Consider the following 54332-nt stretch of genomic DNA (forward strand, 5'->3'; position numbering starts at 1 on the left):
GGGAGAGATTCTCAGGGACGGGCTTTCCGGAACTTGTGAAAAAGACAATGCTTGCCTGCGGGGCTGGGGCAATTGGGTTTGGGCTTGGCTATCTATATGGCCTGCCTTTCGGTCGCGCCATTGAGGGTGGGTTGATGGGCAGCTTCTGTTTGGGCTTGACATACCTCACGGATTAGGAGAATTCTGGAGCGTTTTTAAAAAATTAGTTCTGTAAATAACTATATAATTGTGATAACTATGTTTGAGAAAGAAAGTGATGTTGCAATCCTATTTGATGTAGAGGGACCAATCCTGGAGGACAAAAAAACATTCCTGACCGAATACGGCTACCTGAATCTGGCAAAGGCCTCGCCGATTCACCGTCCTAAATGGGCAATTGGAGGGGCTGTTCTGGAAGCAATAATCCGGATTGCGCCAAGAGTTCTTCCCAACAATTACGAAAAGCCCTTGCTTGAGGCATACGGGTATGTTCTCAAACATTTCCGGCCAAGTGAAGCTGACGCCAAAGCTCTGGCAAAAGATTATGCAAAAAGACCCGTTGAAGGAAGTGCGGAGTTTTTACGGCAAACAACTGCGGATACTTACTTGATCAGCACGGGATACCCCAGAAATGCCCTTGAAAGCTTGTATGAGGAGCAAGGCCTGGAGGGAAAGTTTGCCGGAGTTGCGGCAAACACTTTCCTGATAGAAGCGGGAAAAATCATCGGCTGGGACGAGGAAACATGCACCCTTCTTGACAGGTATGGGGCGCCAATAGGCGTTCCAAGCAAGGGCCTTCTGGCGGATTCTGATGGAAAAAGAAATGAAGCTCAAAAAGTAAGAGACATTGGCTATAGCACAATAATTGCTATTGGAAACGGGCGGGCAGACAAAGGGATGATAGAACTTGCAGACATAGGGCTGACATACGAAAATGCCGACCCCGCACTAAAAAAATATGTAATGGCTGAATTCGGTCCCCAAAATATTCTTCCAAGACCCGAAGATATATTTCCCCAACTCAGTGATTTCGAGAAACATGGGTATTCAAAAGAGATTCTTGGACCCTATTTCAGAAATCACCCAAAAAATGACAAAGATGAATCAGCGTCTGCAGACCGTGGCTAACTTTTTGCTTTAGCGACCCCAGAAACAATATTCAGCTTATTCAAAGCAGTGCAGCTATTGCCTTCCCAAATTCCCTCGCGGCTTTTGGGCCGTTAGCGGTCACAATTTTTCTGTCAACTTCCACGGGCTTTCCCGTGTACATCGCGCGGCTGTCTTTTAGCACTGCCAGGTTGCTTTCATCCTCCCAAACGGTTGCTTTTTTGCCGTCCATAATGCCGGTTTTCGCAAATAGCACTGGGGCAATGCAGATTGCGGCAATAACCTTGCCTGAGTCATAAGCGGCCTGGACCATTTTCTGGGCGTTTTCGTCGTGAAAGTAAATCTGGGCGCCTGAGCCGCCGACAAAGATAAGCGCGTCGTAGTCCTCTATTTTTGCGTCGTCCAGCGCTATATCTGCTTTTGCAGTTCCCCCAAGCATCCCTATTTTGTTCCCGGGAACTGTCGAGGCAATTGTTACCTCAATGCCTGCATTTTCAAGCTCTTCCTTGGTTTCAAAGCATTCCTCGTCCCTGAAGTTTATGGGAGCAATTACCATAAGCGCCTTTTTTCCCTTACTGGGGGCGGGTGCTTCTTCCTGTGTGGCTGAAGCGGATTTTTTCCTGAAGAGTCGGCCAAATAATCCTTTTTGCATAACTTATGAAGTGAGACTACTAATAATGATGGCTACGTTTGCTGAACAAGGGCGTTATACGCCAGGGCTCAGGTGTTCATAAATTAAAAACTTTGCTATATTATGGCAAAACTCAGACCGGCAAGGTGTTATCGGGTTAAGAAGAGGTCATGGACAAGGCAGTCCAAAAAGAGGCCTAAAAAGGGTTATGTAAGGGGTGTACCCGCTCTTAAGCTCAAGAGGTTCAGGACTGGCCAGAGGCTGACTTATGACCATGTTTTCAGGATTGTGTCCGACTCTGACATTCAGGTAAGAGATGCTGCCCTTGAGTCTGCAAGGATTGCTATGTCAAACTACCTTCAAAAGAACATCAAGCAGGAGTTTTACCTGGTTCTCAGAAAATACCCGTTTCAGGTCTTAAGGGAGCACAAGCAGGCAGCAGTAGCTGGCGCTGACCGTTTCTTCTCTGGTATGAGGAGGGCATTTGGAAAGCCGTGCGGAAGCGCAGTTATGCTAAAGCCGGGTGAGGTCTTGTTTGAGCTCAGGACAAACAAGAAGAACGGAACGGTCGTAAAGGAGGCGTTCAGGAGGGCGAAGGCAAAGATGCCTGGAGAATACTCCCTTGTCGCAGAGGAGTTGACTCTTGAAATGGTTAAGGATTAGGCGGATTTAAACTGTGATGCAGTTACTTTATGGTAAAAACTATCTCTGAAACTCCAGCTGAGCAGGACTTGTCTGTAGGTTTTTTCATGAGTGAGGGGTATCTGGAGCGGGCTTCTTACCTATACGCTCCAGATTATGTGCATGCCAGAGAAATGATTCTGCCGGGCAATATGGTGCTTGACGCAGGGTGCGGGGCTGGCACTGGTTTGCCAATTCTTTCCTGGGCGGCGGGAAAAGAAGGCCGGGTGATTGGGGTGGACCCCTGCCCGAAGTTCATAGAGGTTGCTAGAAACCAGGTGGGGGAAATTGGGCTTAACAATGTAGAGCTTTATGTTGCTGATGCCAGAGACCTTGGCGAAGAAAAGTCGGGCAAGTATGACGCAATAACCTGCTGCAATGTTCTTTATGCCTTGCCTAGAGAAGAGGCAGACAGAATGCTTCTTGAGTTGAACCGTGTTTGCAAGCCAGGAGGGCAGATTTTCGTGTCTGCTCTTGGGACGGGTTTTCGCGATTATCTCCTCACCAACCCAAAATTTGGGCCTAAAGGTGTTACTCAGGAAAAACTGGACTATCTTCTGGCACAGACTTCATTTTACACCGAAAGTGAGATAGACGCTGCGCTTAAAACCGCGGGTTTTGAGATTGACAAAAGAGACACAATTGAGTTAAGTGCAGCATATCCGGGCCTAGCCCAGGGTATGTTTCTCTGTGGCGAAGTTCCAGCATATCGCCATGAGGTTTTTGCAAGGAAACTTTAAGGAGTTTCATTGATCAGAACCAATCAGTTATGCCTGCTATATGGAGTTAATTTTGTATAGTTCTTCCTTGAATTTCTGGAATCCCACCCGGTCAGCTCCTATTGCTTCAGCTATTGCCTTCTTTTTGAAATCATCCTCCAGGAGTTGCAGATAGTTAAAATAGGGTATGCTGATGGATGTAGCGTGCATTTTCTTCTCTTCAGGCGCCCCCACCTCTTCTATGGTCTCTTTATATATCCTCCCGCCGGGCCCTGTCAGGTTCAAGGTTATTTTTACATGCTTGCCTAGATAATTGCTTAAGCTGTCTTCGTAAAGAATCATGGGCACCTTTTCCCCAGAGTCAAAGATAATATACTTCACTGAGTTTGGGTCACAATCACCACACTCCATCATCAGTATGCTTCCTTCATAAGTTTCGGGGTAATTTTTCGAGGATTCAGAATTTTCAAGGGCCTTTAGCCGGGAATATGCAATCTCCAGGTATTTCTTAAGAATGTCCTCATCTCCAAGGTATTTTCCCTTAAGAAAGTTGTGGATTACTCCCTCACTTTTAGATTCCTTTTCCAATATGGCCTCTATGCCCTTACCTACGGATTCTGGCATTTAATTCACCCAAATATAAGTACATATTCTACTATTTAAAGGTTTTTTAGTGCGGATATTCTATCGGCCATATACCTCCAGTTTTGCCGAAACCAACCACTCCTTTCCCTTAATCTTCTCAGGAATTCTCCTCAGGGTTGACTTTCTGCCTTCAACGAAGTATGACTGAACAAAACATTTGCCTTTTGAGTCAAGGCCAATTTCATCCAGCCGGTATATTCTGGCGCCTATAGCATCTTCCACTTCCTTTTCGTTAAGCAGCCGGGAAGACGTCAGGACAATACGGCTCCTGTAATTTCCAATTCCGCGGCTTTCAAGAAAACGGTCATAAAAGACAACCGTCCAGACAAAAGTGTATGCAAGGAGGGCAAGAGTGTAATAACCAAGCCCCATGAACATTCCAAAAATTGCCATTATCCAGATGCCTGCGGCAGTCGTGGCACCTGTAATTCTGTCGCCTGCCTTTACCATTGCCCCTGCACCAAGAAAACCAATTCCGGTGATTATTGCGCCTAAAAGCGTGAAAGGGTTGTCTGAAGGAACTAAAGTTGATAGAATTGCAAGGCCGCAGGAGCCGGCGGCGACAAAGGTAAAAGTGCCAAATCCGATGGGCTTGTGCGAAGTCTGACGCTCGAGCCCAAAGGCAAAAGACAGGAGGAAGGTAAGAATGAAACGCCACAGGACTACCAGGGTTTCCATAAATTAATGAAAATATAGAAAAACTATCCGCAGATTATGAACTTCATCAGGAGTTTTTTGCCAGGTCTTAGCCTTTTTTCTTCGGTTTTACTGCCTCCAATAATCCTATCATAGAACCCATACACTAGGTTAATACCCTGAGTTGGAAGTTGACTCGCCTCGTCATAGAAACCTTTAACCGGACTAATAAAATATTTGTTGAGTATTCCAGGTCCGCTGTTTCTATTTATAGCTTTGTAAGTGGTTTCCCCCTCCCGATGCCACCCATCAAATGACTGGTCATAAACAAGACCAATCGCCCTTGCATTATGAATGGGGTTAAATGTTTCATTCAGAATGCTGCCTCCTCTACGTACCCCTCCTAGAATTTTCTCTTTCATATATAAACAAACATAAATACCTTTATATACAACATAATTTAAAGTTAGTCATTTGCCTGTAAAATATCAAGAAAATATATAGTTTTCTGGCTTAGCCAATTATGCAAAAAATATGAAAGAAATCATCAAATTCCCGGATTTCGAGAAGCTTGACATAAGAATCGGCAAAATCCTTACTGCAGAGAAGGTTGAAGGCGCAGACAAGCTCCTTAAGCTGGAGGTGGACTTTGCCTCTGAAAAAAGGCAGATTGTGGCCGGACTTGCCCCATATTTTAAGCCAGAAGAGCTTGTAGGAAAAGAGTGCCCGTTTTTGGTCAATCTTGAGCCAAGGAAGCTCCGGGGACTCGAAAGCGAGGGCATGATTCTGGTTGCTGGAATGCAGTCGCCCACCCTTCTTACTCCTGAAAAGGAGGTTGAAGTCGGGGCCGTTGTGGGGTGAATAAAATGGCTGAAGAACAAGGGCTTTGCGGATTGGCTGAACCGGAAGGGCAAGAGTTTTGGGAATTGCCCTGCTACCAGGTGCTGGGTCATTCTGGCGCTAGACAAGTTCTTGAAAAGATGTATGATTTGGGAAAAGCGGTTTCTTTGCCAGAACTGGATAGATGCTTAGATGGCACTAATGTAAGTAAGGTCTGGATGGCAAACCAGTCAAATATAGGTAATATTGAGATTTCTGGTGAGCGTGGACATAAAAGGTACGAACTCACCCCTCAAATAAGGCATGGAATAAAATATTTGAGGCAAAATCCGGGGGCATTTCCTGAATCCTGAATTTCTATTTCTTAGAATTTGTATGAAATAAACTACATATAGATAGCAACAATTATAGTAATGGTTGCAGAAAAAGCTGGACTTGGTGGGGAAAGTATCATTAAAAAGGCCTATGATGGCACCTATGGTGCGATGGTCGAGGATTTTAAGAGCTATTCGGGGCTTTTCCCTGGGCCTGATGCAGGAAAGTTTACTCTTGGCGCGGCATCTCTCTACGGATATGACGCTTTTGTCCGTGACAGCATGTTGCCGGTTATAGCGCCCATCCATGAGTTGATGCATGCCTTGACGGTTGAAGCTACAGGTGGCGATGTAAATTATATTGCTCTTGAGCCAGGCCTTGGCGCGGAATACTGGAAAGAGCTCTATGCTCCCTTCACGGAAAGCTCAAATCTGGAGGGCTGTAATGGGCTTACTGGGTGGGACGCTACCTATTATCCAGACCTCTCACCGGGGCTCAATGAGCTTGCGAATTTGGGTCAGGAAGGCCTTGTTTCCGTTGCGCCATATCTTGCGGCAACTACGTTAGGCATATATCTCCTTCAGGAAGGAAAGAGCCGTAAGTCCCTGCCAATCGGCTTTTTGGGCGGAGCCCTGTTAACAGAGAATATTGGTGGCATGGCATCCAGAACCTCAGATTACCGCCAATTTGGAGAGCACCTGTATAGCATCGTTCTTGACAAATTGGATGCATTGGCAGACGGTATCGGGCTTGGAGACATTCCGATTGACGTTCCCGACACGACGGCCTTGGGTGGCATTGTGTTTGGCTTGGCAGTGCTGGGTTTAGTCTATGGGGTTTCGAGAAAGGGAGTGAATTTTACAAGGAAGATTGCTGCGTCCTACAAGTCTCGAAAAGACGCAGATGCTTCACTTGTACCCGAAAAGCAGGAAGCCGGTGTGAATTAGCCCTGTGTGGATTGGGTGGGTTGAAATCCCGACTTTCCATTCCCGAACCTCGCAGTCAATCACTGTTATCCGGTAGCCGAGCTTTGTAAATTCCTCATGGGCGTCCTTTATCTGTTCTATATTGGGGGAATATACAACAAAAACGCCGCCGGGCTTCAGCACTTTGTCAAGCTTTTTTACGAGGCGGGCGGGCTTTCTAAGGTCGAGCGTTATCAGGTCAAACTCTCCCTTTACTCTCGCTTTTGCAATGTCCTTGTTTATGATTTCAATATTTTCAAGCCCAGACCTTTTGATGTTTTTGCTTGCCAGGTTAAAAAAGTCCTCCTTTATCTCGTAAGTCGTCACTTTTCCGGGCTGGACGATGTTTCCAAGGAATATTGCAAGAAATCCCGAGCCGCTTCCGGCATCCAGAACCTTCCAGCCAGGGCTTGCCCCCGAGTAGGCAGCAATCATCCCAGCGTCTTTTTTTAAGATTACCTGAGGTCCTCTCATGGCCTTTTTCTCGAAGAAGTCTGGCTCCATAATTAATCTGCGATTTTTATTTTTTGGATTCTTCTAGCATGTGGAATATTTCAAGACCTGTACGCCGGCATTTGGGCACACAGTCGCCCATGAAGCGAGTCTTAAGTTCATAGGTAAGGCCTCGAAAGCTTGTGCCAATTTCAGGATGGGTTCCACACATACCTTGAAAATCCGTATAAATCTGATAGTCTGGCTTCCTTTTTAGTTCTTCCAGAACATTTTGCCTAATGTCTTTTGTTATACTAGGAAGGTCAGCGGGCATCTCATTGTTAAGTTGGTTATAAACAATGAGCCCTGAAGCTAGCTGATAGGGTCCAAAGAGGGAGTCTGAGTTGAAGGTGATGGCAAGATGGTTTCCAAGAAGAACGTCTTTTTTAAGAATCCTGCCTACTTCCTCTTCAGGAGCCCCCAGGCCTAATACATTGTAAATCTGCCTTCTAATTTCCTGACTGTTTGAATCATATGTGCCTACCATAAAGTGACTACTCTATAATTTTAAAGGTTGCTTGTCCCCAAGTATCTTATTATGGTTGATTCGGAGTTTGTCGATGTTGTAAACGAAAAGGATGAAGTAATCGGGAAAATCCCCTGGAGGGAGGCAGACAAGCCCAGTAAAGAGAGAATAACCCGGGCGGCTGTAGTTCTTGTCTTCAACCCGAAAGGAGAACTGTTCCTGCAAAAGCGCTCAAGGAATAAAATCCACTATCCTCTTCACTGGACAGATTCTGTCAGTGGCTGGGTAGACTCAGGTGAAACCTACCTGGAAGCGGCTCTAAGGGAGATGGAAGAGGAGATTGGGCTCAAAAGGGAGCCGGAGGACCTGGAACTTCTGTTCAAAATAATGGTCGAAACGGGCAAAAGGGAATTTGTCTGCGTTTATCGGCTGGTTACTTATGATCCCTTGAAGCTTAACAGGGCTGAAATAGAGGAAGGGCGGTTCTTTAAGATAGGGGAAATTCAGCAGATGATTGATGCAGGCGAAAAAATCAGCCCGTTTTTCCTCGAAATCTTTAAAAAGTGCCTCCAGAAACAAATATAAGGATTTCCGGGCAGATTTCATAATGGCAAGTGACAATATAAGTAGGATGTTGACAAACAGCGTTTCTCTCCCAGTTATCCCCCAGAGAGTATATCTGGGTGACGGACAGGAGGCACTGGCAAGGTTTCCTGTAGGAGCGAAGGTTTGCCCTGAAGAAACATATAGACGCGAAAAGGGACTTTGTAAAGGCCCTTACACCATAGAAGGTCTCGTGTTTGACGGCACTAGGAACCTGGAGCCCAATTACCATGTTGTCAGTGGGGGGACCTCCACCTGGATTCCCCAAGGCAAACTAGACCTTTGCTCCAGCAGAAAGTGGTAATCTTCTTTATTTTTGCGAATTTTTATCTCTCTATCTGTGAAACCTATCCTTGTACCAGTCTAGAATCACTGCATTCTGAATCCAGGTGTTCGGGATGTCGACGAGAAGGCCGATTATTATGACTATTGCAAGCTGGCCGAAAATCGAGGATGCCCCGGCAACAAAAATCACTGTTGAAAGCGCAACTGTTGAAACCGCGGTCATTGTAAGCCCTGTCTTCAGGGCACTTTTATAGTTCTGTGAGAAGTTCCCCCTTTCCTTGAGCGTCCGGGTGGTAAGAAGTATGTCAGTGTCAACAGAGTAGCCAAGAAGCATAAGAAGGGCCGTGAAGGTTGCCATATTCATCTGGATTCCTGCAAGGTTCATTATAAAGCATGTTATTACGAGGTCTGAAAAAGCTGCAAGGACCACTGCAATTGAAGGTATGGGGTTTCTGAACAAGAGAAAGATTATTGCAGCCATTGCAAGGAAGGCGAAAACAAGGCCTTTTATTATCTCGGTAATTACCGAAGCGCTGATTTTTGGGTCAATCCTGCTGACATCATAGTCCCTGATAGTTGCAGTGTTGTTTACGGTTTCTATAAGTGGATCCAGGTCGGCTTCGGCGGCTTCAATAGACAGTTGGGTTCCGATTGCCGTTGTGACTGGGTACGCCACGACATTTTCCTTCCTGAGATTGTCGGCAATCTGGGCAACCTGGCTGAAGCTGGCGTCTTCAAATGTAACTGTTATGAGGTTTCCTCCCCGAAGCTCTACGCCCTTATCCAGAAAAAAGCCCGTAGTCATCTGCTTGTTTACAAGGAAGGCAAGGGCAATCACAAGCAACGCCAGAGTCAAGATTATTAGCCGTCTGTCCATAAATTAGGAAATAAAGATATTTTAAGAGGATTATCTTTTGAAAAGCTCTGGGCTGTTTATTCGGTGCCAGTCAAGTGCCCTTTTTGAGGCAATTTCTGAAAAAAGGGAAGCAATTTTGTAGGCAGACTGGTTAGACACACCATTCAGTATGTTGTGATGGCTGTCCCTTACTCTGCTTTCTCTTTTTGGAAGAGGGACGGAGTCAAATTTTCCGAGCTGCATTTGCATAATGGGGTGCATGAAGGCATAATTGATATCTACTTTTGCCAGAAAAAGAATGTTTTTGAAAGCGTCCCACTCTAATTGAGGGAAGTCCTTAATGAGAGGGTTGTCTTTATAGGGTTTTCCTGATTCTATTGCCTCATGAACCGTTAAATTTGCAGACTTATCATAAAACGCACTCTCAACAAAGAAGCCATCAGGTTCAATTATCTCATCATATTCTATTTTGTCATAACCTCCCGAGCCCACTTTTTCCACAAAAACCGGCCAGGACCTATTAAGCATATCTTCTCCATAACCGAGCAGTCTTTGAGCTATAGCTAAAGCTTCCCCCTCCCCCGTGCAGGAAAGATTTGAAAGATATTCTTGTTGCGTTAACATATAGGGCCCCTTGTCTGCCCGGTATTTTTTTGTATCTGTGATTTTCAAGCCCATTGCCTCTTCAGCCCACCCTATCATAAAAACTACTTAAAGGTATTTAAAATGATAACGGTGATTAGAATCTGCCAATTAATAAAGTCTTTCGGACACTTTTTATGTATCTTTTTGTGGACACGGAAACTACTGGCCTTTGCCGGTTTGGGCACTGGCCGCACATGGTCCAGATTGCATGGCTCATCTATGACGAGGACGGCGAGGAAGTCGCTTTCCAAAGCCACATTATAAAGCCAAATGGGTTCAAGATTCCTAAAGCCGCCGAGGCGATTCACGGCATATCGACTGAAAGGGCGCTTAAGGAGGGAATCCCCCTAAGAGAAGCGCTAAGGAAATTCAGCCACATCTCCGAAAGGCAGAAGATAATTATCGGGCATAACCTGTGCTTTGACCTTGGCGTGATAAGGGCCGAGTGCAGGCGTCTGAATATTCCTTCAAACCTGCCGGGCAGTGAAGTCTGCACAATGAAGGCAAAGCCAATAGTCAATTATTGCAAGCTTCCAAAGGAAAATGGAAAGGGATACAAGTGGCCGAAGCTTTGCGAGCTTCATAAGCACCTCTTTGGCCATGTTTTCGAGGAGGCGCATGACGCCCTTGTGGATGCCGAGGCATGCGCAAGGTGCTTTTTCCGGCTTAAGGAACTTGGAGTAATGGCGCCCTAGACAGCCCAAGTTTTTCAAGGTCAGCTGCAAAAAGGTCAAGCATATCCGAACACTGTGTATCACTTGCCCCCCTACTTACCCTCTTGTATAAGGGATCCTCTCTAAGTTCTTCTTCAGATATTCTCCTTGACATATGGGGAGTTTTGTACCTCTCCGGGGAAATGGATTGCATGAAAAGCGCAAGGGGAACTATGCTATACATGATGGGAAACAAGGGAGACTTTCTTAGACCATGGTCCAGGAGGAGTATCTCCATGCCATTTAGGTTTGCGATTTCCCTGGAAAGACTCAGTTCCTTGGAGTCCAAAAAATTCCGAAAGTGCTCGGGAAAGAGTTTGCCTTCCAATGCTTCTTGGGCAAGAGTTATTGAGACCTCCTCCGGATTTTTAAGTTCTCTTCCAATGGCTTCTGTTCCTGCGTCTAAAATGTCCAGGATATGCCTCGAATCGGCAAGCGCAGTTTCATAATATGCCTGGGCGAATCCATACATATCGGACAGAACATAATTCAGGCCTGTCGAATGGTGGGGGTTTAGCAGAATACTTCCCTTTGGCTGCAGCTTTTCAGCCTCTCCAAGGATACCCCGCTCAGCACAGGTGTGGTGGTAATTTTTGTAAAATCCTTCTGGGTCGCCTGCGCGAGCAGGATTTTCCCAGAAGCCGGTAACGTCAAAGTAGGTTTCTGAATTCCTGCCTGTGACTTTTTCCCACGTTCTGGATGGCTCTCGCATATTAACTATTTAGCGGTGTTTAAATAGACGAGTTGTATATCGCCTGCTGCCTGCAGAAGGCAGTTCTGTTGGGTAGCCATCCCTTCTTCTCAGAAAGGGAGGCATCTGGTAGGGGTCTGCTGGGTCCATCCTTTCGTTTTCATGAGTGACTGCTTGCCTGATATAGCCGGGAACCTTTCGGGCGTTTGCTGCTGCTGCGTAAAGCGCCATTCCAAAAATGGTACTGGCCAAAGCATCTCCCGCCCTAAAGCTATACTCTATGTGTGGCATGTCCATAAGGTCTAATGTTAAATAGCTTTAACTGGTTGCTGTGGTTGGTTGTAGGGGGTGAGAATCAATAATCTCCTGGGAAATGTTCCTCACGAGTTTTGCGCGGGAATCTTTTTCATCCATTAAACCACGAAAAACAGAGTCGTTGAGTGCCAGTATGACTGGCTTAAGATTTCTGCTCCTGGCTGGAGGAAGCATTTTGCCATCAATTTTTCCCTTGCCCTCGGCCACTTCCCTAAGCATGGGCGCGATAAAGCCACGATATCCGTCTGCGCCAAAAAGCTCCAGAGCAGTGCCTGCGGCTTTTGGCATCTTTTCCATATCATTCAGGAGTTCGGAGCAAGCGAGCTGGAGTTGGCATCCAAAGAGGGGATTATAATAAGGAATGCCATAAAGAGCGCCTTTAACAATCTTTCCAAGGTCGCTTATGGATGGGGCAGAGAAACCCCCTGAAGAGTAGCCCAGATAAATCTGCCGGGCACTATCAACCCCCGTACAATATTTTGTTGCATCGAGCCCCAAAAGCTTTTCAAAAAGCGCAACTGCTTCTTCGTCTACCTTCCTTGGAATATCTGCCAAGGGATAATCGGGTCTTACCAAATCAATCCTTGCCTGTCCGCTACACGAATTTTGGTATTCTTGAGCAAGGCCTGGATAGGGCTCGCAGTAAGTCGGGTAAATGCAACTTCGATTCCCACACGCAATAGATTCGGCAACCATAATCTAAGATTTCTTTAAATATTTGACAATATAACTACTTTTGAGTTTAAATGTTGTATTTTCAGCCGTGGTGGGGAGCTATAAGTTAAAGGATTTTGCTGCTCCAATAGTTGACCTCAAGTTGTTAAGTGGAGCATAAAGGTCATCTTTGCTTAGCATCAATGCTTGTAGAGTATTCCGGATTTCCCCGTCAATGGTAGGATTGACTTCTAATTTCCCCAATACCCTAACGTGTTTTCCTCCAGCTATGCCGTCAAGCGAGGGCATTACCAAAGGATAAGCAGGATTTGTCCTGAAACTCCCGATGGCCCTAACAGAAATATCGGGTCCTGCACCATTCATCTGAATAAGAACCTCCTTGCACGCCTTCCCATATTCCGTTCTAAAGCCTGGAGGGCGGAGTTGTAAGGAGTATAAGCTTAGTCTCAGGGTATTTTCAAGCCCAGTCTGTTTGCAGAATCAGCAAGGTGATGACTTGCCGTATCAAAACCTAAATCGTATCTTGCTGCGCCTAGAGCAGAGAGTGTCTCCAATATACTTGCTTCTTTCCTATCGACATTTCGTGCTATTGGCATCACCGAATAGGATTCCTCTGGAAGATCGAGTTTGTAGCTCGTCCCACATTCTTTCTCCCTTAAAGAGAGGTATTTTGAAACAAGGTCTTCATAGGGAATAAAATCTCGCCCGTCCAAACTTTCCAATGCCAAATCAGATTCTGTCATAAATGAAAACAAATTTATTTATATTCACTACTCTTCAATCCTTGGAGCAAGGATAAACCCCAGCCGAATTTTGTCTTTAATCGAAAACTCCATGTGAAGCGGGAAGTCCTTGCTGAACTCGAGCTTTACCGTGTCCGAAAGCTTGATTGCCTTTAGCATCTTGCTGAAGTACTCTATTGAATACCTTGCAACAATCTCTTCTTCGCTGTTTATAGTGTAAAGCTGAGGGTTTCCTGCATCAATCTTTATCTGCGTGTAGCTTGAGTCCCCATCAGACCTTATCACAAATGACTCCTTGTTCAGTCTTAACACCGCCGAGTCTGAAATTAGCGCGCCGTTTTCGATTCCCTCCTTTATGACGTTAGGGTCGATTTCGAGGCAATTTTTGTTCTTGAAGTCGAATTTGCTGATGTCCTTAACCTCCTGCTGCATGACGGAAACTATTGGAAGGGCGAACTTTCGGGTGGTTTTTCCCTCCAAAGTCAGCTCGAAGCGGTCTTCATCCTCGTCCATCGAAAGAACCAATTTATCTTCCGGCTTCGCCTTCCTTATGAACTGCACCAGTTTTGCAATGTTAAGCCCGGCCTCCGTTTCCTTGTCGCACTTGTAGCTTTCGAAGGCGGTTGGAAGTATAAGGAAATCAACAATTGCTATAACCGCCCTGTCCGGAGTGATTAAGCTTATCCCATCTTTCCTGAATTTGAACATGCCCTCATCGACTATTTCAGATATTGCGTTGAAGCTTTCTCTTAGAAGCGAAACATCCTCCAATACTGCCTTAAACATAATAGTAGTGTGCTATAAATATAATTATGCCCGAAAAGATACTTATCGTATACGAATCCATTCACCAGGGGAATACACAAAAATTGGCTGAAAAGATTGGTAAAGCCCTTAAGGCAAAGGCAGTTAGTGCCGATAAGCCAGGAGAGTTGGCACCTATTGGCGATTATGCCCTCGTCGGCTTTGGCTCAGGGATTTATGCGGGGCGGCACGGCAAAGGGCTTTTTAAGTTCGTAGAAAATCTCCCAAAGCTCAAGGGAAAGCGCGCCTTTATATTTTCAACAAGCACTTGGGGCGAAAGCTCTATCGAGAAGCACCACGGCGCGCTGAGGAAAAAGCTGGAAGAAAAGGGCTTTCGAATTGTGGGTGAGTTTGCATGCAAGGGCTTTAACCATTGGGGGCCCTTTAAGCTGATTGGCGGCATGAATAAGGGCCACCCTGACGAAAAAGACCTGGCAGCAGCAGGCGAGTTTGCCGAAGGGCTGGCGACAAAGCTTTCAAAAAAGCGGCTTTAGAGTTAAGCGGCTTGTATAGCAGTCACGCTTAGCAAAGATTGAATAACTGAAAAATGAATCAAAAACAGCTTATGGCAAAGCTCCAGTGCACCTCCAGTTGATTTCCGCGCTTTTGTTTTCAGTGAATATCACGCAGGCGGGGTTGCAGCCTTCAATTGGCTCGTATGGCTCAAGGTCAATCCACCAGGTTCCGGTCACAGAATTGCAGAAGTGCCTGTCTGTCAGAGTTCCCTTTTCAGAGCATTCGCTGCCCTGTGCGATTTCCAGGGCTTCTTTTAATGCCATCTGGCTTTCTGTGGTGTTCGTGGGGCAGGCCTGAGTTTCTATAAGCTCGTCTTCAAAGGAGGGCATCTCGCTTGCAGGATTTATTGACCAGTTGCCAAGCTCTACCTCAATCCTTTCCTGGTTGTCGTTTCTTTCAAGCTTTATCAGGAAACACCCTTCGCAGTTGTAAGGTTCCACTTGGGTCACGGTTACTCCGAAGCTGTAAGGGGCAACTGCAATCTTTGCGGCTTTTTTCTGGCCTTCATCAAGCTCCCAAGCCCTTATGCATGCGCCAACTTCAGAGTCCCAAGAGTATCCCGCAGGTGTCAGGCAGCCATACTCATCCCTTTGCCCGCCGATTATTTCCGGCTCGCAGTATCCGAGGGCGTCAGCTATTCCTTCCGGCATCTTGCAGGAGTATCCTGCAGGGCAGGTAAATCCGGCAATTCCGCCGCACTCGCAGAGGGCTTCACACATCATTGGGCAGGCAATACCCTCTTTTCCCTGGTTGTCAATTGCGCACCTGCTTCCGCACTCATTCCAGTTTCCGCCCGCTTCAATGCAGGCAGCTTTCAACGGGTCCTCAATTTCCTCCACAAATACCTGTCCATCAGGAGTCCTGCATTGCCGAGGGTAGCTTTCCAGTACGGGGTATCCGGCAGCAACACATTCCTCGAAGCTGGATATTCCCGGGCTGGAAAGGCCAACACACTGGCTTCCATTAAAGCACTTTCCCTCTCCGCAGTCGCAAACCTTTACTTCTTTGCTGTTTTCAGGTGAGCAGCCGCAGGCGCCTATGAGGCAGGTATTTGGAAAGTCGCTTGCCGACTTGCAGCACATCTGAGTCGCTACGGTTCCTCCCGAAGAGAGGCATCCCTGCTCAGGGCTTTCGGTTTCAGTTGGAGTTGTGCATCCGCTTATCGCCACTATGAAAATCATTATGCCTACTAAAACAGTGGCTTTAGCATCCATTAACTATCTTGTTTTTGCTAGATATATGCTTTAGCTTTTGTATTCCTGATGGATTTTCGGAGAGCTTGGCACTGTGCGTATTTATATGAGCTTCTAATGATTATGCGGGTGGTGATAATTGGCGGAGGGACCGCAGGCACCGAGACCGCATTTCAGCTAAGAAAGAAGGATAAGGAATGCGAGATACTTGTGCTTGAGGGTGGCAAAAACACACTTTACTCTCCATGTTCGCTGCCATATGTGATTTCGGGCGAAATTTCCCATTTTGATAGCGCATTTGTGTTTGAAGAGAGAGATTACAAAACAAATGGCATTATTCTTATTCTCGGCGCAAAAGTCGAGAAAATCGACCGAAAATCCAAAAAGGCAATTTACCGTTTCGGAAGCGAAATGAAGGAAATTTTCTACGACCTGCTTGTGATAGCTACAGGGAGCATTTCAAGAGTGCCTCAGATAAACGGTCTTTCCGGACTTAAATACCATACGCTTAAGACGGTGGAAGACGCCCAAGGCATTAAGTCCGAGATTTTGCCAGGCAAAAAAGCCCTGATAATCGGGGCGGGCTATGTGGGGACGGAACTTGCATATGCCCTGAATGAAGCAGGGGTTAACGTGAGCCTTGCAGAGGCCGGAGAGCGGGTTCTTGCCAACTCTTTTGACCGGCAGATTGGGCGGAAAGTGGAGGAGAAGCTTAGGGAAAGGGGCATTACTGTTCTTACGGGATGTGCGATTGGAGAAATTTCAGAGGGAAAGGCCGTTGCCGGAGACAAGACTATAGATTTCGACTTCCTGGTTGTTTCGGGGGGTGCTTGCGCAAACATAACACTTGCAAGGGAATGCGGGCTTGAAGTTGGAAGCGGCATAAAAGTAAATGAGAATATGCAGACAACCGATGAAAATATTTTTGCCTGTGGAGACTGCGTGGAGTGCAAAAGCTTTGTGACTGGAAAGCAAATAATGAGCCAGCTCGGAAGCACTGCTGTGAGGCAGGCGGCAGCTGTCGCGGAAAACCTGCTGGGCGGCGATGAACGTTTTGGCAGCGTGCTCAATGCCAGTGTTTCGAAGTTGGGGGAGCTTGCTCTTGGCTCGACGGGCTTGACAGAGGGCCGGGCAAAAGCGGAAGGCATAAGGGCGGTTTCTGCAACTTTTGGGGGCTCATCAAGGGCAGAGTATTATCCAGGAGGAAAACCCATTACAATAACTCTGGTGGCGGATGCTGAAGGCAAACTTATCGGCGCGCAAGTTGCAGGCTGCGAGGAGGTGTTGGGAAGAATTAATCAGCTTTCGCTTGCTATTTCTCAAAAGATAGGCCTAAAAGAGCTTTCCCGGTCAGAATTTGCCTATAATCCCTGCCTTTCTCCTATCCATGACCCTGTCGAAGTCTGTGCCCAACTTTGCGAGAAGAAAAGGCAGATTCTGCCTGAAAAATGAAAGAAAATTTTTGAAAGGAGCTTGCGCCATTTCCGCAGAAATGAGTGCCCAAATCTTCTGCGAAGCTTCCAGCTTGAACCTCACTTTCTGAAATTGAAGTTTATGGGCGGGGTGAGACCTGTGTTCTTCGCTGTCGCTCGAACAAGGCCTAAAACTGCTTTGTAGTTTCAGGTTTGAGAGGTTATTCCAAAACACAATTTAAAAATTATGGACGAGGTGGGATTTGAAGTCGTGGAAGCCTTTCATCCTAGCCAAAATTCAAAGTAGAATCCTGCGAAGCAGGAAACTGCTTTCTTTTGGTCCTGGAGCTTTTCTTTTGCAAAGAAAAGCTTCACCCACGGCCTCCCCCATGCCAAGGGGGTATTCTACCGGGCTGAACTACTCGCCCATAACATAGATAAAATAAAGCTAATATGTGAGTTATTTTTAGCCCAATTATCCTTTTTCGGTGTGCTCCTCTTTGTGTGGCAGGTGGTTTAAATCCCCCTCGCTTTCCGGCTCTTTAAGGTACTCCTGGCGGTACATCCTGAACATCAAAAGGATGTATGAAAGAAGCAGCGGCCCGATTACGACGCCCATGAGACCGAATACCGGAATTCCAGCAAGGACGCCTATAAGGGAAACCACTGGGTGGATATTGCCCATCTGCTGCTGAAGAGGCGGCCTGATTACGCTGTCGGAAATGGTCATTACGATTCCAACTATAAAGAATACCCCCGCCACCAGGTAATCTCCCTGAAGGGCTTTTATTATCAAAACCGGAAGCCATATCAGGTGGGGACCAAGAAGGGGAAGGAATGAGAATATCGCCCCCAAAAATCCCCAGAAGAGGGCGCCTGGAAGACCGAAGTACCAGAAACAAAGCCAGATTAGGGCGCCCTGGAAGATTGCAATTATTCCTGAGACTACAATGGTTGTGTTGGTCACTTTTTCAAATTCCACTATCAGCTCGTTTGTGTGGCGCTTGTTGAATGGGCTTAATGAATAAAATTTTCTTCTGAAGCTGTCTTCTGAAGTAAGAAGGTAATAGAGAAGGAAATACATCAGGGTGATGTTTATTACTATGTTTGCCATACTGTTTGCGGTCTTGAAGATTATTCCGCCCAGGGCCGACTTTATATTTTTGACTTCCTGGCGAAGGTTGTCCTCAATTTCAAGGTCTGGGGCCAGGGTATCTATGGTTGTAATGGCTTCCCCAACAAAACCGCTGTTTGAGAGAACCTGATTTATCTGGGAATATGCGGTGCTGACCAAAAAAATGGAGGGAAGCAGCACTACGGCAAGCGAAAGGATTATGACAATTATCCCGGCAATCACCTGGGGCAAACGATGCTTTCCGCTGATCCGCCTGTAGACCGGGCGAAATATAACATACATTATAAGCGCGCCAAAAACGCCGGCCATATAAGGAAGCATGGCATAGATAAGGATGCCAATAAGGGAGACGATAAGTACTGAAGCAAGAGTTCGCTTGAGGCGAATTTCTTCATCCATAATGAGTATAATTTAGGTTACTTAAAGTATGGTTTCCTGCTATGAAAGGATTGATTTTGATGCCGAAAAGGCCCGGCTTGGGCTTGGTTCCATAGTGCCAGACTGGCATCTTAAGGGCTTGACCCCTATTGGAGGTGAATGGATTATCCTTTCAGATACCCTCGCCCTCAGAGAGTTTATGCCTCCGGAACAGTCGCAGTTGTGGGGGGTTTCGTACTATGGCGTTATATTGGACGGACCTACTGAATCGCATTTTGACATTGGCGGCCAAACTGATTATGTCCATGTTAAAAATGGCCTTGGGAGGATAAAAATGTCTCCTCTTGAAGACCCGTGGAACCTCCAAACCCTGTGGCTCTACCCCGGAAAAGCACTAAAACTGCCTGAAGATACGATCAGAACGTACAGGCCTTACCAAAATTCACTGGTGCTGGAGATACTTACCTGCCCCGCATTCGAAGCGGATAGGGAGGTAGGGCTATCTTACTTTCCAAGAGGGCTAAATGCTTCTTTTTAAAGTTAAGTGCGAGTTAATAAAATGGGAGCACCACATGGACCGAGGAGGGGTTCGACGCAATTTTGGCCAAGAGTAAGAGCCAGAAGGATTTACCCCCGAATTTCAACCTGGTCCGGGTCCGGCCTTCAGGGCTTTGCCGCCTACAAGGTAGGAATGGTGCAGTATTCGGCCAATGAAACCCGAAAGAACGTAAATTATGGAAAAGACATCGTAAAGCCGGCAACGGTTCTTGAGATACCACCGGTTTACCCAATTGCAATTACATTCTACCGAAAAGGCGTCAGGGGCAAGCGAAAGGTAGGCACCCTTTTTGATGTCAAAGCCCTTCCAAAGGAGCTTAAAAAGGACCTTAAGAGGCAATTTAGCTACAAGAAGGAAGATGGCGGGAAAGTGCCCGAATCTTATGATGAAATCCGGCTACAGGTCTCGATGTTTCCAAGGAAAATTGGGCTCAAGAAAACTCCGGAAATATTTGAGGTTGGAACAGATTTTGATTTGGAAAAAGCAAAAGCAGCGCTTGGTAAGGAGCTTAAGATTGGCGAGGCCTTTGCGGAAGGCGACTTTATAAATGTTACTGCAATAACTACCGGAAAGGGGACTGCCGGCCCTGTTAAGAGGTTTGGGGTAAAGAGAAGAAACCACCACTCCAAGAAGGGCCGAAGGAGGATTGGTACTATGGGTCCGACAACACCCAGGAAGGTTCTGAGAACGGTTCCCCGGGCAGGACAGCTTGGATTTGGAAAGAGGACCGAGATAAACAAGCTTATTTTGAAAATTTCAGATAAGCCCGAGGAAGTCAATCCCATGGCGGGCTTTACCGGTTATGGGATTGTAAAGGGCAGCTACCTTCTGGTAGACGGCTCAGTTCCAGGGCACAAGAACCGGCTGGTGGTGCTTAGAAAGCAGGCAAAGCCAAACAAGGCGCCACTTGCAGTTGCCGAGATTTTGAAGTAATTTTATTCCTTCAGATATCCTAAGTCTGCTATAACAAGCATTTAGATAAAAACTCCAAAATTAGTAAAATCAGATTTCGTTTTCCCCAACTTCTTCGGCAGGCGCCGCTTCCAGGCATCTCCAGTTGACTTCTGCGTTCAGCGTAAACTCATCAATCACGCAGGCGGGGTTGCAGCCCTCAAATGGCTCGTATGGCTCAAGGTCAATCCACCAGCTGTGTGTGAATTCATCATAAGTCACCTCGCCAGTCAATATTCCATTCATGGAGCAGATTGTGTTTTTGGCAGCTTCTATTGCTTCTTCAGGCGTCTGGACCTGGCTTACAGGTGTTTCAGCAACACTCTCAGTAATTGGGGTTTCTTCCGGAAGCGCAAGGTTTGAGCGAACGCAGTAGCCAAGCGCTTCCTGAATCTCCTCTGGCCTTACGCATGTGTAACCGTCGGGGCAGGTAAATCCGGCAATTCCGCCGCACTCGCAGAGGGCTTCACAGGCAAGCGCACATTCTATATCTTCCCTTCCCTGAGTTTCAAGTAGGCACCTGCTTCCGCACTCATTCCAGTTTCCGCCCCACACCTCGCAGGTTTCTTGGTTTAGGTAAGGGTCTTCAATTGGCGGGGGAGCAGGCATCGTGCCTTCAACGAATATTCTTCCATCGGGCGTCCGGCACTCTCTCTGTGGAAAGCTTTCAAGCAGGGTGTATCCTGCAGCAACACATTCATCGAAATTGTTTATGGCTGAAAGCTCGCCGTTGGATATCGATTTTGGCTCCTTAAGATAGCCAAAGGCCATCGTTACGGCGAGTATTCCTATCAAAGCCACCATCGCAATTCCAAATGAGTTGGCCAGGTCGATCTTTGGTTTCGCAGAAAATCTCTTTTTTGGCTTCATAATATATAGTCGGGTATAAAAAAGAAGGTGGTGATTATAACCCAGAATCCCATTGAATTAAAATTCTGGGTCGAAGTGTTTAGCGTACTTCAGGGTACAGTTTATGTATTCCGCCAAGGGGCAGATGTAGCATAATTCTCGAGGCATTATTTCCTGCCCGACTTTGTGCTTTTGGAATTTTTTCTTTGTGTTTTTTGAGAAAATCTGCTGCAGTTTCTATTTCCAGCCCCCTCCTGATTTTTGGGCTCTTGCTACCACGCAATGGAGTCATAATTCCAACCGTTGCATGTATTCCATTGCCATCCAAGTATCTTGCTGCAGAAATGGCATCTCGGATGGCGCTGCATTCTGTTCTCAATATTGTCGGTAGAATACTCTTACCTCTCTTGTTGAGTCCTATGGCAGCATATTCCGAGATATTTATACAGGCCTGTTCGTAGTCCGCTACGATTCCAGTAAGGCAGATATATCTTTACTCTCGAGCAGGCTACGGGGCGTGAAAAAAGGCGGGCGGCTGCCAAGGACAGGTTGCGTGAAGGTATATATCCTTGCCTCTGCCTTAGTTACTTCATTATCTTGGCAATAGCTCACAAAATCCTCTTTGCCGTGGGGCACACCGGTTATATGGTATCTCAGTGACATAATGATACCTCTCAAGCAATTATTGCACCAATCCACCCTTTTACGGCAAATGTCTGGTTTCCGACCACTTTGGCCCCTTGCAGCAACTACCCCGACCCCTTCTCATCTATTTCCTTTACCCCCGCAGTCTCACTCACTCCAAGTAACATTCCAATGTGTGAAAACCCAACTCTCACATTTTGTGTGTCTTCGTATTTTTCAAAAATATATGTCTTGAGCAATATGTTTTATGGTAAATATCCTAAAAAAAGTATTTCTTAGTTTATGTTGTTTCTTAGATATTTATAGAAAACATCCTATCGATTACACCCGGATTTGGCTCAGCTATAAACTCTCACATGTCTTACACTCGTATGATATTTATATTCTTGCAAACTATAAATATTTATATATATACCATATCATATTATGTGGAGCGAAAAAGAAGATACGGCACTAGCATTGTTCCTTAGAGAGAAGCCAGCAAAATTGATGCTTTCTCTTAAGGCAGCAGACAAGAAGCCAAAGTATGTAAACAGGATTTCAAAGGAGATTGACTGCACTTATTCGCACATTATCCGGCTTTTGGATAAGCTTCAGGAGCTTGACCTGGTTAAGTTCACTAAGGTCAAAAGGGTAAAGTATGTAGAGCTTACAGAGACAGGAAAGGACCTTGCTTTGGACCTCGAAAGCGTGGTCAGGCGCCTTTCAAAGATTCAGGAGCACGCGCCTGAAAGGGCACCAAAAACACCTGCAAAGGCCGAGTAGAAGCCACCATCCAACCGATTTTCTTAGCAAAGTTTCAGACTTTGGGCGGTCAGCATTTGACTTTCGAGAAATTCTTGAGTTTTTTGAATTTATCATTAAAGCCACTTTAAACCGCATATTGTCCATTATTAACCGACAAAATACCTCCCCCTTGCTATTTTGGACTCTTGTTCGTCCATAATCCCCCTTATTTACTAGGGATATATAAACGTCTGCTAATTGCCGACAGAATTCATTCAAAAAACAGGGCTATATATATGTATTGTCGGCATATAGTAAATTATGGAAGTCACGCCTTACCACAGCGAGAAAATCAACCTTGGGGAATTCAGCATATCTGATTTTGTTTCGGTTATCTTTCCGGGATCCCAGGCGAAGATGCGGGAGGCCGCCCAGATAATCCTGAGAGAGCTTCTTGAGGAGCAAAAGACCATCAGTGAGATTGTCGAGAAAAACAATCTTCCCCGGGGAACGGCCTACGATGCGGCAAATAAGCTCCAGCGGCTTGGTATTCTGGACAAGGAAGGAAAGTACGCGCCCATGAGAATTTCCTCTAAGTTTTCCCTGTCTTTAGAGCGTCTGGCGGTATGGTATCGGGCACAATTTAGTGTCAAAAAAAGGGGTTAAAACAGCGTTATAATTGTGTGTGGGTTTATAGTTGTTTTTTGTAACATTGTTCACATAATATCTTATCAAAAATATATCCAAACAGACACTATAAATAATGTATATTCTTAAGATATATGTATTCTAGTACAGTTGAATAATTTTTGTCATGATGCCACACCCCAATATTTTGTGAGTGTGAGAGGACATGGTTTTTGGAATTGTGTGGATTGTGTGTGCTGGCAGGGCAACAGTGATAAATGCCGGTTAATTTTGGCTCAATGTGGGCTTTTAAAGGGTTTTTGGTGCTAAAAGCATTTAAGCAAGAGTGAGAAAAGAGGCATATTCGGAAGTGGAAGTAATCTGTTGTTAGCAAAAAAGGAAAGAATCTGGAAAGGAGCCCTAAATTGTGAGACTTCTTCAAGGAAAAGCAACACTTCCTAAGAGGTCAGCTATTTTGAGAAGGCAACTCTTTCTGTAATGAAAGCGACAGAGAGAATCATGAAGCTCGCTATGACTGAAATTACCAGCCGCATCAGGTTTCCCTGAGCGGTAATGTAGGCAAAGGCATTTTCAAACATGATATATGTCGAGAAAGCCAGGGCGTAATAGGTCAGGTACTTGAAGATTTTTCTGTCTCTTCCTCCGACTATAAGGAGTTTTGCAGTTAGGAACGAAAGAACTGAGAATAAATAATATTCCAGCCCGGCATCAACAAATGCAACAGAAGACTTCAGTAAATCTGTCCCCGGAAGGAGGTTATTGTAGGTGTTATACCCCTGAAAGACGCCCACCATGAGAAAAACCGCCGCAAGAGAGTAGAGGAAGAATGATAGCCGACCCTGGGCTAAGGTTGCCTTGAGTTCCCTTACGAAACCCTCCATCATGTCCTCAAGCTGGAAGCCCTTGATTATGAGGTAAACCCCTGTCAGGCCAACTGTAAACCTCCAGGCGATGCTTCCGTAAATGGCGTAAGTGACCAGAACCAGCGCAGGCAAACCAAGCAGGACTCTCTTGTTGCGAGGTTCAGCAAGCAGTTCCTTGAAAAAAGTAAGCATTACGTAATAATCGCTCTCGAGCTTTACGCTTTGCCGGACGATTATACGCTTGACTGAAAGTATTGGCACTCTAGACTGGACAAGCGGCATTATGAACTCATCTTCAGCTCCGTCAGAAACGAATACAACTTTCGACGGCTTGCAGTTCATTATCACTTCCTCGAGCTGCTCGCCCAACACCATGTCTGAGGTGGTCCCCACGCGCCGGTCTCCGGTAATTGTTGCAATAACAACCTTGTGGCCCTGACGGTGCAGCTCATCATACTCTTTTACCGCCCCGAATATGCAGTTGGCATCACTTTCCCCGGGATCTGCAACGGCCAGCTTTTTCGCTGCTTCAAGGTTTTCCTCTTTGCCGATAACTGGACCGCTGATTCCTGTTTTCTCTCCCAGGTCATTGTCCCGGTCAATATTAAGCACGAGTATTCCTCCTTCAGAGCATCTTGGATAGCTTTCAGATTTTTTAGCCGTTCCTCTAGACAGATTGGTTTTTTTATTCATAACCATATTTGTATTGATATATATTGGCCGACTGGATTTTTTGCCTTTGATTTGCTTATTGGCAGTCTTTGCTAGAGTACTCTACGCAATCCCTGTCCCACCAGAACCTTTTTCTTTGCTTGGAAGATTCAGTTTCTGTTTCCAGATTTCCCTCCACCTTGCCCTTTCCTAATTCCATGTGGTAAGCCGGGTGGTCCATCTGCCACCAGTATTTTGTGGATTTTGGCTGTGACTCATACTCGTATCCGACAGGCGCCTTTCCGGACTTGTCAGAAAGAGTGACTTTCAGGCCATCCTCTTCAGAGTACCTGAAGCTTTTGGCTTCACTTGCACCCTTTCCCGATTTCTTGGATGAAACCTCTTCAGCACTTCCGGATTCAAGACCTTCTTCAGACTTTCTTACGGCCTTTTCCTTTTTGCTCTCTCTTTCCTTGTACTTTCTCCAAAGGTATCCCAGAAGAAGTGCCAAAAGGTACAGAAGGAGCAGTATGAAAAGTATCAGTGCAAGCCATACCAGCCAGGAGAAGTCCCCAAAGAAAGCGGCAAAGAATGCGCCTGTTGGAAATGTCCACCTGTCAGAAATGCTTAGCTCTGAGACCATGGTCTTCTCAGACAGCTTTGTTGTGGCGGTGATGCCGAAGTCGAACTTTCCGGTTGTCGAGCCAGGGTTTACGAACATCTGCACAGTTGCCTCCTCGTTTGGAGCAAGCGTGACTGTCTCAGGAAGGTCATACACCCAGTCCTTTATGTTCTCGGAGACTTCAAGCGTGAAAGTGTCCGTGACTTTCCCGGTGTTTCTCACCCTGAACTCGATTTTTGTGTCCTCTCTTGTGTAGAGCCGGTACTGCTTTTCAAGGTAGATTGCGAGGTGTCCGCTTTCCGGCTTTATCTGGAAAGTCTCGCTGGTCTCGTAGTTCTTGTTCCAGGCGGTTATTGTGAGGTCTTCTATGCCCTCTACTTCGTAGTTGAGGTCAAATGTCCTCTGGCTTCCCTTAAGAAGGGTAAAGCTGTTTGTAAACATAACATCAGAGTTCTCGATTTTCACCGTCACTCCATCCTCATAGTATTCACCGCAGTTCTCAACAACGATGCTGAGCTTTGCAGAGTCGCCTATCTTTACAGGCAGGTTCTTTACCGAGATATCCTTTATCCTCAGGCAGTGCTTGTCAGTGTAAGGCGAAGGTCCGTATGGCTCTCCTTCTTCATCTATATAGAAGGCCTTTGTACTGGTCGCAAGGTCAGAGTCTACAGTTGCCTCCACTTCAAGAGTGTGCTTTCCGGGGGAGTAGTCTTCGCTGTCAAATGAAAAGGCAACGACCTTTTCCTCTCCCTCGTAGTCGAACCTGACGGTTGCAGTCTTTTCGAGCGTGCTGTCCACCCTTATCCTTAGGTCAACCATCTCGTATGAGCCCTCTTTTTCAAGAAGTTTAAGCGTGACGCTTCCTCTTACCATCTCACCTATCACAGGCCTTTCGGGAACCATTTCAACCTCGGTTATATCTACCATCTCGCCCTCGGATTCTCCTTCCTCAAGCTCGAAGTTCAGGGTTTCGGTTTCACCGTCGTCGCAGTATACGCTTTTGCTCTCGCTCCTGTAGCCGCTCTGAGTCACCTTTACCGTGTGCTTTCCCTCATCGACATACAGGACCTTGTAATCGTAAGTTCCTTCATAGTCGCCGTCAAGGTAGATTCTTGCATCAAGCTCGTCTCCATCCTCATCCTCGACATAGACCTTTACCCTGCACTCGTCTTCATCCCCATTGTCCTCCTCTTCGAGAACGAATGTTTCCTTGATGTCCTCTCCGTTGCTGCAGTAAATGCTTTCGGTCTGGGTGTCGTAGCCGCTCTTGGTGGCCTTTATAGTGTGGTAGCCGTAATCGACATACAAGATCTTGTAATCATAGGTTCCCTCGTAATCTCCATCCAGGTAAATCTTTGCCTCAAGCTCGTCTCCATCCTCATCCTCGACATAGACCTTTACCTCGCAATCTTCTTCGTCTCCATTGCCGTCCTCCTTAAGAAGGAAGGTCTCAGTTATATCGTTTCCATTGCTGCAGTAGACTCCCCTGCTCTGGCCGTTGTATCCGCTCTTTGTGACCTTCACTGTGTGGTAGCCGTTGTCAAGCGTTATTGTGAGGTCGCTATCCTGGTCTTCAAAGTCCCCGTCAAGGTAGATGTTTGCGTCCAAGGCGTCACCGTCCTCTTCATCCCGGACCCTTACGGTAAGGTCGCAGGTGTCTTCATCTTCCTTGCACTCGTCTTTCTTTTCAAGGCAAAGCTCGACCACTGTCATGTAGTCTGTGTAAACTGCCACATTGTTCTTGTATTTTGGGTTGTAACAGTTGTTTATTGCTGAAACCTCGTAGCTTCCCTTTGGAAGCCCCGAGAAGTAAGCGTAACCGTACTCATTGGTTGTTCCCTGCTTGTTGATGCCGTTAATCACATCGACTTCTGCCCCTTCCATGGCAATTCCGGTCTTGCAGTCGCTGACGTGGACCTTAAGGTTTCCCTCAGTCTGCGTAAGGAAAAGCTCGACTACCTTGTGCTCGCCCCTGTCGCACTCGACAGTGGCAGAATCTTCCTTGTAGCCCTGCTTCTTTGCATAAACCCTGTGCTTTCCAGGTGAAATCTCTTCATAAAGGGCAACTCCGTCAAGCCCGGTAAGCTTCTTTTCATTGTCAAGCTCGACCATTGCCTCCTCAATAAGCACGCCTTGCTTGTCCTTTACCCTTACCTCAATTACGCACTTCTGCTTTGACAGGATAAGGTCAACGTTTATGGTCTCGTCAGTGAAGCACTCGACAACCTTGTAGTCAGTGTCGTACTGGCCGGACTTTGCTTCCACCCTGTGGCTTCCAGAGCCGATTTTGGTGGTGTAATAGCTTCCGTACTTTACGTAAGTCCCATCAAGGTATATGCTTGCTGACATTGGCAGCTTGTCCTCGCTGAAGACATTTGTGTTGAGCGTGCACTCGCACTCATTTTCATAGTTTATGGAGTCCTCGTCCCTTGCCCCGCAGTCTGCTATTGCTTCTACCCTTATTACCTGCTTTCCGCAAGGAAACTGCGCCTCAAGCTCGACATACTTGTAGTCCCCCGATTCAAGGGTCAGGGTTTTTGTGCCAAGCTTTTGGCTTCCCGCATAGAAATTCACGGTTATTGCCTCTTTGCTGTTTCCAGGGTTCTTTATTGTAGCGCCTATGATTTTTCCGTCAACCCTTACGTTATAGACTTCCACATCGCAGGTGATTTGCTTTCGAAGGTTCAGCACCACATTGAGGTTTTCGTTGGAGTGGCAGGTGACCGACTCTGAATCGGAATCGTACCCATCACGCCTTCCCTCAACAAGGTGGGTTCCCACATTTACCGTAGTGCTCAGCCAGCTTGAATAGCCCTCATACTGGCCGCCAACATAGACATTTGCGCTGAGAGGGCCATCATTGTCCTCCCTTACGCTTATGCTTAGAGGGCAGTTGCATGGCTTCTGGTAAGTTGTGCTTCCTTCGTCCCTTGAGCCGCAGTCGGCAATTGCCTCCACCCTCACATTATGGCTTCCGCATGGGAAGTTATAGTTCTGGTACACATTAGCTGTAGCCCCGGGGCTAATGGTGGTGGAAGTAGTGCCAACTCTGGTATTTCCGACATAGAAGTTTACAGTAATGGTTTCCTGGGAGTTTCCGGTGTTCTCGATAATGGCAGTTATCTGGTTGTCTCTTGCCTCAACGCCCCGGACATCGACCCCACATACAATACATCTGTCAAGGCACATATAGATGTGGTGTGTCTGGCTGCAGGCAACATAGGTTGTAACCGTTTTGGAGTGGTATCCTGTTCTTGAAGCGGTAATGTCGTACCTTTCCGTTCCACCAGGCTCCAAAACAAGAGCGTGGAAATAAGCAACTCCCGCTGAATTGGTAGTTGCAGTCCTATACACCTCGCCGTTAGCGACGACGTTTGCGCCGGACAGGGCCTCGCCTGTTGCGCAGTCAGTAACGTGAACATAAAGATTTGCCCACTGGGTAGCCTCGGTTGGGCAAAAAGCAAAGAGCAAACACACTATTCCAAGAATTATCAACCCCACCGACTTTTTGTTTGCTTCCATATTCTTTGTAACCATACAGTAATGATAACATCTAAAATATATATACTTTTCTGTACTGGAAACTATATGATACAGGAGATAAAAGTAATTACTTTATAGTTACAAATCTTTTTAGTTGACTGTGGCTGGCATAGCTTGGCTGTCCATTGGGAATTACCAACTCTACTCTATCCCTCACTCCAGGAATGAAACCTTCAAACGTATAGGAGGGGTAACATCCGCAGTCCAGTTCGTGAGTAACCCTGCAAGGATTTTTCCCCACAAGAATTGTTGCTTCCGTCACCGGTGTCATGCAATAATTAACCACGTTCTGATCTACAACAGTGACATCGCCTTTAGCCCCAAAAAGCAGGTAGTTTAAGAGGCCTGGAAACGGCTCAAGAAGCTCATCCAAGGAATAGTTCGTGGCTGTTTTTCGCACCATGTATTATTATAGGTATTTATTACTTCAAAGAGTCGCCATTGTAAAGTATTTAAAGATTCCATACAGTTCATTATTATACGGTGAAAACTATGGACAACGGAAAAGATAGAGGAGACTGGAAGGAAAACCTTTCGGCAGAAGCAGAACAGTCATTGAACCTTCTTTTGGAAGCAACCCGAAAGCACAGGTGCGCCTACAAAAGCGCTGAGAACATCCAGATCGCGCAGGTCTGGTGCGCTCTCGTCGAACAGATGAGAATGGTAGACAAGCTTGAGCAGAGAGTTGCCTACATCGAGAGGATTCTTGACAGCATGTTCAAGGGGCACACAAACGAGAGAGAAGCCCTTCTTAAGGGACTTACAAGGTTCTAATTCCAATTGATTTTTGGGTTTTTCTATAATTTTTAAGCTTTATGAGTGGAGATTATGAGACCATCCAAGAGAGTATCTGCCAAGAAACCAGGCACATCTGGCTCTGAGGACGGGTTTGTTACCCGAATGTTGGACACAATCTTCATGAAGAAACCGCCTCCGCCACCACCCCGGCTGGGACAGAATCCACCCGCGTACCCGGCACCACTTTCAGAAAAACTGAAAATTTGCTCAAAAGTTGACCTTGTTACCCATTCACACAGGCCGGACAGGGATGGGTTGGAAGGATTATGGCACAAGGATCCAGAGCTTAGGAAACATAATCGGTCGGTTCTTGAGGATACGGTTAATTATTCTTACATTCCAAGAGACATTACTATTAGCCGGAGCGGGTGCTGTAGCACTTATATTGTGAATGACTTTAATCCAAACCATATTTGCGACTGCGATATTTGCGCTCCTAAAAGATTAGAGCCTCAATATGTGATACGAAAGTACTATGACTGGCTTCGCCTTCAGTCTGAACAAGAGCTTGGAAAGCAGGAGCTAATCTTAGTCCGAGTTAAAAGGTCAAACCCGCCCAAGGATAGGGAGATATACACCTATGGAAATGTGCTGGAAGGCAATGTTCTCTATGACTCTGAAACTGGATGGTGTATCATAGACCCCGAAACGGAGGAAATGTGCCAGGTAAAAATTTATCCCTGGAAGGGGAACCGTTATAAGCCCACAACGCAAAACGGCAGCGATAGAGGAAAAGTTTTTGAGCTGGAGCGTGACGGCAAGACAGTTTCAGAAGCCGTTTATGATGCCCATCTTGAGGAATTGAGCCTAGGCATGTTTAACCTGCCTTATACCTACCGGGACTTTGCATATACCTTTGCAATGGCCACCCAGGGGCTTGGTGGCGGCAATAGCCTTCCATTTGACTTGTCAAATTATAGTTATTTTTAAGCCGATACAGTGCCCTCTGTTCGACAAATATCGTCCCGAAAAAGTAGCGTATAAATACTTTTAGGTTATTCAATTATGACTAAAGGAAGCGTTGCTGCACTGCTTGGATGTCGAGGTTTGGATCTAGATAGATTATATGAGCACTTGGATGGTTCAAACGAGTTGCCGGTTCAAGAACGACCGTTCGATTTTTCTCACTCACATACGCAGGTTATTTTAGATTTGCCTGGGGGTGAAGCAAGGCCTTGCTATATGGAACCCTATGAAAAGGGGATGCGACTAGTGCTTGGGCCGGTTTTTAGAAACTCCTATGAGGCCCTAAAGGTATATACATTAAATACCTCTCCAGCCCTAGCTAATAAGGTCTACTCTTAAACAGCTCTTTGACAGAGTTCTTAGACTTTCTGTTTTGAAACTATTTTGTTGGGTTTTAATTATGGCCTGGAATGCCCAGTTGTCCAAAGAACTCAGGGAACTTGACCTCGCTTTGAGAACCCAAATTCTTTCTGGAGAGTTGAGCCGCCTTACAGTTCTAAAGCTGCAGGCAGAACGAAAGTATAAGGCAAAAGCGAGCAGAATGCTTGAACAATACTCGAAACTTCATGACCTCCTGCACTTTTTTAACAGCCGCAGGGTAGACCTGGCTCTGGCTTTTGCTTTCATCTCCCTTTTGAGCATGATGAATGCCTATATGCCGCAGATTGGCCTTGGCGGCTGGCTTACTCCCTTATGGCTCTTCCTTGTTGCCCTTTGCGCACTCGGATTCCTAATTCTAGTGCTGGCTTTCTTCCTTGAGCCCACCCTTGAGTTTAGCATGCCTGGAAAGCTTAAGCAGCTTTTCGAAATTCCAGACGGAAACTTCGATAATATGAGCCACGACCAGCGCCTGGAGCTTCTTGCCCGCCTTGAGGTGCTGGGTTCACTTATTGGCATGGATTATGAGAGGATGAAGCTTGAGGTTGGGAGGGATATGAAAAAACTGGCTGAAAGGACGTCTAGTAATATCTTGGATGAGCGGTGGACATAGATACTACTAAAGAATATTTAAATATAAGTAGTAAATGGGAGAAATTGGATTTGAACTATTGGACAAAAATCTTCCCACGAGATATCACTATTTTCCAGAGATCTTTAATTATGGAAAGACACCGTTCACTATAGGATATGGTCACGAGCGCCAACCTTTTTATATCGAAGGAGGTATTTTGCATGTTGGTCCACGTAGCTCAGAGTCTGAGTTTTGGTCAAATCGAACCTCTGGTCTTTGTGACGAGGTCGAAAGAAGGGTAATGGCTCTCAAATCAGAAGGGAGTTTATGACTGTTCTATCCCTCCAGGACTTCTGTTTAATTAATAATTTCCTAATTATATTTAGGTTGACGACCACAGCGGAGGGGGTACACCTGTTCCCATACCGAACACAGAAGTTAAGTCCTCTGTCGGTCTCGAAGAGTACTGCTCAATAGGCGGAAAATTCAGGCTGTCGCCAACCACCAATTAAAAATTTCCTTGAAATTCGGATTGATTGGGACCCTCCCTTGAATAAAAATATGAAAATATGCGCCACCCAAAATTCCTTCAAAGCCCGACAAAAGAAAGTACGTAGGGCAGCACCATAAGGACGATTGTAGTCACAATAAAGCCAAATGAGGCGATTTTTATCTTGGCCATGAGAAGCGAATCGGACATTATGAAGACTGAAAGCACTATCCAGAAGAGAAGTCCCAGGACGAGCGCAGCCAACTGCTGGCCGGCAATTCTCATGGAAAGAAGCGGCAGGTACATTGTAACCATTGGCGCAAGAAAGGGTGAGATAAAAGACGTCGCAAGGTTTGCGGCTACTGCCAGGATTACCGCGTGCTTGAGCTCGAGGTTATGCTCTATTATTTCGCTTGAAATCATTATCACCAGCGCAGCCACAACTGAAGCAATCAGGGGGCCAATTAGCATGGATAAGAGGTCCATAATCTATGCTGGCATTAAAATATAGTTTTGCTACACGTATGCAATAAGTCCCTCTGTTCCCCTCCTGCCACTTTCCAATGCGGCATCCGAAAAAATACAGAGCGCTCTTTGAACGGGTTCAACTAGATAGCTTGATTCGCCGACACGTTCCTTTGATATGTCTAAAGCCAGGTCTGGCAGTTCGGGAGTCTTTTCCCCAACTCTTTTGTACAACTCGCTAAATGTCCTCATAGGATCGCCCAGGTCTATTCTTGTAATGGCCTTATAGAGATCCCAATCAGTAGGCCATCCCTTCAGCGATTTTTTTGGCAATCTGTCGTAAAGCTCAAGCATGCCCTCTTTAACAGAAGGTTGCAATTCTTCCGGTATCCGCATCACCCCAAAAATTGCTTGCACGGGATCTAAGGCGAAATCATCCGAACCATCGTCTGAATCTTGTCTCAAACCCGTGCCAGGCGGCATTCTCTCTTTTGGCGCCCTGCTAAGGTCTGGAGAGCTGGGTCTCAACACATCAGTTTTGAATGGAAACGGGTTATATCTATCTAACATAATATATCACCCACAAATAATTAATAGATTCTTCTGACATCTTACCATAACATAACATCTGCAAATTTGGAATATTTAAGCATCACTTCTCAACCTTGGGTGCGGATTTCTTTCCCTCTGGTTTCTTGGCGGGCTTTTCCTTTTCTGTTGGCTTCTCCACTTTCTCCACCCCGGTCTTTCCCTCCTTTGCCAGCCGCTTTTTCTTTCTCTCCAGGGACTTAAGCCGCCTCTTGTCATCAGTAAAAAGCGAAAGTATCTGCAGGTTGCACGCCTGGAAGGGAATCTGGACTTCACGCCCATCTGCTTTTTTAACCTTTATGTCTTCAAGATACACCTTGAGCCCAATGTGGTCAACCCTGGAGACTTTTGAAAGCTTTCCCTTGTGGCTGCCTTTCATTACCTTTACTTTGTCTCCAAGCCGCACAGGCATTGCACGGGTTTCGTATTTCTGGCTGAGTTCATTCGAAAGGGCAGTTCTTAAAAGCCGCTCTCTAAGGTGTAAAGGGGCAAATCTCCTTGCTTTTCTCTGGTTTCTTGGCTTTGTGCTCGAAAACCAACTCCTGCTGCATTTGTGTACCATTCTTTAAATAGATTAAAAATTAATAAGAGTTCTTGGCTGGCCGTTAGATTTGCCTCCTACTTCTACGGGTCAATCTGTAAGGCTGGTCCGGAAGCAGAGAAATATCCCAGCAACCTCCGATACGGTCGCCGTAGACGATTCCTTGTCTATATGCGGGAAGCTGGTCGAGGTTTTTTTTCAAAAAAATCAACTCTTCAGGTGTTGGCTCACTCCCCTTTAGAAGCCATCCATAGTCTTCAGAAGATAAAGCAATATTCCTTGTCTCAAAAACGCCCATCTGCCCAAGGTCACTAAGTATAAGATTTATCCTGTTTGTGTGTGACTTTCTTGTTGTAGGATTTTCTTCTTCTAAAAGGGACCTTCCATAAATTTTTGTTGACAAGAATTCCTGCAAGGCTGGATAGAGAAACTCTGCTGATAGGCCATTACTAAGCGCATAAAGGTTTTTGATGGTCACCCCCGTACTATTGGTAGGGGCATCCTCCAGCATCCGTTTGCATCTTTTCCCTATGTCAGGAGTGCATTTCACTAATGCGCGCTCAACATCACTGGGTCCCAATATGCTCCGGATATTCCTGCGATTAGAATAATCCAGCCACCCGTACCCTGCCGCCTCTCCAAGAGCTTGTAGAGCAGAAGCGATACCAATATCCCTTTCAGACATAACTAAAAAATGGTAAAATTGTTATAAGGGGTTTTAGTTATTCCAATGTCAATTTCTCTTCTGTAAGCCGGAAGCCCTCCTTTGTTATCTCTGCAATCCATATCTTGTGGCCGCCTGAGGCGATATCCCTGCCAGCCGCTGCCCTTATGGCACTTTTTGCAAGCTCCTTTGCCTTGTCCATCATCATCCCTTTTCTGAAGTCTTTTTCAAGAACGCCATAGACAAACGGGCTTCCGCTTCCAGTCGAAACATACTCCTCCCCGACAACCGAGCCCGAAGGGTCGAAAGAAAACAAGTGGGAGCCCCTCTTGTCAACTCCTCCAAGAATCATCTGGTTGTAGAAGGGGTACCATTTCCGGGAGTACATTATCGAGCCAAGAAGGTTTGCGACTGCGTTTACTGTCATCTCTTCGCCTGCCTCAAGCTTGTAGAGGGTAATCTCTGCCTTCATCAGGTTTACAAGATATTGCGCATCAGAAACCATTCCCGCAACGGTCATGCCCATTCGGTCGTCTATCTGGAAGACCTTCTGTACGTCCTTGTTTGCCACGAGGTAGCCCATTGTAGCTTTTGATTCCGAAGCAAGCAGCACTCCGTCCTTGCAGACAATGCCAAGCGTAGTAGTACCGGTTTTTAATCTCATTTCCTGAGCATCCATAAGATAATCGGGTTATTTATTTAAAAAGACTGTCATCTTAGGCGAGATTGCACTCAAGATCCCTTTCAGAGTAAAGCAATCCGTGAGCACCGGACTTGAACTTGTACGCTTCATCAATATTCTTCACTATACTCCTGATCTTTTCGGGAGAACAAAGTCCGTCGGTAGGCAGGTTTAAACCGGTCAATGCTTCTTTCAATTGTTCCAATCTTTTAAGAGAGCCCTTCTCCGCCCTTGAGGTATGCCTTGGTGACTTGCGGATATCCAGTTTTGGCTTGAAGCCAATTTGGTATTCTTGTGTGGCCTCTTCCAAAAGCCCAGTCAGATATACCAGGTTCTTAGTATATCTGTCGAAGTGCTCACTCGCACGGAATATGCCTTCTTCAGTCGGCATTAACTTATTCCCCAGCGCAAGTTTTGCGGCGGCCAGGATTCTATCAGGACGACAATTCATCCGGTCCAACATCAAGTCCCTGCCAGTATATTTCTTAGAGATGCTACATTCAGCTGCAGAAACCACCTTGTCATAAACCTGTCCAGCACACTTGAATAAATCATCGATTGTGCCCTCTCCAGATTCAATACGCCTGTAAGCGCCAATAGGATCTTCCGTCATAATAGCTTAAACTTATAAATAGTTTAATTTTTTCATTCGCTCAGCCATTCCAAAGTGACCTCCCATTAAAGAACAGAAAAAAACTCAAAAAAATCATAAAAAGGACAAGCTCCTATCTTCGCCTCCTGGCTGCCGGCACTCTTTTTCTGGCTGGAGGGTTCAGTTCTTCTTTGTTTGCAAACCAAATCAGGGCAACCAGCAGCATGCCAATCAAAACAGTCATTGTGGCAAACTGCTCACCCTGAAGGAGCGCATAGGCAATTGAAAGGACGCCTCCAAAGACAACTCCGTGCCGGATGGTTTCAACCTTGAAGCCGTACCAGCCAAACGCCATGGCGATTATGCCCAGGACCAGCATTAGGGTGGGCACCGCTCTTGAAATGCCGAAATTGTCCTGCTCAAAGTCACAGTACCCGTCAGGGTTCCACTCGCCGCCTCTTTCAAGGCAGGCCAGAATATTGGGGTCAAGTGTTTGCTCGGCAATAAGCCAGCATGCCTGTGAGCTGCTGCCCACGTCATATAGAGTTACCAGTGCATTGGCAGCAGAGCTGATGAAGAACGCCAGAACTATTGCAATAGACAAAGAAATCAATGATTTCCTGATATGCCTCATAACTATACCCACCTATTTATCCTTTACCACTTATTTTATGGCAACAAAGAAAGTCGCGGCATCGGGCAAATTCGGCCCAAGATACGGGAAAAAACTGAGAGTTTCGTACAATAAATCATACGAGCAATCAAAAACAAAATACACCTGCCCCAACTGCTCAAAGGAGAATTCTGTCCTAAGGCAGTCCTTTGGAGTCTGGGAATGCAAAAACTGCGGCAAGAAATTCGCCTCAGGCGCTTATGAATTCAAGGTTGCAAAGTAACCTTCTATTTAGGCCAGATGTAGGTTTACCCTTCTGCAATTATCTCCAATGCAACTGTTGTAGCCAAGGCATATAAATTCCTCTCCATCTTCTAGTGCCACTCCAGAAAAACAATCCTTCACCCGGCCGTAAACTGCTCCCCCACCATAACCCTGAGGGGTTTTCAGAATAAGAGAAAGTTCCCCTGCAGGGTGTTCGGATCCAAAAAGGTAGATTTCTGGCCTACATCCATTTTCCAGCTCCAGTATCTGGTGCAGACAATCCAAATGAACCTGTCGCTCCATATCCGGAAACTTGGCTAAGCGCTGGTGGATGGCTGTTTCGGGTCCACCCTCCATACTTTCTTCCTCTAATTCCCAGCTTACTACAGGGGGAATTTCCCCAGAGAGTTCTCTTACCAAGGGATTACCAAAGAGACCATACGGATTGGGATATTGCACATTAATCACCTGTATGTAATACAATTCAAATAAATGCCTTCAAAAACTTTTTTTCGCTAAATGACGATAAGGATCTAAAGCCGCCTTAGGGGACCAATTTATCTGCGTCTTTCAGATAAGGCCATGCAGTTTCCAAGTAGGCCGGGTGTGGAAAATATCTCACCTGCTTTATGACTCCTCCCCCCGATACAATCTGCTTGTCCAAGACCTCCAGCTTTGAGAGAAGGTCCATTCCACGAATAGATCTTCCATTAACACCCATTGCACGACCAATCTGCTCCGGGGTGAGGTACTCTCCTTCCTCTACGCAATGCAGAGTTTGTAGAAGAGAATCTGCCTTACCGGGGGGACGTGGATGCATGAACTGGTGATATCCGTAAATCCGTGAGGTTTCTACCCCGAGAGAACGGGCAATTTTCAGAGGATTCATTAATTCTAGTTTCGGAAATAGTTGTGGGAGGGTTTTATAGGTGATTTTTTGCCCTCCACACCTGTCACAGAGATAGCCGTAATAGGCTTCAAGACTGGTTTCATCCTTGCCCATATTTGAAGTAGGATAAACATTAATTACTCTTTGCTAACAACCCTCTAGAAACTCCCCAGGTTTGTCTGGCAGCCGATCAGCTCCTGCTTACTGTACCCAAGGACCGAAAGAATCCTGTAGGCGGGAGGGATCACCTGATTGTTGATGTAGTACTCGGAGTCATAGTTCATTGCGTCTTCCCACCATTTTGCCCGGTCTGAGACGAGCTTTCCTTCTCTTGTGATGATATACTTCACGACAAATCCGGGATAAATTGAGACGCCTTTTCTTTTGAGGTCACGCGCGACTTTTACGTGAGGGGAAATTATTCCATACCGTTCTGGGGACTTTGTCATCTGCCTGGAAATTATAAGCCATTCCTTCTCGATTTCGCCTTTCCTTATCCTGCGGCAGGTTTCCTTCACGAACTCCACGGCCTTTTCCGCCTTGCCATCCAGCACATGCTCAATAACTCTCATCTGCGTTTCCTTCGCAATCCGGCTCCAGTCTCCCCGGACAAACTCGAACCCCTTTATCTCGATATTCCCTGATTCGTCTATAAGGGCGTACCGTTTCTTTGTTCCCCGCCCCTCTTCACCGACGAAGATGCCCCTTGGGTAGAAGCCCTGGTAGTCAAGCTCCATTATCCCGGGGAGATTGTCATTGACATTTTTAAGAAAGCTCTTTACAAGCCCCTTTTCGCCCGTTGCCATCAGGGAATCAGTGTCCCCATAGATGACCTTAAGACCTGCCTTTTCCGCCTCGAGAATGGTTGTCTGAATGTAGCCCCTGCCAAGCGCTGTGATTGACTCGGCGCACTCTTTTGAATACCACCTGGCGCCAAAAAAGCCCAGGTAGCCATAGGTAGCATTAGCAAGGTTTTTAAGGGCCTTTTCGTCCACCCCTTTGCCGCTTTCCTTTTTCATTTTGGCTCTCCTTTCGATAATTTCCCTTAAAATTCTCACGATAAACCCTTCAGGGCTTTTGCTGAAGCGGTGCACGACCTCGCCCTTTGGCCCTTTTATCCGTATTGCCTGCTCGCCCTTTTCCTCGTCCAGGGTGTCGGGGGAAATATTATGGGAAACCAGGATGGATGGGTACAGGCTCTTGAAGTCCATGACAGAGACATTTTGGTACAATCCTGGGACGGGCTTATGGACATAAGCCCCCACATAAGTCTGAAGGCGCCTCTCTTCGATATCGTTGCCTCCGGGCTTGTTCGGAATAAGTATATCCTGCCCCGTTGCCTGCTTCATCAGGTAGCCCTCAACCAGTTGGCTAAATCCAATGCGCGTGACATTGAACAGGTCAAGCGCCACTATATTTGAGAACCTGTACTCCAGGGGAAGAAATTTTTCCCCCAGAAGGAAAGTAATCTTGCAGTCCTGCAGGTTGTACTCAAAAAGCTCTGCAATTCTCTTCAGGTCATCTGAGTTCCATATGTCCTCTCCGCTTCCTGCAATGTCAAGCCCCGTCTTTCCCTCATCGAGGAAGAACTGCGCCACGTCATTAAGCTTTCTTGATTTGGTCTTTATTTCCATCCGGAGGTGCTTTGAGACGACCGTGTAAAGGTCAACATGGAGCAGCCCCCTGAATTTTGCCCCTCTAGCGCTAAGGGTTATCGGGCAGTTAATCCCCAGCGCCTTGCACCTTCCCTGCAGAAAGGGCAGGTCGAAGTTGTCTCCGTTGTATGACACAAGCACGTCATAGTCCTCTGCCGCCTCGAAAAACCCATTGAGCATCTCCCGCTCGTCTTTCAGGGTTACGGCTTTTCCGAACTTCGACTCCTTGTAGGTAAACACGGTCTCCTCTGTGTCGCTGTAAAGCCCTATGCAGATTATAGGGTTCTCCTTGTGCTTGAAGTTGCAGCTTAAGACCTCTATGTCAAACGCGGCTACTTTCGGCTCATATGGCTTTCCTTCGAGCTCCCTGAAAACCCCATCTTTGGCTTCATAAGGCGAGAGAAAATTTATCTGCTTGTCAAGGGCATAGCGCCTTGCAAATGGAAGGTCATACTCTCTCTTATGAAGGACGCCAGGAAGCGCCCTTATGCCTTCCTTTATGGCGGAAACGTCTCTTGGGAGATTGCAGATGACCTTGAGCACCTTAAGATTCCTGTTGAGTTCTATTCTCTCCGTAACTTCAACCCGCTTTACCCTGATTGTTTCGCCCTTCTGGCTTTGCTCGTAATTCAGGATAATTTCCTTTACCTCTTCAAGCTTTTCCTGCTCTGGAATTATGTAAAAATATGGCTCGAAATTTTCATCCTCGATTACCTTCTTTTTTCCAGATTCATCCCTTCCATGGACTTTTATGATTGGCTTTCCCTCAAGCACTTCGTAAGTCACATAAAGCGGGTAGAACATAACTATAGATAGATGCAGTTGTTAGCTTTTAGCGGGCAAGTCCCCACTGGGTGGAGTAATGCTTTATCGCCTCTACCATGTGCGGCCCCAGATAAACCTGGTTTCCATGCCTTTCAAGCGCACGAGTTCCAGAAGGAATGACCCCCTCAGAAACTGCAAGCATAGAAAGCCGGTTTAAGTTGTTGTAAAAATCCGTGCTTCGGAGATACTTCTGGGTATGGCTTCGTGTGTCTCCCATAAGAACGATGCCTTTGTTTCCAGATGTGCCTAAATCGGGCAGTAAGCCCTCTTCAGAAACATAGAACATCCATCGCTTAAGTTCCTCAGAATTTCCATAAAAAGTGGTATCGAGCTTTCGTGTCTTTTTTCTCCCCATAATTACCTGGCCTTGAGGCAATATATGAAGTTGCCGTGTACCTTCGACAATTAACTAGTATCTAGTATATGTGGGCCTTCAGTTTGAGAGGTTCACTATCTGGCCCACTGCACGGAATTGTTAGTGTAAAGTCAGGCCCCACTCTGGAGTACATGATTCCCTGTTCCTTCAGGTATCTTTCAAATGCATCCGGAGAATTTCCGCCCCAGCCATTTACTTCGAAACCGCTTTCTTTGCCAGGTCAAGAATCTCTTCAATCGTAATGAGCCCCATAAGCAACGCCAGAATGCCGTAAACTGCGCCGAAAACGGCAAAACCGGCAATGATTTTCAGGTAAACACTGGGGTAAGCCAGCCCCTTTGCCAAGTAGAGCGCCCCCAGCGCCACTGACCCCGCAAGCAAGGTCTTAAGCCAACTCTTCACAGGGATTTTCGGCTTGACTGACTTTCGAAGCTCATAGAAAGAGCCAACAAGTATCACAGAGTAGCAGAAAAGCGTCGAAAGCGCAGCTCCCTCGATTCCAAAGACCGGTATGAGCATCATATTGAGTATTACGTTTATTATCGCTCCCCTGAAAACGACATCCCTGTAGCCGTCGGGCTTACCAAGCCCGTTCAGGACTGCGCCGTTTATCTGCGTCACCGAGAACATTATTGCGCCTATCGAGAGGATTTTGAGCACGTTCGAGCCGGCGGCGTAAGCAGGGCCGAAGATTATGCCCAGTATCTCAGCGGAAAATGAGAACGTTATGAGCGCTGCAGGCACGACTGCAAGCCAGATGTAGCGGTAAATGAGGTTCAGCCCCTGGGAAATCGCTGTTTTGTCCTTTGCGTTCATCTCAGCAATCATCGGGAAGAGAACTGTGATAAGCGCTCCCGAGAAAAACCAAAGGAGAGTTGCGGTTGGCTGGGCAGTCTGGTAAAAACCAATTGATGCGGGGGTCATGCGAAATACATTCAGCATTATCGTGTCTGTGTAATTAATGATGTATCCGATGGCAAGAGACACCATTACAGGAAGCCCATAGGTATAGAGCTGCCTTGCGATTTTCGGGTCAACCTGAAACTTTCCTTTTGGAATCAGCTTCATGGCAGGGACGGCATAAATGAAGGTCATCAGGATGTAGCCGGCAAGAAAGCCAAAGGCAGGCGAAGCTGTTGAAAAGCCGAAATAAAGAAAAACCCCTGTCAGGGAAAACCATAAAAAGAGCCGTGTAAATTCGAAAATCGCGGTTGTTCTCATCCTCTGCATCCCCTGGAAGACCGAAACGAGGACGTTCAAAAATACGTTCATAAAAGCGCCAAGGGCGAGAACCCGTATCAGGAAAACGCTAAGCTCATAGTTTGGGTACTGGGACAGGTAGCTTGAAGCAATCTGCCCGGAAAAGAGTATGACAATTGAGGCAAAAATTACCCCCAGGACAAGCTGCATCGCAAAGCCCGTAGCTATAGCGCTCCTAAGCTCCGGGTACTTCTTTTCAGCCCGGAACTTTGAGACATGGTAAATCTGGCTGTGCATCAGGCCGAAGTCCGAGAAAATCATCAGCAGGCTTATGAGGGAAAAGCAAGACCAGAAGAGCGCATAATCAGTTGGGGTGAGGTTTGACGTCATCAAAAAGCGCAGGAGGTAGCTAAAGCCCGCGCCAAACACATTGAAGACAAACAGGAAAGCCGCGCCTGAAACCACGCGCTTCATGTAATCGGCCATAATAGAATTGAAGCTAAACTCTTTAGCTGTCGAGAACCTTCTCCATTCATTAACTAGACACTTTTTAGTGGTTAAAATATATTTATATATACTTACTTATGCTAATTAGTGAAAATTCTTTGGAAGCAACGCTGGGAAAAATTGGAGAGATCGATCCTGAAGACCGGAGGATCATTATCTATACGGGTGTTCACCCAAATGAAGGTACGACCGGGCTTATGCGACCGCACCACAAAAAGCTTGAAAACTATGGGGCTATTGTGGTCCAGCACCCCTCAGACTCAAATGTCCAAGCCATCTGGGAAAGGCACAAGAAGAGGTGTGAAGTCAATGGAGGGTATGTATTCAAACCCCTGCCTGTGGAAGAAAAGCTGATAGAATCAGATTACGAAAGGGCATTTTCTCTTGGAAGCCCGACATTTTTCGTAAGGTTTCATGGCGGACCAAAAGAAGTCGTTATTCTGAGCCCACAATATAATAGGATTCAGATATTTCCCGGTCATAACTGCGAAACAAATGAATATGGGGGGATACATAAAAAACTTGCGACATTTGCCCTCGATAGGCACAATATTGAATATAACGACCATCCCTCTCTCTTCCGCGACCTACCCAATAATTCAACACTCTTGGAATATTGCTATTCTTGGGGCTTGGATGTGGAAGGTCTGGGACAATTTGAGAAGTTGGCAATAGAAGAAGGAATGAAACCCTATGAGCTTCACGAGGGAGAATATGCCTCCCACAACACCTCACTAATCCCGCACACGCTAAATAAGTTTGATTCGAATTGGCAAAATAAAGGCAATATTGCCTCCGAATATCTATGCCAACGAAAAATTGCCCCTTGGGACATTAGTAAGTTCCACTCAAGTTTTGCAGAACCCTTTTTTGAAATGGTAGGGTTGATCGGCGAAAACCTTCCCGACACGAAGAATCCCACTAAATACTCTCTACGGAACAATGGGTGGAAATAATGTAGTATTGGAAGTTCCCGGCTGTGCCCGAAAAAGAAATAAAATGTATTTTTACAGAGTAGTATATGGCAGAACAATATTTTTTAGGACCTCGTGAACTCGCAAGAGCAATATGTCCGGACCTCCCTAAAGAACCAACTTATACTCGACTAAGAATACATTTCGGGGAATTGCTGGATGGGGGGGCAGAGATATACTATTCTGAAGATGCTCTTAAGGAAATGACAACTCGATTAGGAAAGGTCCTTTCACCGGCAGTCGATATTGTGTGGCACTATCCACGGGAAAAACATTCAAAAATTGTCGCAGAGGTGTCTAAAAATGACCCTTTAGGCCCCTGGTTGGGTATGGCAATGGGCTATACGTCAACGGAAGCATTTCTTCGGGATATCGTAGCTATTCCAAAAGCTCTTGGGCTAAAGCCCATCGAGTCTCTTGGGTATTAAACTAAATCTAAGCAATTCTTCTTTCTCCATACAGAGTAGATAAACTTGCCGGGCCTTTTTCCCCGCATAAGCTGTCAATTACCGCCTGCCCGCCCTGTTCCTTCAGGAGCTTTTCGACTACCTGCTGTCCCGGATAATACAAACTGCCATAGCAAATCGGGTAAATTGGGTCTTTTCCGATTTTTTCCGGGCAGCATATGGCTTGGACTATGCCCCTTGCACTACTTAGATTTTGCCCATATCCCACACAAAGGTCTTCGATTTCCTTGGGGCTCATTTTCCCTGTAAAGAATCCGTTTAAGGCATAGGCCTGGGCTCCGGTATTTAGATTCTTTAGCTCACGCCATATTTCAAAATCCTCCTCCAGAGCCGCCCTCTCTCTTCCGGAAACCCTTTCGAGAATAGTCAAGACGTCCTCCCTGAATATGTCAGCAGCAGAGCAGGCAAAACCCTCGTTCAAAGCAGAGCTGTTGGTTGCAATTGTGCCGGTTGCTCCAAACAGGTCTCCTGTTCTTTTGGCATATCTGGCGTTCAAATGGTGCCAGGGATAATGCCCTCCCACCTCGTGGGCGGCAATTCCGACCAGGTCAAAGTGATTCCGTTTGCTGGACTTAAGCACAGCGGTCTTTCCATAATCCAAATCTCCGGTGGCGTTTCCGTAGTGGAAGGTGCCCAAAGAGGGAGATTTTTCCAGAATCTCAATGTCTAGCCTTGCATGTTTGGGTAGAATCTCTTTAGTTTTGAGCGCATCAAGCATCATTTTTGCGGATTTCCTGTATACTACTCCAACCCCATCTCCTTCAACAGAGCCAATTTCACACCTCCAATTTGCTGCAGCCCTGACTAAAGAGTCATCATCCTGGCAGCCCATCAGCTCAAGAACCCTCCCTTCTCTGCCATCCAAATCTTTATTTGTCGGTATTGGCGGGGTCTCCAGACCAGTAAGTCCCTTGAGTATATCCTCATAGGAAGGACAATCCAGAAGGCCAAGAAGATCCAGTTTAACCTTTGCAGTTGTAGCAAGAGAAGTCGCATCATCAAGCCGGACCTGCCTTTTGTGATAATTTTCTATCCCCCCTGCAATTTCCAAAAGCTCGTCAGTTGATTCAAGCGGGTCATGGTCCTCTGCAAACCGAAGGCATAATTCCCAAGAGGACTCCCCCCTGCCAGAGAGTTCTCTTATCCTTTTTGCTGCAGGTTCTGAGTATATTGGAGAGTTGTCCTTCAAATGCCTTTCTCCCAGGACATAACTGTCAAATATTCCGCCCTTGCTTTTTCCATAAGGTCCCGCCCCACCACAGATTGTATCTAGCAGCACGACGGTATTGAGGTGCTCTTTTCCAAATTCCAAGACTGCCGGGTCAGCTTCTTTTTCCCAGCGGTATTTTGCCATATTACAACTCCCCCGGGGTACACAGGGCAGATAAGCTTGCCGGGCCGTTTTCCCCGCAAAGGGTCTCTTTTAAATCTGAGACTTTTTTTTGGCCTAAAACCGGCTCCAATGCGGTAGTTCCTGGGTAATACAAACTGCTGTAGCACAGGGGATGAAGGAGGCTCTTCCCAACCGAAGCAGGGTCACACAAGCCCACCGCCCGGTTTCTTGCCCGGTCAGGGTCTACTCCAAACTCCAGAGACATCTTTTCGAGTTCTTCCTGGCCCACTCCATTCATAAAATGGCTGGCCGCTGCATGCCCAAACGAATGGGTGTGCAATTTTTCCAGCTCAAGCGCAATATCAAAATTTCCCGCAAAGGTTCTTTCCCTGCCAAAATAATAGTCTTTCCACCAGTCTGAAATATCCCCCTTCAATACTTTCCCAATGCAACTTGCAAACCCCTCATCCAGAGCGCACTGGTTCGTCGCTATCGTGCCGGTTGCTCCAAACAGGTCTCCTGTAAGATCAGCATATTCGCTTCCCAGGTGATACCTTGTATAATGGCCTCCAATCTCATGGGCAGCTGTGGCAATAATCTCAAACAGACATTTTGTGCCAGACTTCACCATAGTGGTTTTCCCATATGGCCTTTGTCCCAAGGCGTCTCCGTACCTGAATGAGCCAAGGGATGGTGCCTGGCCCAGTATCTCTACATCAAGTTTTGCTTCCTCTGGGAGCAACCCCTCAGACTTCAATACTTCAAGTATGCCCTTTGCTGAGGCCTGGTATGCCCACCCCACTTCATCCTCGCCAAGAAGCATTGCCTCAGACCTCCATCGTTTTGCCGCTTCAAACAGGTTTGCGTTTCTAGGGCAGCCCATAAGCTCCAGAACATTTCCCCTCTGGGTTTCAAGAATTTCTCTTGTAGGTATCAGAGCTGGCTCTATCCCTGTGATGCAGCCAACGATACGTTCATAATCCAGGTCGCTTTTGCCTTTTTTCAGCTGTGATTCAAGCACGTGGGCAACGGCGCGAAGGGACTTTGCCTGGCCAAGCCGGACCCCTTTTTTGTAGGGGTTTTCTATTTTCAGGGCCATCTCGTGCAGCTGCCTTGTCAGGGCTTTCAGGTCATACTCATCTGCAAACTCCCGTGCCAAATCCCCCACGGGTTCTCCCCTGTTTGCCAACTTCCGGATTTCTGTGGCTTCCGGGCCGGAATACACTTCCGAGGCCTCTTTCAGTTTCTTTTCGCCAAAGCCATACCAGTCTAATATTGTGGTAGGCCCCTCTCCATATGGGCCTCGCCCTCCAGCGGCAGCATCCAGCGCGGCAACTACATTCAGATGCTTTTGGCCATATTCCAGGACCCTAAGGTCATTTTCTCTTTCCCACATAGTATAATTACTTAAATAGAACAACTATTTTGAGATAGTCTATGAACTATATTCTACTGCCCAAAGGACAGTACTTTTTCAGGATTTCTTTTGGGGTGTAGGCATTCTGAAACATGTCCAGAACATACTTTTTTCTCCCTTCCGGCGAAAGCCCCTGCGCGATTTTCCTGTGGTGGTGAAGGGAAATTCCAAAAACGTAGGTGTATGCCCTGGACAGGGGATCACTTACCCTTTCATTTGCCTCCTTTACAATAGTCTCTTCAGGTTCTCCCGGCAAATAGCTTCTGACAAAATCGACAATTTTCCCTCCATCCTCCTCTCTGTTTGCCATTATGCATACATTGTTGTAGACAAGCCAGTAAAGATGGTCCGCGCAATGGTGGGCCAAGCCGTATTTCGAGAAGGGCTCAAATGGGCAAAATAAGTCCAGGGTTTCTGCCAGCCCTTCCCACTGAAAGGCGCTCGGGTCAAAAACAGCAGTCAGCCCTGCAACTTGGCTAAGCTTCTTTTTAGCCACCTGGTTTTTCCAGGACAGTGCCTGAATGGCATGGGCGCAAATCTCGTGAAAAGCCATGTTTTCAGCCGAGCCCCTGGACCAGTCAAGCCGCTCATTCAGGTTGTAATGAAGGTGGATTTTCCCCTTCTCGTCTGTGAAAATGCGGTTCTGCCAATACACATCCATATCTACAAATTTTACCTTGTACTCGGGCCGGATTTTGATGCCCAGCCAATGAGTTACCTTTGGCAGGGTTTCATCCTGAAAGTCCTGAAAGGTGCGCTTAATCTGAGCCCTGGAGAGGCAGTTCTCTTTCCTGAATTTTTCCAGGCCCCTTTCGCTGTAATCATACCCAAGCGCGCGGTAAGCATTTGCGGTTTGCTTTAGCTGTTTGTCCAAATCACTTTTTGAAATCATTTCCGGCGAAACCCCGATTGTGCTGGAGACATATTCCCCGAAGGGTATCTGTTCGCCCTGCAAGGCCCTCAGATAGTACTGGCAGGCCGTCAGCTTGGCCAAAACAAAGCTGTTTTTGCCCCGAAGCTTGCTGTAGCCACGGATTATCCCCTCAAGCTCCTTTTGTGCCTCCGCCCTGCTTCTGAACTTTCCGGGATAATCCTTTCCTTTCGTAATCAGGTCAAAGTCGATAATCTCAAGCCCGGTCTTGCTCCCCTTTCCTTTTTCGAGCCGATGCCAGCGGTAAAGAAAATTGAGCATTCTTCCCTCAAGGGGAGAATTCAATTCTGCGGCCATAATACCTATTTTTCAAAACGCTTAGATTATGGCAAAACAGAGAAGAATCCTTATATTTGCGCCTTTCTTTCCGCCCCATATAGGCGGGCTTGAAACGCATGTTTACGAGTTTTCAAAGCATCTTGGAGAGCGCGGGCACAAAGTGACTGTATTTACGCCGAACATTCCAAAGACCAGGGAAATCGAGGAGCCGGGCAAAAACCTGCTCGTGATAAGGTATCCTGCAATAATGTTCTTTTCCGCCTCTCAGAATGCAATTCCCGCATTCTGGAGCCCCGGGTTCTGGCGGCTTTTGAATCTTGCCGGAAAAGGCAATCCTGAATTCGTGATGTCCCGGACAAGGTTTTTCTTCTCGAGCTTTCTTGCCCTGCTTTACGCAAAGGCAACAAGGAAGAAATATATCCACGTCGAGCATGGCTCAGCTTTTGTTGACATGAATAACAAGGCAATAAGCTTCCTTTCCTGGGCCTACGACAAGACTCTTGGAAAGCTGATTTTCCGGGGAGCCGATAAGGTGGTTCCAATTTCGCATGCAGTAAGAAGATTTATCCAAAGGGAATTTTTGGACAAAGGCCTGGAAGTGATTTACCGCGGCATTGAGCTTGACGAGATAAGAAAGATTCCTGAAAACAAGCCCTTCAGGAAAAAATATGAAAAGTACACCCGTTTGTGCGTGCTTGGCCGCCTTACAAAGAACAAGGGAATCGATGTGGCAATCGAGACGTTCAGGATACTGCCAAAAAAGCAGAAGGAAAAGTCCCTGCTCTTCATAATAGGGGACGGGCCCGACCGGGGAAAGCTTGAGGCGCTTGCTTCAGGCGAAAAGAATATTATCTTTACCGGCCCGATGAAACGGCAGGAGGCCATTGGAACGCTTAAAGCCATGGACATTTTCCTCAATCCCGCAACTTCTTCAGGCGGGCTTTCAACGTCCCTTCTGGAAGGAATGTTCCTGGGGCTTCCGGTTATTTCGACAAAGTTCGAGGGCGGAGGCGACGTCGTGTTTAACGGCAAAAACGGGCTAATGGTGCAAGCTTCATCAAATGAAGAGCTTATGGACGCAATTATAAAGCTGATGGGCAACAAGGCGCTTGGAAAAAGACTCGGAAAAGCCGCAAGTAGGTATGTTTACGAGAACTTCAAGTGGGAGAGGGTTATTGACAAGTATGAGGGGGTTTTTGAAGAGTTGGATCAACGAAATTTCGCCCAAATTCGATAGCATCCCCCAGCATACTGAGGTAGACTTCCGGCCTATTTAGCTCAGTTTTGAAGCCATCGTACTCTATTATCCGGCAATTCCTGCCAAGTATCTCTCTTTCTATTCCCTTTTCCAAATTGCGGTACAAGCCCTTTCTCTGCTCAGGCAGTGTATAGCGCAATACATTCGATAGGTGCACCAGATTTATTGGAAGCCCAGATTTATCAGCTGCCCCATAGGCGATATCAAAGCCCTTGCTACAGATATCCTCCTGAAAGATTCTTAGCTTTTTTTGTCCGGTAAGCGCAGTAATGCGCTTGTACCTTTGAGGGGAAGCCCACCCACAGCGGATTTCATTATCGACTCTCTGCTCATCCCAAAGGTGGAATCTTCCTCCGTGCTTTATTATCTCCAGAAGTTCATCGCAATAGGTTTCGTCCCTTTTTATGCACCTAGCAAAGTTTTCTTTGGAAGGGTCACGCAGCAAGGCAATCAAATTCTCCCAGTACTCAGCCCCGGTTTTTTGCTCCCCTATAGCGCCGAGACGAAAATTCAGGTAGTCTGTCACATAGGGGTTTATGTCAAAAAGCATGCTTAGGTCGGGCTTCTGCTCGCTAATGTATCCCAGGCAAGGGTCTATTGAACCAATAATTCCCATGAGTATGCCTCCCTCAGACGGTAGCTTTCCAAATACTGAAGGATAGTCTGGCTCTCCACACATCAAAAGAACATTTTGCGGCTGGCTGAATAAGCTTCTTCGGGTCATATTCTTATCACCTTAATACAGATTAAATAATGTGCGGAATCTGCGGGTTCAATTGGGCGGACAGCACGCTCCTCAAAAAAATGAACGACTCGCAAATGCACAGGGGACCTGACGCCGAAGGCGCGTTTATCGACGGGAAGGTTTCCCTTGGCCACCGCCGCCTCGCAATAATAGACCTCTCCGAGAAGGGAAAGCAGCCGATGTCAAACCGGGAGGGAACGGTCACTGTTGTCTTTAACGGCGAAATCTACAATTTTCAGGAGCTCAGAAGTGAGCTTGAGGAAAAGGGGCGGCGGTTCGAGACAGAAAGCGACACGGAGGTAATCATCCAAAGCTACCTTGAGTGGGGGCCTGAATGCGTCAGGAAGTTCAACGGGATGTGGGCTTTCTGCCTTTATGACCGGGAAAAACGGCAGTTTTTTCTCTCAAGGGACCGGATTGGCAAAAAGCCGCTTTATTATTATTTTGACGGGGACCGGTTCATATTCTCATCAGAGCTTAAGGCAATCCTGGAGCACGACATTCCCAAAGACATTGACAGGACAGCCCTTGAGCTTTACCTGTCCCTCGGATTTATTCCTGCCCCACACTCGATATTCCGGGACATCAAAAAACTGGAGCGAAGCCAGAACCTGGTTTTTGACATTGAGCAGAAAAAGATGAAGACCTATTCCTTCTGGGACCTTGGAAGGCACGCGCCAGGCAAAAACAAGAAAGAGCTTATCCGGGAGGGCAGGGAAATTCTTGACAATTCCGTTTTGCTAAGGAAAATCGCCGATGTGCCTGTTGGCACGTTTCTTAGCGGAGGGCTTGACTCCAGCGCAGTCACGGCAACACTCAAAAAATTCAAGCAGGACCTTCACACTTTTTCCATTGGCTTTGAAGAGTCCGACAAGTACCGGCTAAAATATGACGAGTCAAAGTACGCAAACCTGGTGTCCGAGTACCTTGGCACGACCCATCACCATTTCTACTTCCTGCAAAAGAACTTCGAGGAAATGGTTGAGGCAATAACCTTTGCCTATGATGAGCCATTTTGGGACTTTTCAGCGTACCCAACCGCAAAGGTGTCCGAGCTTGCCAGAAAAGAAGTGACTGTCGTGCTGAGCGGAGACGGTGGGGACGAGGTTTTTGGCGGGTACTATGCGCACAAGGCCGCCGCAAGAATAGAGCTGGCAAGGAAGTTTCCAAAAGCTTTCCTGAAGGCGGGCCACAGGTTTTCAGAGCTTGCGTACAATATTTCAAAGAAGGACCGTTTTCTCCTTGGAAAGGAGGGATTCAAGCTTGCGCTTTCTGACGACAGGGAGTTTTACTCGAACCTCCTTTCGGGCGAAAAGTACCTCTCAGAGCAGGCAAAAATCTGGTACCGCAAAAACCTCTCCAAGGTGCTCGAAAACAATTCCGGGCTGACCGAAGGGCTGATAAAGTTCGACCTTCTTTACAGGACTCTTCCCGACAATTTCCTTGTCAAAGTCGACAGGGCAAGCATGCTTCACGCCCTTGAAGTACGGTGCCCCTTTTTGGACTACCGCTTTCTGGAGTATGGAAACAGGATTCCCACCAGCATGAAGGTCGACTTCAGGAAGACAAAGAAGCTCATGAGGGAGATTATAAAAGACCGGGTGCCTAAGAAGATTGTAAACCGCGGAAAGCAGGGCTTCATGCCACCTATTTTGGACTGGCTTTACAACGAGTACTGGGGGCTTGTAGAGGAGAAGGCAAAAGTCCTGAGAGAGAGCAAGATTTTAAGCGAAGCCCAAAGCCAGCAGCTTGCCAAATCCCTTCTGATAAGGCCAAAAACGCACAGGGAAACCACAATCTACGGGGAACGTCTCTACCAATTCTTTGCCCTTGGAAACTGGGCTGAAAGGTGGCTTCTGTAAGCGGATTGTAGGTCACAGGTAGTTGTCCTGTGGCTGCCTGAAAACAAAATATAATATCTGCAAGGACACTCTATTATGATAGCTTCCGAAGAAATCCCGGGGTTAATCGTAAACAGGCGCCAGTTCAATAAGTGCCTCCAAAAAATAATGTCTTATGAAGGCCCTGCCGTGGGCATAGACTGGGGAGCTAGAGACGCAGAAGAGATAATTGCCCAGATAGCATCCGATCCAAACATCAAGGAACCAAGAATAGCTGATGAGATGAGAGTCCAGCTCAGCAGGACCGTAACTAGCAAATACTACCCAGAGCTTTACTCCGCTGCAGATGAATTGTCACAGGGCATACTTATAATGGACCCCGATTCAGAATTTTCCATGTCTTTTCGGTACGGGCACAAAAGACAGGACCTGGACCCAGACCTCATATTCGGCCAGAGATACAAGAACTATTTTGCGCCTGGCATCGGGAAATATGCAGACAGGATTTTAAAGAATGCGGCAGAAGAGGGAAGAAGGAAAGACCGCCGGGCTGTGGAAGAATACTTAACTGGGGCGGAAGGTGATTTGGCAAGTGGCCACCTTGACGGCATAGGGCCAGTTTCAAACTATGTCTTAAAGGCCTTGAAACGGGAAATCCTAAGCCCGGAAGAAGCGCAGGACTGGGCAGACCGCCTGACAACCTATTCAGACATAGGGCATATTTGCGCAAGGGATAGCCTGGAAAATCTGCGCGGAGGTATTGGGCAAGAGCTGGCTGAGCGATACGAACTTACCCGGGTACGCTCAGATTAACCCCCTAGCAGATATAGGTAAGCGTTTTGTAATCTGAATGTGTTTGTTTTGCGAAGAAGATATTAATAATTCTGTGGGGAACTTCGGATATGGTAAAATTGAGAGATGTTCCGGGGCTGATGGCAGACCAGTACAGGTTTGGAGGGTGGATGGATAAGATAAGCGATCCGAAGAGTTCACTCTCAGAGATATCAAAGGCTGTCAAGAAAGCTGAAATTATGATTTCCAGGCTTGATGACCTGGAACTTGGGGTAGGTGACCCACAAATAGCGGAAAGGATGAGAACCCGGCTGAAACAAAAGGTGCCGACAATAACCTCCCGATATTATGAGGAACTTTTTTCCACGGCAGATGAACTAAAGCAGGGAGTACTGCGACTTTCCCCTGATTCTCGCGTACCCCTATCCGACATAGCCAGGCAAAGGGCATACCCTCTAGACGCCAGGCGGCTATTTGGCCCAAGATACGAGACAGACTACTTTGCACGCGGCATCATAGAATATGCCTCAAAAATCCTTGAAAGTGCGGAAAGAGAAGGCAGGAGGCAAGACCGGTTGGAGGTAGACCTTTATATCCAATCAATGGACGGTCATCACCCCATAGGTGGCCAGAAAGAAACCGGGAGAACGCTGAATTACCTACTTAATGCCCTGATGAGAGGGATTATAAGCGCCGAAGATGCCATGAGATATGTTGATAAGTTAGGTCTCCCTTCACAAGGGGAAGTCGTCACAGCAAAAACTTCTCTAGGGGAGCTATTCCAAGGAGTTGCAGAGAGTGACGACCCACGTAAGCCGCTTTTTGAAAGTAGAACTGGCAGTATTAAAGTCTACAAAAAAGAATAAGAAATAAGGATAAAGCGTAACAAATTTATGCCGAAAGTTCTCTATTGTATAACCGGTCTTATGAAAGGAGGAGCCGAGAGGCAGCTTTACTATCTCATCAAAGGCCTGCCAAAAACTTACGATGTCCAGGTTTGCGCCTTTGTGGATGGCTATTATGGCCAGAAGCTCAGAAAGGAGGGCTACAAGGTAAAAATTCTCGATAAGGGCTGGAGCGGCGTGCAGCAGTTCCTCAACTTAGTGCGAGAATACAAGCCGCACGTCGTCCACTCCTGGATGACGCACGCAAATATCTTCTGCAAGTTCTGCCGCTTCTTTGTCGACTACAGGATGCTCGTCTGCTCGATAAGGGGCAAGGAAAATACCTTCAGGCACAAAATCGAAGCGTTTATCGAGAGGGCTTTGGACTTCAAAAGTGACAAAGTCGTCACAAACTCAAACTCATTTGCAAGGGGGCTCAAAAAGGGGCTTTTCTACAGGAAAAAGAAGGTTTCGGTGGTCTATAACGGTTTTGTCCCCGAAACCGCCAAGATGGGCGCGGTAAAGAAATCCCTGAATCTTAAGGACAGCAGGATAGTAACGGTTATAGCAAACTTTCGGCCGGGAAAAGATTATCCCGGGGCCATAAAGGTTGCCAAGGAAGTCTTCTCGAAGAGAAGCGACACGGTCTTCCTGTTTGTCGGCGACGGGGAAAGGCGGGAAAAAATCGAACAGATGGTGAAAGATGAGGGGCTTGAGGACAGAATCCTGCTTCTTGGCACGAGAAGCGACATTCCAAACATACTCGTAGACTCGGACGTGTTCTTTCTCCCAACGCTTTACGAAGCGCAGTCAAACGTCCTGATAGAGGCAATGTTCTATATGTGCCCGATTGTGACCACAGACATTCCTGAAAACGCCGAGCTTATCCGGGATGGAAAAGAAGGCCACCTTGTCAAAATCGGCGACTACAAGGAAATGGCCGAGAGGATATGCGAAGTTCTTGACAACCGTATTGAGGCAAGCGTCATAAGGTCAAACGCCTATCGGAAGGCAAACAGCACATTTGGGCTGCAGAAGATGGTGAATGGGTATCTCGATATTTACGGCCGAAAACGCTAAATCTAGACAAGCTAACAATAATTATGCTGTATGAGTTTGCCCTCCAGAAAATCGCCTTCCCGGTTTCAAACGCCCTTATGGGCAGAAAGTTCTGGCGCTATTACGGGGAGCTTTCAAAGTCCCAGTGGCTCAAGCGAGAGGAACTCGAGGAAATGCAGCTGAAAAAACTGAAAATTCTAGTCAGCCACGCTTACCTGACCGTGCCCCTCTACAGGGAGATGATGGACCGAAAAAAGGTAAAGCCCAGCGACATCCAAAAGCTAAAGGACATAAGGAAGCTTCCGATTGTGACAAAAAAGGACTTTCGGGCGGGCTTTCCCGAGAGGTCAGTTTCAAGCGCAGTCCCTCCAAAAAAGAGGATGTTTGACAGCACTTCCGGCTCGACAGGCAGCCCCTTCCAATTCGTGCGAGACATAAACTTCTCTGATTATTCCCTTGCAAACACATACAGGACGTACAACTGGACAGGTATGAAGATCGGGAACAAGACGGTTTCCCTGTGGGGGGCGCACAAGGTCTCCCCTGTGATAAAGGTTTTTGACGCGATGATGAGGCGAAAGTACCTCTCATCCTTCGACGTGGAGGAAAACTACCGGGAATACTACAAGGAGCTTAAGAGGTACCGACCCTACCTGATTGAAGCATACTCGGCTTCAGTCACCCACCTTGCAAAGCTCCTCAAAGAGGACGGTCTTACCGGCCTCCAAATCCCAGCAGTAATAAGCTCCGCCGAAACGCTTTACCCCAAAAACAGAAAGCTCATAGAG

At 46.7% G+C, this 54332-nt stretch carries 64 protein-coding genes, 1 tRNA gene and 1 rRNA gene (1 of these 66 running past the window's edge); 29 read left to right on the forward strand and 37 right to left on the reverse strand.

Annotated elements, in window-relative coordinates; genetic code table 11:
* Positions 1–237 precede the first annotated feature (237 nt).
* Positions 238–1107: a hypothetical protein gene (locus JW727_05630; GenBank protein MBN2095504.1), complete on the forward strand. Its 870-nt coding sequence runs from the start codon at positions 238–240 to the stop codon at positions 1105–1107.
* 40 nt (positions 1108–1147) lie between these two features.
* On the opposite strand, the gene JW727_05635 is transcribed toward JW727_05630, so the two are convergent.
* Positions 1148–1738, reverse strand: coding sequence for a DJ-1/PfpI family protein (locus tag JW727_05635; protein MBN2095505.1), 591 nt, complete (start codon positions 1736–1738; stop codon positions 1148–1150).
* 102 nt (positions 1739–1840) lie between these two features.
* Between JW727_05635 and JW727_05640 the strand changes: the two genes are divergently transcribed.
* On the forward strand, positions 1841–2380 hold the full coding sequence (locus tag JW727_05640) for a 50S ribosomal protein L16 (protein ID MBN2095506.1): 540 nt from the start codon (positions 1841–1843) through the stop codon (positions 2378–2380).
* Positions 2381–2409: 29 nt separating this feature from the next.
* Positions 2410–3138 carry a class I SAM-dependent methyltransferase gene (locus JW727_05645; protein ID MBN2095507.1) on the forward strand — a complete coding sequence of 243 codons (729 nt, stop codon included), beginning with the start codon at positions 2410–2412 and terminating at the stop codon, positions 3136–3138.
* 36 nt (positions 3139–3174) lie between these two features.
* Here the strand turns inward: JW727_05645 and JW727_05650 are convergent, their stop codons facing one another.
* From JW727_05650 to JW727_05660, 3 genes are read right to left on the reverse strand one after another with little or no spacing between them, the layout of a single operon-like run.
* Positions 3175–3741: a hypothetical protein gene (locus JW727_05650; GenBank protein MBN2095508.1), complete on the reverse strand. Its 567-nt coding sequence runs from the start codon at positions 3739–3741 to the stop codon at positions 3175–3177.
* 60 nt (positions 3742–3801) lie between these two features.
* The gene (locus JW727_05655; GenBank protein ID MBN2095509.1) at positions 3802–4440 is read right to left on the reverse strand and encodes an MgtC/SapB family protein; all 639 of its coding nucleotides are present in this window, start codon (positions 4438–4440) and stop codon (positions 3802–3804) included.
* A gap of 23 nt (positions 4441–4463) precedes the next feature.
* Complete coding sequence (locus JW727_05660; protein MBN2095510.1) at positions 4464–4820, reverse strand: hypothetical protein; 357 nt, start codon at positions 4818–4820, stop codon at positions 4464–4466.
* A 112-nt stretch (positions 4821–4932) separates the two neighbouring features.
* On the opposite strand from JW727_05660, the gene metG reads away from it, so the two are divergent.
* The 3 genes from metG to JW727_05675 are packed head-to-tail and all read left to right on the forward strand — an operon-like array spanning position 4933 to position 6500.
* Positions 4933–5259 carry a methionine--tRNA ligase subunit beta gene (gene metG / locus JW727_05665; protein ID MBN2095511.1) on the forward strand — a complete coding sequence of 109 codons (327 nt, stop codon included), beginning with the start codon at positions 4933–4935 and terminating at the stop codon, positions 5257–5259.
* Between the two features lie 5 nt (positions 5260–5264).
* Positions 5265–5591, forward strand: coding sequence for a hypothetical protein (locus tag JW727_05670; GenBank protein ID MBN2095512.1), 327 nt, complete (start codon positions 5265–5267; stop codon positions 5589–5591).
* A gap of 60 nt (positions 5592–5651) precedes the next feature.
* Positions 5652–6500 carry a hypothetical protein gene (locus tag JW727_05675; protein ID MBN2095513.1) on the forward strand — a complete coding sequence of 283 codons (849 nt, stop codon included), beginning with the start codon at positions 5652–5654 and terminating at the stop codon, positions 6498–6500.
* Here the strand turns inward: JW727_05675 and JW727_05680 are convergent.
* Together JW727_05680 and JW727_05685 are read right to left on the reverse strand one after the other, a co-directional pair.
* On the reverse strand, positions 6462–7022 hold the full coding sequence (locus JW727_05680) for a methyltransferase domain-containing protein (protein ID MBN2095514.1): 561 nt from the start codon (positions 7020–7022) through the stop codon (positions 6462–6464). The genes JW727_05675 and JW727_05680 overlap by 39 nt on opposite strands.
* Before the next feature lie 16 nt (positions 7023–7038).
* Positions 7039–7497, reverse strand: coding sequence for a hypothetical protein (locus tag JW727_05685; protein MBN2095515.1), 459 nt, complete (start codon positions 7495–7497; stop codon positions 7039–7041).
* 51 nt (positions 7498–7548) lie between these two features.
* Here JW727_05685 and JW727_05690 point away from each other — a divergent pair, with 51 nt between their 5' ends.
* Together JW727_05690 and JW727_05695 are read left to right on the forward strand one after the other, a co-directional pair.
* Positions 7549–8061, forward strand: coding sequence for an NUDIX domain-containing protein (locus JW727_05690; GenBank protein ID MBN2095516.1), 513 nt, complete (start codon positions 7549–7551; stop codon positions 8059–8061).
* Positions 8062–8083: 22 nt separating this feature from the next.
* Positions 8084–8383, forward strand: a complete 300-nt coding sequence (locus JW727_05695; GenBank protein ID MBN2095517.1) for a hypothetical protein — start codon at positions 8084–8086, stop codon at positions 8381–8383.
* A 30-nt stretch (positions 8384–8413) separates the two neighbouring features.
* Here the strand turns inward: JW727_05695 and JW727_05700 are convergent, their stop codons facing one another.
* Complete coding sequence (locus tag JW727_05700) at positions 8414–9241, reverse strand: protein translocase subunit SecF (protein MBN2095518.1); 828 nt, start codon at positions 9239–9241, stop codon at positions 8414–8416.
* 30 nt (positions 9242–9271) lie between these two features.
* Complete coding sequence (locus JW727_05705; GenBank protein ID MBN2095519.1) at positions 9272–9922, reverse strand: hypothetical protein; 651 nt, start codon at positions 9920–9922, stop codon at positions 9272–9274.
* A 77-nt stretch (positions 9923–9999) separates the two neighbouring features.
* Here JW727_05705 and JW727_05710 point away from each other — a divergent pair, with 77 nt between their 5' ends.
* Positions 10000–10560 (forward strand): 3'-5' exonuclease, encoded by a 561-nt coding sequence (locus tag JW727_05710; protein MBN2095520.1) that lies wholly within the window; start codon positions 10000–10002, stop codon positions 10558–10560.
* Here the strand turns inward: JW727_05710 and JW727_05715 are convergent.
* The 6 genes from JW727_05715 to pcn all read right to left on the reverse strand — a co-directional run bounded on the left by JW727_05715 (position 10532) and on the right by pcn (position 13788).
* On the reverse strand, positions 10532–11290 hold the full coding sequence (locus JW727_05715) for a hypothetical protein (protein ID MBN2095521.1): 759 nt from the start codon (positions 11288–11290) through the stop codon (positions 10532–10534). The genes JW727_05710 and JW727_05715 overlap by 29 nt on opposite strands.
* 9 nt (positions 11291–11299) lie before the next feature.
* Entirely contained in the window at positions 11300–11566 is a 267-nt protein-coding gene (locus tag JW727_05720; GenBank protein MBN2095522.1) for a hypothetical protein, read from the reverse strand.
* A 21-nt stretch (positions 11567–11587) separates the two neighbouring features.
* Positions 11588–12280, reverse strand: coding sequence for a hypothetical protein (locus JW727_05725; GenBank protein MBN2095523.1), 693 nt, complete (start codon positions 12278–12280; stop codon positions 11588–11590).
* Between the two features lie 78 nt (positions 12281–12358).
* Positions 12359–12622, reverse strand: coding sequence for a hypothetical protein (locus tag JW727_05730; GenBank protein ID MBN2095524.1), 264 nt, complete (start codon positions 12620–12622; stop codon positions 12359–12361).
* Between the two features lie 83 nt (positions 12623–12705).
* Complete coding sequence (locus tag JW727_05735; GenBank protein ID MBN2095525.1) at positions 12706–13002, reverse strand: hypothetical protein; 297 nt, start codon at positions 13000–13002, stop codon at positions 12706–12708.
* Positions 13003–13029: 27 nt separating this feature from the next.
* Complete coding sequence (gene pcn / locus JW727_05740) at positions 13030–13788, reverse strand: proliferating cell nuclear antigen (pcna) (protein ID MBN2095526.1); 759 nt, start codon at positions 13786–13788, stop codon at positions 13030–13032.
* Between the two features lie 26 nt (positions 13789–13814).
* Here pcn and JW727_05745 point away from each other — a divergent pair, with 26 nt between their 5' ends.
* Positions 13815–14300 carry a flavodoxin family protein gene (locus JW727_05745; protein MBN2095527.1) on the forward strand — a complete coding sequence of 162 codons (486 nt, stop codon included), beginning with the start codon at positions 13815–13817 and terminating at the stop codon, positions 14298–14300.
* Positions 14301–14369: 69 nt separating this feature from the next.
* Here the strand turns inward: JW727_05745 and JW727_05750 are convergent, their stop codons facing one another.
* Complete coding sequence (locus JW727_05750; protein ID MBN2095528.1) at positions 14370–15536, reverse strand: hypothetical protein; 1167 nt, start codon at positions 15534–15536, stop codon at positions 14370–14372.
* 102 nt (positions 15537–15638) lie between these two features.
* On the opposite strand from JW727_05750, the gene JW727_05755 reads away from it, so the two are divergent.
* Positions 15639–16967 carry an FAD-dependent oxidoreductase gene (locus tag JW727_05755; GenBank protein MBN2095529.1) on the forward strand — a complete coding sequence of 443 codons (1329 nt, stop codon included), beginning with the start codon at positions 15639–15641 and terminating at the stop codon, positions 16965–16967.
* Between the two features lie 208 nt (positions 16968–17175).
* On the opposite strand, the gene JW727_05760 is transcribed toward JW727_05755, so the two are convergent.
* Positions 17176–17355 (reverse strand) — tRNA-Ala (locus JW727_05760).
* A gap of 47 nt (positions 17356–17402) precedes the next feature.
* A complete protein-coding gene (locus tag JW727_05765; protein MBN2095530.1) occupies positions 17403–18461 on the reverse strand; it encodes an AI-2E family transporter in 1059 nt (352 codons plus the stop codon).
* Between the two features lie 28 nt (positions 18462–18489).
* Here JW727_05765 and JW727_05770 point away from each other — a divergent pair, with 28 nt between their 5' ends.
* Positions 18490–18978 (forward strand): hypothetical protein, encoded by a 489-nt coding sequence (locus JW727_05770; protein ID MBN2095531.1) that lies wholly within the window; start codon positions 18490–18492, stop codon positions 18976–18978.
* 21 nt (positions 18979–18999) lie between these two features.
* Positions 19000–19932, forward strand: coding sequence for a 50S ribosomal protein L3 (rplC, locus tag JW727_05775; protein ID MBN2095532.1), 933 nt, complete (start codon positions 19000–19002; stop codon positions 19930–19932).
* A gap of 69 nt (positions 19933–20001) precedes the next feature.
* Here rplC and JW727_05780 read toward each other — a convergent pair whose 3' ends face one another.
* Positions 20002–20820 carry a hypothetical protein gene (locus tag JW727_05780; GenBank protein ID MBN2095533.1) on the reverse strand — a complete coding sequence of 273 codons (819 nt, stop codon included), beginning with the start codon at positions 20818–20820 and terminating at the stop codon, positions 20002–20004.
* Between the two features lie 1050 nt (positions 20821–21870).
* On the opposite strand from JW727_05780, the gene JW727_05785 reads away from it, so the two are divergent.
* Positions 21871–22209: a winged helix DNA-binding protein gene (locus tag JW727_05785; GenBank protein MBN2095534.1), complete on the forward strand. Its 339-nt coding sequence runs from the start codon at positions 21871–21873 to the stop codon at positions 22207–22209.
* A gap of 282 nt (positions 22210–22491) precedes the next feature.
* Positions 22492–22836: a hypothetical protein gene (locus tag JW727_05790; protein ID MBN2095535.1), complete on the forward strand. Its 345-nt coding sequence runs from the start codon at positions 22492–22494 to the stop codon at positions 22834–22836.
* Between the two features lie 431 nt (positions 22837–23267).
* On the opposite strand, the gene JW727_05795 is transcribed toward JW727_05790, so the two are convergent.
* The 3 genes from JW727_05795 to JW727_05805 form a co-directional block, all read right to left on the reverse strand.
* Complete coding sequence (locus JW727_05795) at positions 23268–24374, reverse strand: DUF373 family protein (GenBank protein ID MBN2095536.1); 1107 nt, start codon at positions 24372–24374, stop codon at positions 23268–23270.
* Positions 24375–24429: 55 nt separating this feature from the next.
* Complete coding sequence (locus tag JW727_05800; GenBank protein ID MBN2095537.1) at positions 24430–28476, reverse strand: PEGA domain-containing protein; 4047 nt, start codon at positions 28474–28476, stop codon at positions 24430–24432.
* 88 nt (positions 28477–28564) lie between these two features.
* On the reverse strand, positions 28565–28900 hold the full coding sequence (locus JW727_05805) for a hypothetical protein (protein ID MBN2095538.1): 336 nt from the start codon (positions 28898–28900) through the stop codon (positions 28565–28567).
* A gap of 89 nt (positions 28901–28989) precedes the next feature.
* Here JW727_05805 and JW727_05810 point away from each other — a divergent pair, with 89 nt between their 5' ends.
* The 5 genes from JW727_05810 to rrf all read left to right on the forward strand — a co-directional run bounded on the left by JW727_05810 (position 28990) and on the right by rrf (position 31716).
* Entirely contained in the window at positions 28990–29271 is a 282-nt protein-coding gene (locus JW727_05810; GenBank protein ID MBN2095539.1) for a hypothetical protein, read from the forward strand.
* 54 nt (positions 29272–29325) lie between these two features.
* Positions 29326–30225: a hypothetical protein gene (locus JW727_05815; GenBank protein MBN2095540.1), complete on the forward strand. Its 900-nt coding sequence runs from the start codon at positions 29326–29328 to the stop codon at positions 30223–30225.
* A 75-nt stretch (positions 30226–30300) separates the two neighbouring features.
* Positions 30301–30600 (forward strand): hypothetical protein, encoded by a 300-nt coding sequence (locus tag JW727_05820; protein MBN2095541.1) that lies wholly within the window; start codon positions 30301–30303, stop codon positions 30598–30600.
* A gap of 61 nt (positions 30601–30661) precedes the next feature.
* Positions 30662–31252: a hypothetical protein gene (locus tag JW727_05825; protein MBN2095542.1), complete on the forward strand. Its 591-nt coding sequence runs from the start codon at positions 30662–30664 to the stop codon at positions 31250–31252.
* Positions 31253–31599: 347 nt separating this feature from the next.
* Positions 31600–31716, forward strand: a 5S ribosomal RNA gene (rrf, locus tag JW727_05830).
* A gap of 86 nt (positions 31717–31802) precedes the next feature.
* Here rrf and JW727_05835 read toward each other — a convergent pair.
* The 7 genes from JW727_05835 to JW727_05865 all read right to left on the reverse strand — a co-directional run bounded on the left by JW727_05835 (position 31803) and on the right by JW727_05865 (position 35869).
* Complete coding sequence (locus tag JW727_05835; GenBank protein ID MBN2095543.1) at positions 31803–32189, reverse strand: hypothetical protein; 387 nt, start codon at positions 32187–32189, stop codon at positions 31803–31805.
* Positions 32190–32219: 30 nt separating this feature from the next.
* On the reverse strand, positions 32220–32738 hold the full coding sequence (locus JW727_05840; GenBank protein MBN2095544.1) for a hypothetical protein: 519 nt from the start codon (positions 32736–32738) through the stop codon (positions 32220–32222).
* An 82-nt stretch (positions 32739–32820) separates the two neighbouring features.
* Positions 32821–33318, reverse strand: a complete 498-nt coding sequence (locus JW727_05845; protein ID MBN2095545.1) for a 50S ribosomal protein L24 — start codon at positions 33316–33318, stop codon at positions 32821–32823.
* 43 nt (positions 33319–33361) lie between these two features.
* Positions 33362–33982 (reverse strand): hypothetical protein, encoded by a 621-nt coding sequence (locus JW727_05850; GenBank protein ID MBN2095546.1) that lies wholly within the window; start codon positions 33980–33982, stop codon positions 33362–33364.
* Positions 33983–34019: 37 nt separating this feature from the next.
* Positions 34020–34640 (reverse strand): archaeal proteasome endopeptidase complex subunit beta, encoded by a 621-nt coding sequence (gene psmB / locus JW727_05855; protein MBN2095547.1) that lies wholly within the window; start codon positions 34638–34640, stop codon positions 34020–34022.
* Between the two features lie 37 nt (positions 34641–34677).
* A complete protein-coding gene (locus JW727_05860; protein MBN2095548.1) occupies positions 34678–35256 on the reverse strand; it encodes a hypothetical protein in 579 nt (192 codons plus the stop codon).
* A 112-nt stretch (positions 35257–35368) separates the two neighbouring features.
* Positions 35369–35869 carry a hypothetical protein gene (locus JW727_05865; protein ID MBN2095549.1) on the reverse strand — a complete coding sequence of 167 codons (501 nt, stop codon included), beginning with the start codon at positions 35867–35869 and terminating at the stop codon, positions 35369–35371.
* Between the two features lie 37 nt (positions 35870–35906).
* Between JW727_05865 and JW727_05870 the strand changes: the two genes are divergently transcribed.
* Positions 35907–36131: a 50S ribosomal protein L37ae gene (locus JW727_05870; GenBank protein ID MBN2095550.1), complete on the forward strand. Its 225-nt coding sequence runs from the start codon at positions 35907–35909 to the stop codon at positions 36129–36131.
* A gap of 8 nt (positions 36132–36139) precedes the next feature.
* Here the strand turns inward: JW727_05870 and JW727_05875 are convergent, their stop codons facing one another.
* The 5 genes from JW727_05875 to JW727_05895 all read right to left on the reverse strand — a co-directional run bounded on the left by JW727_05875 (position 36140) and on the right by JW727_05895 (position 41543).
* On the reverse strand, positions 36140–36415 hold the full coding sequence (locus tag JW727_05875) for a hypothetical protein (GenBank protein ID MBN2095551.1): 276 nt from the start codon (positions 36413–36415) through the stop codon (positions 36140–36142).
* A gap of 241 nt (positions 36416–36656) precedes the next feature.
* A complete protein-coding gene (locus JW727_05880; GenBank protein ID MBN2095552.1) occupies positions 36657–37115 on the reverse strand; it encodes a hypothetical protein in 459 nt (152 codons plus the stop codon).
* A gap of 44 nt (positions 37116–37159) precedes the next feature.
* A complete protein-coding gene (locus JW727_05885) occupies positions 37160–39460 on the reverse strand; it encodes a ribonuclease H-like domain-containing protein (GenBank protein MBN2095553.1) in 2301 nt (766 codons plus the stop codon).
* A 28-nt stretch (positions 39461–39488) separates the two neighbouring features.
* Positions 39489–39836: a hypothetical protein gene (locus JW727_05890; GenBank protein MBN2095554.1), complete on the reverse strand. Its 348-nt coding sequence runs from the start codon at positions 39834–39836 to the stop codon at positions 39489–39491.
* Positions 39837–40049: 213 nt separating this feature from the next.
* Entirely contained in the window at positions 40050–41543 is a 1494-nt protein-coding gene (locus JW727_05895) for a flippase (GenBank protein ID MBN2095555.1), read from the reverse strand.
* 98 nt (positions 41544–41641) lie between these two features.
* Here JW727_05895 and JW727_05900 point away from each other — a divergent pair, with 98 nt between their 5' ends.
* On the forward strand, positions 41642–42520 hold the full coding sequence (locus JW727_05900; protein ID MBN2095556.1) for a hypothetical protein: 879 nt from the start codon (positions 41642–41644) through the stop codon (positions 42518–42520).
* 65 nt (positions 42521–42585) lie between these two features.
* Positions 42586–42966, forward strand: a complete 381-nt coding sequence (locus tag JW727_05905; GenBank protein ID MBN2095557.1) for a hypothetical protein — start codon at positions 42586–42588, stop codon at positions 42964–42966.
* Positions 42967–42973: 7 nt separating this feature from the next.
* On the opposite strand, the gene JW727_05910 is transcribed toward JW727_05905, so the two are convergent.
* The 3 genes from JW727_05910 to JW727_05920 are packed head-to-tail and all read right to left on the reverse strand — an operon-like array spanning position 42974 to position 46983.
* Positions 42974–44359, reverse strand: a complete 1386-nt coding sequence (locus JW727_05910) for a hypothetical protein (GenBank protein MBN2095558.1) — start codon at positions 44357–44359, stop codon at positions 42974–42976.
* Position 44360: 1 nt separating this feature from the next.
* Positions 44361–45734, reverse strand: a complete 1374-nt coding sequence (locus JW727_05915) for a hypothetical protein (GenBank protein MBN2095559.1) — start codon at positions 45732–45734, stop codon at positions 44361–44363.
* A gap of 46 nt (positions 45735–45780) precedes the next feature.
* The gene (locus tag JW727_05920; protein MBN2095560.1) at positions 45781–46983 is read right to left on the reverse strand and encodes a hypothetical protein; all 1203 of its coding nucleotides are present in this window, start codon (positions 46981–46983) and stop codon (positions 45781–45783) included.
* 28 nt (positions 46984–47011) lie between these two features.
* Between JW727_05920 and JW727_05925 the strand changes: the two genes are divergently transcribed.
* On the forward strand, positions 47012–48202 hold the full coding sequence (locus tag JW727_05925; GenBank protein ID MBN2095561.1) for a glycosyltransferase family 4 protein: 1191 nt from the start codon (positions 47012–47014) through the stop codon (positions 48200–48202).
* Here the strand turns inward: JW727_05925 and JW727_05930 are convergent.
* Complete coding sequence (locus JW727_05930; protein MBN2095562.1) at positions 48138–48947, reverse strand: hypothetical protein; 810 nt, start codon at positions 48945–48947, stop codon at positions 48138–48140. The genes JW727_05925 and JW727_05930 overlap by 65 nt on opposite strands.
* A gap of 29 nt (positions 48948–48976) precedes the next feature.
* Between JW727_05930 and asnB the strand changes: the two genes are divergently transcribed.
* The 5 genes from asnB to JW727_05955 form a co-directional block, all read left to right on the forward strand.
* Positions 48977–50830, forward strand: coding sequence for an asparagine synthase (glutamine-hydrolyzing) (gene asnB / locus JW727_05935; protein ID MBN2095563.1), 1854 nt, complete (start codon positions 48977–48979; stop codon positions 50828–50830).
* A gap of 75 nt (positions 50831–50905) precedes the next feature.
* A complete protein-coding gene (locus JW727_05940; GenBank protein MBN2095564.1) occupies positions 50906–51622 on the forward strand; it encodes a hypothetical protein in 717 nt (238 codons plus the stop codon).
* Between the two features lie 89 nt (positions 51623–51711).
* Complete coding sequence (locus JW727_05945) at positions 51712–52467, forward strand: hypothetical protein (GenBank protein ID MBN2095565.1); 756 nt, start codon at positions 51712–51714, stop codon at positions 52465–52467.
* Between the two features lie 60 nt (positions 52468–52527).
* Positions 52528–53565: a glycosyltransferase gene (locus JW727_05950; protein MBN2095566.1), complete on the forward strand. Its 1038-nt coding sequence runs from the start codon at positions 52528–52530 to the stop codon at positions 53563–53565.
* A gap of 23 nt (positions 53566–53588) precedes the next feature.
* Positions 53589–54332, forward strand: partial view of a phenylacetate--CoA ligase family protein gene (locus JW727_05955; GenBank protein ID MBN2095567.1) — the 5' portion only. It continues 579 nt past the right edge of the window; only the first 744 of its 1323 coding nucleotides appear in the window; the start codon lies at positions 53589–53591; its stop codon lies beyond the right edge, outside the window.

It is taken from the genome of Candidatus Aenigmatarchaeota archaeon, assembly GCA_016932615.1.
In the GTDB taxonomy this organism is placed as follows: Archaea; Aenigmatarchaeota; Aenigmatarchaeia; order QMZS01; family QMZS01; genus JAFGCN01.

Bases quoted from the DNA above. Each gene is read 5' to 3' on its own strand.
- JW727_05630 (MBN2095504.1), top strand. From the start codon at position 238: ATGTTTGAGAAAGAAAGTGATGTTGCAATCCTATTTGATGTAGAGGGA.
- JW727_05635 (MBN2095505.1), bottom strand. From the start codon at position 1,738: ATGCAAAAAGGATTATTTGGCCGACTCTTCAGGAAAAAATCCGCTTCA.
- JW727_05640 (MBN2095506.1), top strand. From the start codon at position 1,841: ATGGCAAAACTCAGACCGGCAAGGTGTTATCGGGTTAAGAAGAGGTCA.
- JW727_05645 (MBN2095507.1), top strand. From the start codon at position 2,410: ATGGTAAAAACTATCTCTGAAACTCCAGCTGAGCAGGACTTGTCTGTA.
- JW727_05650 (MBN2095508.1), bottom strand. From the start codon at position 3,741: ATGCCAGAATCCGTAGGTAAGGGCATAGAGGCCATATTGGAAAAGGAA.
- JW727_05655 (MBN2095509.1), bottom strand. From the start codon at position 4,440: ATGGAAACCCTGGTAGTCCTGTGGCGTTTCATTCTTACCTTCCTCCTG.
- JW727_05660 (MBN2095510.1), bottom strand. From the start codon at position 4,820: ATGAAAGAGAAAATTCTAGGAGGGGTACGTAGAGGAGGCAGCATTCTG.
- metG (MBN2095511.1), top strand. From the start codon at position 4,933: ATGAAAGAAATCATCAAATTCCCGGATTTCGAGAAGCTTGACATAAGA.
- JW727_05670 (MBN2095512.1), top strand. From the start codon at position 5,265: ATGGCTGAAGAACAAGGGCTTTGCGGATTGGCTGAACCGGAAGGGCAA.
- JW727_05675 (MBN2095513.1), top strand. From the start codon at position 5,652: ATGGTTGCAGAAAAAGCTGGACTTGGTGGGGAAAGTATCATTAAAAAG.
- JW727_05680 (MBN2095514.1), bottom strand. From the start codon at position 7,022: ATGGAGCCAGACTTCTTCGAGAAAAAGGCCATGAGAGGACCTCAGGTA.
- JW727_05685 (MBN2095515.1), bottom strand. From the start codon at position 7,497: ATGGTAGGCACATATGATTCAAACAGTCAGGAAATTAGAAGGCAGATT.
- JW727_05690 (MBN2095516.1), top strand. From the start codon at position 7,549: ATGGTTGATTCGGAGTTTGTCGATGTTGTAAACGAAAAGGATGAAGTA.
- JW727_05695 (MBN2095517.1), top strand. From the start codon at position 8,084: ATGGCAAGTGACAATATAAGTAGGATGTTGACAAACAGCGTTTCTCTC.
- JW727_05700 (MBN2095518.1), bottom strand. From the start codon at position 9,241: ATGGACAGACGGCTAATAATCTTGACTCTGGCGTTGCTTGTGATTGCC.
- JW727_05705 (MBN2095519.1), bottom strand. From the start codon at position 9,922: ATGATAGGGTGGGCTGAAGAGGCAATGGGCTTGAAAATCACAGATACA.
- JW727_05710 (MBN2095520.1), top strand. From the start codon at position 10,000: ATGTATCTTTTTGTGGACACGGAAACTACTGGCCTTTGCCGGTTTGGG.
- JW727_05715 (MBN2095521.1), bottom strand. From the start codon at position 11,290: ATGCGAGAGCCATCCAGAACGTGGGAAAAAGTCACAGGCAGGAATTCA.
- JW727_05720 (MBN2095522.1), bottom strand. From the start codon at position 11,566: ATGGACATGCCACACATAGAGTATAGCTTTAGGGCGGGAGATGCTTTG.
- JW727_05725 (MBN2095523.1), bottom strand. From the start codon at position 12,280: ATGGTTGCCGAATCTATTGCGTGTGGGAATCGAAGTTGCATTTACCCG.
- JW727_05730 (MBN2095524.1), bottom strand. From the start codon at position 12,622: ATGAATGGTGCAGGACCCGATATTTCTGTTAGGGCCATCGGGAGTTTC.
- JW727_05735 (MBN2095525.1), bottom strand. From the start codon at position 13,002: ATGACAGAATCTGATTTGGCATTGGAAAGTTTGGACGGGCGAGATTTT.
- pcn (MBN2095526.1), bottom strand. From the start codon at position 13,788: ATGTTTAAGGCAGTATTGGAGGATGTTTCGCTTCTAAGAGAAAGCTTC.
- JW727_05745 (MBN2095527.1), top strand. From the start codon at position 13,815: ATGCCCGAAAAGATACTTATCGTATACGAATCCATTCACCAGGGGAAT.
- JW727_05750 (MBN2095528.1), bottom strand. From the start codon at position 15,536: ATGGATGCTAAAGCCACTGTTTTAGTAGGCATAATGATTTTCATAGTG.
- JW727_05755 (MBN2095529.1), top strand. From the start codon at position 15,639: ATGCGGGTGGTGATAATTGGCGGAGGGACCGCAGGCACCGAGACCGCA.
- JW727_05765 (MBN2095530.1), bottom strand. From the start codon at position 18,461: ATGGATGAAGAAATTCGCCTCAAGCGAACTCTTGCTTCAGTACTTATC.
- JW727_05770 (MBN2095531.1), top strand. From the start codon at position 18,490: ATGGTTTCCTGCTATGAAAGGATTGATTTTGATGCCGAAAAGGCCCGG.
- rplC (MBN2095532.1), top strand. From the start codon at position 19,000: ATGGGAGCACCACATGGACCGAGGAGGGGTTCGACGCAATTTTGGCCA.
- JW727_05780 (MBN2095533.1), bottom strand. From the start codon at position 20,820: ATGAAGCCAAAAAAGAGATTTTCTGCGAAACCAAAGATCGACCTGGCC.
- JW727_05785 (MBN2095534.1), top strand. From the start codon at position 21,871: ATGTGGAGCGAAAAAGAAGATACGGCACTAGCATTGTTCCTTAGAGAG.
- JW727_05790 (MBN2095535.1), top strand. From the start codon at position 22,492: ATGGAAGTCACGCCTTACCACAGCGAGAAAATCAACCTTGGGGAATTC.
- JW727_05795 (MBN2095536.1), bottom strand. From the start codon at position 24,374: ATGAATAAAAAAACCAATCTGTCTAGAGGAACGGCTAAAAAATCTGAA.
- JW727_05800 (MBN2095537.1), bottom strand. From the start codon at position 28,476: ATGGAAGCAAACAAAAAGTCGGTGGGGTTGATAATTCTTGGAATAGTG.
- JW727_05805 (MBN2095538.1), bottom strand. From the start codon at position 28,900: ATGGTGCGAAAAACAGCCACGAACTATTCCTTGGATGAGCTTCTTGAG.
- JW727_05810 (MBN2095539.1), top strand. From the start codon at position 28,990: ATGGACAACGGAAAAGATAGAGGAGACTGGAAGGAAAACCTTTCGGCA.
- JW727_05815 (MBN2095540.1), top strand. From the start codon at position 29,326: ATGAGACCATCCAAGAGAGTATCTGCCAAGAAACCAGGCACATCTGGC.
- JW727_05820 (MBN2095541.1), top strand. From the start codon at position 30,301: ATGACTAAAGGAAGCGTTGCTGCACTGCTTGGATGTCGAGGTTTGGAT.
- JW727_05825 (MBN2095542.1), top strand. From the start codon at position 30,662: ATGGCCTGGAATGCCCAGTTGTCCAAAGAACTCAGGGAACTTGACCTC.
- JW727_05835 (MBN2095543.1), bottom strand. From the start codon at position 32,189: ATGGACCTCTTATCCATGCTAATTGGCCCCCTGATTGCTTCAGTTGTG.
- JW727_05840 (MBN2095544.1), bottom strand. From the start codon at position 32,738: ATGTTAGATAGATATAACCCGTTTCCATTCAAAACTGATGTGTTGAGA.
- JW727_05845 (MBN2095545.1), bottom strand. From the start codon at position 33,318: ATGGTACACAAATGCAGCAGGAGTTGGTTTTCGAGCACAAAGCCAAGA.
- JW727_05850 (MBN2095546.1), bottom strand. From the start codon at position 33,982: ATGTCTGAAAGGGATATTGGTATCGCTTCTGCTCTACAAGCTCTTGGA.
- psmB (MBN2095547.1), bottom strand. From the start codon at position 34,640: ATGGATGCTCAGGAAATGAGATTAAAAACCGGTACTACTACGCTTGGC.
- JW727_05860 (MBN2095548.1), bottom strand. From the start codon at position 35,256: ATGACGGAAGATCCTATTGGCGCTTACAGGCGTATTGAATCTGGAGAG.
- JW727_05865 (MBN2095549.1), bottom strand. From the start codon at position 35,869: ATGAGGCATATCAGGAAATCATTGATTTCTTTGTCTATTGCAATAGTT.
- JW727_05870 (MBN2095550.1), top strand. From the start codon at position 35,907: ATGGCAACAAAGAAAGTCGCGGCATCGGGCAAATTCGGCCCAAGATAC.
- JW727_05875 (MBN2095551.1), bottom strand. From the start codon at position 36,415: ATGGAGCGACAGGTTCATTTGGATTGTCTGCACCAGATACTGGAGCTG.
- JW727_05880 (MBN2095552.1), bottom strand. From the start codon at position 37,115: ATGGGCAAGGATGAAACCAGTCTTGAAGCCTATTACGGCTATCTCTGT.
- JW727_05885 (MBN2095553.1), bottom strand. From the start codon at position 39,460: ATGTTCTACCCGCTTTATGTGACTTACGAAGTGCTTGAGGGAAAGCCA.
- JW727_05890 (MBN2095554.1), bottom strand. From the start codon at position 39,836: ATGGGGAGAAAAAAGACACGAAAGCTCGATACCACTTTTTATGGAAAT.
- JW727_05895 (MBN2095555.1), bottom strand. From the start codon at position 41,543: ATGGCCGATTACATGAAGCGCGTGGTTTCAGGCGCGGCTTTCCTGTTT.
- JW727_05900 (MBN2095556.1), top strand. From the start codon at position 41,642: ATGCTAATTAGTGAAAATTCTTTGGAAGCAACGCTGGGAAAAATTGGA.
- JW727_05905 (MBN2095557.1), top strand. From the start codon at position 42,586: ATGGCAGAACAATATTTTTTAGGACCTCGTGAACTCGCAAGAGCAATA.
- JW727_05910 (MBN2095558.1), bottom strand. From the start codon at position 44,359: ATGGCAAAATACCGCTGGGAAAAAGAAGCTGACCCGGCAGTCTTGGAA.
- JW727_05915 (MBN2095559.1), bottom strand. From the start codon at position 45,734: ATGTGGGAAAGAGAAAATGACCTTAGGGTCCTGGAATATGGCCAAAAG.
- JW727_05920 (MBN2095560.1), bottom strand. From the start codon at position 46,983: ATGGCCGCAGAATTGAATTCTCCCCTTGAGGGAAGAATGCTCAATTTT.
- JW727_05925 (MBN2095561.1), top strand. From the start codon at position 47,012: ATGGCAAAACAGAGAAGAATCCTTATATTTGCGCCTTTCTTTCCGCCC.
- JW727_05930 (MBN2095562.1), bottom strand. From the start codon at position 48,947: ATGACCCGAAGAAGCTTATTCAGCCAGCCGCAAAATGTTCTTTTGATG.
- asnB (MBN2095563.1), top strand. From the start codon at position 48,977: ATGTGCGGAATCTGCGGGTTCAATTGGGCGGACAGCACGCTCCTCAAA.
- JW727_05940 (MBN2095564.1), top strand. From the start codon at position 50,906: ATGATAGCTTCCGAAGAAATCCCGGGGTTAATCGTAAACAGGCGCCAG.
- JW727_05945 (MBN2095565.1), top strand. From the start codon at position 51,712: ATGGTAAAATTGAGAGATGTTCCGGGGCTGATGGCAGACCAGTACAGG.
- JW727_05950 (MBN2095566.1), top strand. From the start codon at position 52,528: ATGAAAGGAGGAGCCGAGAGGCAGCTTTACTATCTCATCAAAGGCCTG.